The following is a 55,465-nucleotide window of genomic DNA, read 5'->3' as shown; positions in this document are numbered from 1 at the left end:
AGCCCGACCCGGGACGGCTCGTCCAGCGTGGAGATCAGCGCGAGCGCGTGGCCGATCGTCGGCAGCAGGATGTCGCCGCGCGGCTCGTTCGGCTTGGGCTCGATCGCCAGGCGGATGTCGTAGCCGCGCTCCCGGATATACGCGCAGATCGCGTTGATCGCCTCGCGGTAGCGGTCCAGCGCCGCGCGCATCTGCTTGCCGGCGCCGGACTCCGCACCCTCCCGGCCGCCCCACAGCACGTACGTGGGCGCGCCGAGCTCGGCCGCGAGGTCGATGTTGCGCATCACCTTCTGCAGCGCGAACCGCCGCACGGCGCGGTCGTTGGCGGTGAACGCGCCGTCCTTGAAGATGGGGTGCCCGAACAGGTTCGTGGTGGCCATCGACACGACCATGCCGGTGCCGTCCAGGGCCTCCCGGAAGCGGGTCACGACCTTGTCACGCACGGTCTCGTCGCTGCCGAACGGGATCAGGTCGTCGTCGTGGAAGCTGACGCCGTACGCCCCCAGCTCGGCCAGCCGGTGCACGGTCTCGACCGGGTCGAGCGCCGGTCGCGACGCCGCCCCGAAGACGTCCTGGGCCTGCCAGCCCACCGTCCACAGGCCGAACGAGAACCGGTCGGCCGGCGTAGGGACGTACGGATCATTCATGCGGCCACGCTCACCCAGGAGGAGGAGTCGGACTTCTGGACCGCGTCGAGGACGAGCTGCACCTGCAGAGCGTCCTCGAAGGACGGCGTCGGGTCGGCGCCGGTCGCCACCGCCTCGATGAAGTCGCGCATCTCGTGGGTGAAGGAGTGCTCGTACCCGATGATGTGCCCCGGCGGCCACCAGGCCCCGAAGTACGGGTGCTCGCCCTCGGTCACGAGGATACGGCTCCAGCCCTGCTCGGCCGCGGGCCGCGTGGCGTCGTAGTACTCGAGCTCGTTGAGGCGCTCGAGGTCAAAGGCCAGCGACCCGTACTCGCCGTTGATCTCGACCCGCAGCCCGTTCTTGCGGCCGGTCGCGAACCGGGTCGCCTCATACGTGGCCACCGCGCCGCCGTCGAGCCGGGCGATGAACAGCGCCGCGTCGTCGACGGTGACCTCGCCGGTCGCGACGCCGGCGCTCGCCGACAGGCCGGTGGAGGACTCCGGCAGCGGCCGCTCCTTGATGAACGTCTCGGTCAGCCCGGCGACGCCGGTGATGCGCTGACCGGTGACGAACTGGGTCAGGTCGATGATGTGCGCGCCGATGTCGCCGAGCGCGCCCGAGCCGGCCCGCTCCTGCTGGAGCCGCCAGACGAGCGGGAAGCTCGGATCGACGATCCAGTCCTGCAGGTAGACGGCGCGGACGTGGCGGATCGCGCCGAGCCGGCCGGCGGCGATCAGGTCGTGCATGAGGGTGACGGCGGGGACCCGGCGGTAGTTGAACCCGCAGGCCGAGCGCACACCCAGCGTCCGGGCCTTGACCGCGGCCTCGACCATGGCACGTGCCTCGTCGACCGTGTTCGCCAGCGGCTTCTCGCACAGGACGTGCTTACCCGCCTCGAGTGCGGCGATGGCGATCTCGGCGTGGCTGTCGCCCGGGGTACACACGTCGATGACGTCGATGTCGTCCCGGGCGATCAGCTCGCGCCAGTCGGTGACCGCTTCGGCCCAGCCGAGCCGGCGCGCGGCTTCCGCCACCTTCGCCCCATCGCGACCGCAGACGGCGACCATGCTCGCCCGCGCCGGTAGGTCGAAGACCCGGTTCACCGTGCGCCACGCCTGCGAGTGCGCGGCGCCCATGAAGGCGTAGCCGACCATGCCGACTCGCAGCTCCCCGCTGCTGCCCTGACTGGACACTGGCGGTTCCTCTCTGATTCCGATGGTTCAAGTAGTTCCGGATGGGGTCAGGACTTGAAGCCCAGCGGCAGGTACTTGTCGACGTTCTCCTTGGTGATCGTCTCGGACTGCAACACGATCAGCTTCGGCACCTGCAGCTCGACCAGGTCGCCCATCCCGTTGCCCTGCGCCGCGAGGCGGGCCAGGATGATCGCCGACGAGGCCATCGACGGCGGGTAGGTCACCGTCGCGGTGAGCACCGTGTCGCCGGCCTTGATGTGGTCCATCGCGTCGCGGGAGCCGGCGCCGCCGACCATGAAGAACTCCTTGCGCCCCGCCTGCTGGATCGCGGCGAGCACGCCGATGCCCTGGTCGTCGTCGTGGTTCCACACGGCGTCGAGCTTCGGCGCCGCCTGCAGCAGGTTGGCCGCGGCGGCCTGGCCCGACTGCACGGTGAAGCCGGCGGCGACGCGGTGCTTGACGCTCAGCCCGTAGTTCTTCAGCGCGTCGGCGAAGCCCTTCGAGCGGTCCTTGGTCAGCTGCAGCTCGTCGATGCCGGGGATCTCGCCGATGACCGCGTCCGTCTTGCCCTTGAGCTTCTCGCCGATGTAGTGACCGGCGGCGATGCCCATGCCGTAGTTGTCGCCCTTGATGAGGCTGAACGAGGCGGCGGAGTCGGAGAACTCGCGGTCGAGGTTGATGACGATGATGCCGGCGTCCGTGGCCTTCTTGCCGATGGCGGTGAGCTGCGCGCCGTCCTGCGGCAGCAGGACGATGGCGTCCGGCTTGCTCGCGATGAGGGTCTCCAGCGCGGCGATCTGGGCGGGCGCGTCCTTACCGGCGTCGACCACCTTGAGCGTCACGTCGGAGAACTTCGCCGCCTGCGCCTTGGCGTTGGCGGTGATCGCGCCGATCCAGCCGTGGTCGGCGGCCGGTGCGGAGAAGCCGATGGTGACCTGCTTGCCGGGTGCCGCGCTCGCGGCGTTGCCCTCCTTGACGTTGGTCTGAGGTGCGCTGTCCTTGGTCTCGTTCGACGTGCAGCCGGCCAGCAGCGCGCCGGCGCCGAGGGCCGCCCCGCCGAGCAGAAGCCGGCGGCGGGACATGTCGGGCGAGATTGCGCTCATCTCACGACCTCCTGGTCGTCTGTGGGATGTTGGGTGTTCGGGGGTGTACTTCATGAGCTGTTTTCGGGTGCACTGATCCGCGCTACCGTCCGGCGTGGACGTCGCGAGCGATCGGGGGAAGGCGCTATGAGGAGGCGGGCCTGCGCCAGAGCGATGTGACCCGGAACTGCTGAACGAGCACGGCGATGACGATGATGCCGCCGTTGATGACCCGCTGGATGTCCAGCGGCAGGTTGTTGACCACGAACAGGTTGGTGATCTGGCTGAAGATCAGCACGCCGAGCAGGGAGCCGATGATGGTGCCGCGGCCGCCCGTCAGCGCGGTGCCGCCGATGATCGCGGCGGCGATCGCGCTGAGCTCGTAGCCGTCGCCGTTGGTGTTGCTGCCGGAGGTGGTCTGCGAGACGACCATCAGCGCCGCGATGCCGCAGCAGAGGCCGCCCAGCACATACAGCAGCACCGTCTGCAGGCGGACGTTGATGCCGGCCAGGCGGGCCGCCTCGGTGTTGCCGCCGATGGCGATCGTGCGCCGGCCGAAGGTGGTGCGGTTGAGCAGGACCCAGCCGAGCACGACGACGACCAGGAAGATGATGATCGTGTACGGCACGCCGAGGAACTTGTCGCCGGCGAGGCTGATGATGAACTTGTTGTTGGTGATCTGCGTGTGCGACCCGGAGATGTTCTGGGCCAGGCCGCGGGCGGACACCATCATCGCCAGCGTGGCGATGAACGGCACCAGGCGTCCGTAGGCGATGAGCACGCCGTTGACGAGCCCGGCGGCGGCGCCGACGGCCAGCGCGGCGAAGACCATCGCACCGGCGCCGTAGCTCTGCGTCGCCACCGTCGTGCACCACACGCTCGCCAGGGCCAGCAACGCGCCGACCGACAGGTCGATGCCGCCGCTGATGATGACGAACGTCATGCCGACGGTGATCACGCCGATGCTGGAGGCCAGGGAGAGCACCGTGAGCTCGTTGCTCCACAGGCGCTCGATGTCGAGGAAGATGTCCGGCCGGGTGATCGCACCGATGATCAGCAGGAGCAGGAGCACGCCGATCAGGGCGAGGTTGCGCTTGGCGTTGTCCGCGCCGTCGCGCTGCCACCAGCTCTGCGCGGTGACGCGAGGTGGCTCGTGGACTCCCACCGGTTCCGTCGGGCTGATGCTATTGGCGGTGCTCATGCTGCGGTCCCTTCGGGGGCGGTGCTCGCCAGGTCGGCCCCGTCGAGCAGCGAGCCGGCCATCACCAGGTCGAGCACGGTGTCTTCGTCGAGTTCACCGGCGGGCGCCTCGCGCACGACCCTGCCCTCCCGCATGACCAGCACGCGGTCGGAGAGGCCGAGCACCTCGGGCACCTCGCTGGACACGAGCAGCACGCCGACACCCTCGTCGGCGAGCTTGCGGATCACCTGGTACAGCTCGGCCCGCGCACCCACGTCGACGCCGCGGGTGGGCTCGTCGAGCAGCAGCAGCCGGGTCTCGCCGAGCAGCCACCGGCCGACGACGACCTTCTGCTGGTTGCCGCCGGACAGCGTGCGCACCGGGCGGCGGACGTCGGCCGGGCGCAGGTCGAGGTCGCGGGTGACGTCCTCGGCCGCCTCGCGCTCGCGCCCGGCGTCGGTGAAGCCGGCCCGCGCGTAGCGGGCGAAGCCGGCCAGGGTCACGTTGCGGTAGATCGGCTCGCCGAGCAGCAGCGCCTGGCTCTTACGCTCCTCCGGCGCCATGCCGATGCCGGCCCGCACGGCGGCGCTGACGCTGCCGCGGCGCAGCTTCCGGCCGTTGAGCTCCACCGTCCCGGCGGCGGGCCGGCGCGCGCCGTAGATGCTCTCGAGCACCTCGGAGCGGCCGGAGCCGACCAGGCCGGTGATGCCCACGATCTCCCCGCCGTGGACGGCCAGCGACACGTCGCTGAAGCGGCCCGGCAGCGTCAGCCCCTCGACCCGCAGCAGCGGCTCGCCCTCGAAGGTGCGCGCGGCCGGTCGCTCGGGGAAGACGTACTCGATGGTGCGGCCGGTCATCCGGCTCACCAGCTCGCGGTTGGGGGTGGTCTTCGCGTCGAGGTTCGCGGCGGTGGTGCGGCCGTCCTTGAGCACGGTGACCCGGTCGCCGATCTCGCGGATCTCGTCGAGGCGGTGGGAGATGTAGATGACCGCGATGCCCTGCGCGGTGAGGCCGCGCACGATGCGGAACAGGTTCTGCACCTCGTCGTGGGCCAGCACGGCGCTCGGCTCGTCCATGATGAGCAGCCGTGCCTCGCGCGACAGCGCCCGGCCCATGCTGACGATCTGCTTCGCGGCCGCGGGCAGCTTGCCGACCTCGCGGCCGCCCGGGATCTCCGGGTGGCCGAGGCGCAGCAGGATCGCGGCCGCGCCGCGGCGCATCGCCCGCCGGGCCACGAAGCCGCCGGTGTTGGGCTCGTGGCCGAGATACATGTTCTCGGCCACGCTGAGCCCGTCGACCAGGTCGAGCTCCTGGTAGATGGTGGCGATGCCGGCCTTCATGGCCGCCTGCGGGCTGCCGAAGGCGGCCGGCTCGCCCTGCCACCAGATCTCCCCCGAGTCCGGGGTGTGCGCGCCGGAGAGGATCTTGATCAGCGTCGACTTGCCCGCGCCGTTCTGCCCGAGCAGGCAGTGCACCTCGCCCGCGCGCACCTCGAGCTGGACGCCGTCGAGCGCACGGACGCCGGGGAACGTCTTGACCACATCGGTGAGCCGGAGGACCACGTCCGCCGGGGAGTGTTCGGGGGTCCGTGCCGGTGGTTCTGTCATGATGGCCGTCCATATGCGAGTTCGCTCGCCAGCACCGCGGCGCCCACGACGCCGGCGCGAGGGCCGAGCTCGGACAGGACGACCGGCAGGTTGCCGGTCGCAAGGGGCAGCGAGCGCCGGTACACCACGCTGCGGATCTCGGCGAGCAGGATGTGCCCGAGGCCGGCCAGGCCGCCGCCGATCACGATCATCGACGGGTTGATGAAGCTGACCAGGCCGGCGAGCACCCCGCCGACGCGCCGCCCGCCGTCGCGGATGAGCCGGATGCAGGTGACGTCGCCCTCGGCCGCACCGTCGGCGACGTCCTTCGCGGTCACCGCGCCGTTGGCGGTGAGGCGGTCCGCGAGCGCCGGGGAGGCGCCACTGCGGGCCGCGGCGGTCGCGTCGCGAGCGAGCGCGCCGCCGCCGAAGAGCGCCTCCAGGCAGCCGACGTTGCCGCACGCGCAGATCGGCCCGTGGCTGTCGACCTGGATGTGGCCGATGTCGCCGGCGCATCCGTCGGTGCCCCGGTAGACCTCGCCGTTGAGGTAGATGCCGCAGCCGATGCCCGTGCCGACCTTGAGGAACAGCAGGTTGTCGACCGAGTGCGCGACGCCGCCGTAGCGCTCGCCGATGCTCATGATGTTGACGTCGTTGTCGACGACGACCGGGCAGTTGTGCTCGCGCCCGAGCGCCTCCCGCACCGGGAACCGGTCCCAGCCGGGCATGATCGGCGGAGAGACCGGCACCCCGTCGCGGAAGCTGACCGGGCCGGGCACGCCGATGCCGATGGCGTTGAGGCGCTCGTAGGCGCCCTCCGCCTTGAACTTGTGCAGGATCTCGTTGACCCGCTGCAGGATCACCTTCGGTCCTGAACGGATGTCGGAGCGCTCCCCGTAGGCGGCGATCGGCTCCAGCCGGCCGTCGCTGATCTCCACGTCGATCGAGCTGGCGCCCAGGTCGACCGCGGCGAAGCGCAGCCCCGGGTTGAGCTCGACCAGCGTCGAACGCCGCCCGCCACGGCTCGCGGCCGGCCCCGCCTCGCGGATCAGCCCGGTCGCGACCAGCGCGTCCAGGTCCGCCAGCAGCCGGGGCCGCGGCACCTCGAGACGATCGGCCAGCTCCGCACGCGACAACGCACCGGTGTCCCGCAACAGGCGGAGCAGGCGCGACTGAACCGGGTTGTCAATGGCACTGACCGTGTTCATGGGGCACCTCCTCGTCAGGTCGCAGGCAGGCGTCCGCGACATGCGGCTACACCACCACACCGGCACGCCGGCCCCGGTTTGCCGGGCCGTGTGCCGTGCGTTACACCCGTGTTGCGTCGAGACTTTAGGCCGTCCCACCCCCCGCGTCTAGAGCTTCTGGCGCTCGTAACCAAACTTTTGCTGGTTTTGACGTAAGTTCGGACGCAATCGAAAATATGCACGTTTCCGCAGGCCAGATGCCCTCCATAGAGATCATCCGACCTTTCCAAAACCGGGGCAAACTAGGTCAGCAGAAGTTTTCCCAGCCGGCGGCTCGCGAGCCACAGCCCGCCCGCTGCCAGGGCTGCCAGATAGACCGCGTGCCAGACCAGTCCCCACTGCGGTGAGCCGGTGCACAGCCCGCGCACGAGCGCGACGCCGTGATACAGCGGGGTTGCCTCGACCAGCACCCGGGCCACGAGCGGATAGCCCGACGGCGGCGCGAACGTCCCGCTGAACAGAAACAGCCCGAACTGCGCCACGTTGACGTAGTCGAAGTCCTGCCACGAGCGCAGCAGCGTCGACAACGCCATGCCCAGCCCGCCGAACGCGAACCCGACCAGCATCGCCGCCGGGAACGCCGCCAGCGCCCACAGCGGGGCGGTCAGCCCGAGCGCCACCATCACCGTCAGGAACGCCGCGCAGTAGAACCCGCCGCGGATCATCGCCCACAGCAGCTCACCCCCGGACAGCTGCATCGGCGTGACCGGCGTGGCCAGCGTGGCGTCGTAGAGCTTCATGAACTTCAACTTGCCGTAGAAGTTCATGACGGTCTCGGCCAGCGCACCGTTCATGCCCGACGCGGCGAGCATCGCCGGCGCCACGAACTGCGCATACGTCACCATTCGCCCGTCGGCCAGCGGCACGTCGCCGATCAGCCGCCCCACCCCGACGCCGATCGAGAGCAGATACAGCAGCGGCTCGGCGAACCCGGACAGCAGCACCCACCAGTACAACGCATGCCGCGCCGCCGCCAGGTTACGCGCGGTGACCGACAGCGCGCCCCTGGCGTCGCGCTCGATCCGCCCATAGACCATCGTTGTGACCATCAGTCCTCCAGCCGGTGGGTGAAGCCGCGCAGGGCCAGCGCATAGCCGGCCGCGATCCAGGCCAGCAGGACGGCCGTGTGCGCCCAGACACCCCAGGCGGTCGGGGTGCCCAGCGTGGCCGCGCGGCACAGCTCGACGCCGTGCCACAGCGGTGAGGCGTAGGCCAGCGCGCGGGCCGGCGCGGGCAGGCTCTCCACCGGGAAGAACACGCCGGCGAACAGCGACATCGGCACCACGACCAGGCGGAACAGCACGGCGAAATAGCCGTCGCTGTCCACCGCCGCCGCGAAACCGAACGTCGGAGCCCCGAACGCCAGGCCGACCAGCACCGCGGGCAGCGGTGCGGCGAGCGCCCACCACGAGTGCAGGGCTCCGAAGGGCAGCAGCACCAGCAGGAACGCGACCGCGGCCAGCGCGGTCCGCAGCGCCAGATACAGCAGGTGTCCCCGCATGATCGCCCCCGTCGTCAGCGGCGTGGCGCGCATCGCGTGGTAGCTGCGAATCCAGTTGAACGCCGAGAACACCGGCCAGGTCGACTCGCCGACGGCGACCTGCAACGCGGTCGAGGCGAGCAGGCCGGGGCCGATGTAGTCCAGATACGGCACGCCGAGCCCGCCGCCCGGGCGCGCGTCGACGTAGCTGCCGACCGTCACGCCCATGGCGATCAGGAACATGGCCGGCAGGGCGAACGAGCTGAACACCGTCGAGCGCCACGTGCGCCGATAGGAGGTGAGGTGGTATTCCAGAGCGGCCAGGGTGCCCATCACTCCACCAACGTCCGCCCGGTGAGGTGCAGGAACACGTCCTCCAGCGAGCCGCGCCGGACCAGCGTGCTCGACGGCACCAGGCCGCGCCCGGCGATCTCGGCCACCGCGGCGTCGCCGTCCGCCGTGTAGATCAGGACGCGGTCCGGCAGCACCTCGACGCGCTCACCGATGCCGTCGAGCTTGTCAGCGGCCGTGTCCGACGGCTCCTCGCCGAAGCGCACCTCGACCACCTCGCGCGTCGAGTGCCGCTCGATCAGTTGCCGCGGCGAGCCCTCCGCGACGATCCGCCCCGCGTCCATCACGACGAGCCGGTCGCACAACTGCTCGGCCTCGTCCATGTAGTGCGTCGTGAGGACCAGCGTCACGCCGCGCTGCTTGAGCCGGAACAGCCGCTCCCAGACCAGGTGCCGGGCCTGCGGATCCAGCCCGGTGGTCGGCTCGTCGAGCAGCACGATGTCGGGTTCGTTGACCAGCGCCCGGGCGATCGTCAGCCGTCGCTTCATGCCACCGGACAGCGGCTCCACCTTGTCGCCGGCCCGGTCGGCCAGCTGCACGAAGTCGAGCAACTCCCTGGCACGCTCCCGCGCGACCCGCCGCGGCACCCCGAAATAGCGTGCGTAGGCGACGAGGTTTTCCAGCACGGTCAGCTCCGGGTCGAGCGTGTCCTGCTGCGGGCACACGCCCAGCCGCGCCCGGATCGCGGGGCCGTCCCGCGCCGCGTCGAGGCCGAGGATGCGCAGCGACCCGCTCGTCGGGCGCGACACGCACCCGATCATCCGCATCGTCGAGGACTTGCCCGCACCGTTGGGGCCCAGGAACCCGAAGGCCTCGCCGGCTGCCACCCGCACGTCGATCCCATCGACCGCCGTGAAGTCACCGAACCGCTTGACCAGCGCGGTCGCCGCGATCAATGCCCCGTTGTTCGCCACGGCCCCGACCATAGCCCCGGGGTACGACAATTTTGGACGCTATTACGATGCCCCCGTGCGCCTCAACCCGCGCTGGCTCGGGCTGGCCGCGACAACCCTGCTGGCCGCCAGCGGTTTCCTGGCCGGCAAGCCGCTACCCCACGACGCCGCGTGGGTGACCGGCGTCTGCGTCTGGTTCGTCGGCCTGGCCCTGCTGGCCCGCGCCTGGTGGGCCCTGCGCGACACCACCGGCACCCGCGAACTGCTCGTCACCGCGGCGATCTGGAGCGCGCCGCTGCTGATCGCGCCGCCCATGGGTGCCCTGGACGTGTACGCGTACGCCTGCCAGGGCCAGCTCTTCGACGCCGGGTTCAACCTGTACGAACACGGGCCGTCGGCGCTGCCGTGCACCTGGCTGTCCGACGTACCGCCGCTGTGGCGCGACACCCCGACCCCCTACGGCCCGCTGTGGTTCGCGATCTCCGGCGGCGCCGCCTGGCTCGCGCACGGCCACCTCGTCGTCGCCGTCGGCCTGTTCCGCCTGGTCGCGGTGCTGGGGCTGGTGCTGTGCGTGGCGGCGGCGCACCGCCTCACCGACGGTAACGCCGCACTGGCCGCCAGCCCGCTCGTGCTGATCCACGTCGTCTCCGGTGTGCACAACGACATCCTGCTCGCCGGCTTCGTGCTGGCCGGCTTCGCGTTCGCCACCCGCGGCCGGTCGGGGCTGTCCGGCGCCGCCTTCGGGCTCGCCGCGGCCGTGAAGGTCACCGCCGTGGTCGCCGCGCCCTTCGCGGTGCTGCTCGTGCTGTTCCGCGGCAACGGGCTGTGCCGCCGCGCGCCGGTGAGCTTCACCGGGGCGATGCTGCTGACGTACACCGTGCTCGCCGCCACGACCGGCCACGGCCTCGGCTTCGTCCGGGCGCTCGGCTCCACCGCCGAGCTCAAGCAGTGGCTGTCGATCCCGACGGGGGTGGGCATGGCCGCCGGTTACGTGCTGCGCGCCGCGGGCCGGCCGGCGGCGTTCGACACCGCGGTGGCCGTGGCCCGCACGCTCGGGTTCGCCGCCCTCGCCGCGATCCTGTTGTACCTCTGGTGGCGGGCGCTGCGCACGGCGCGCCGCACGCCGGCGGAGGCCGCCGACCCGGTGCTCACCGCCGCCGGCCTGGCGCTGCTGGCCACGGCCGTGCTCGGGCCGGTGTTCTACGCCTGGTACGCGCTCGCCGGCATCGCGGTGCTCGCCGGCACGCACCTGACCGGCCGGCTGCGCACCGGCGTGCACGTCGCCGTCGTGGCGCTGCCGTTCCTGACCCTGCCGGACAGCCTGGGCCTGGCCACGAAGACGAAGCTGCCGGGCGCGTTCCTCGACGTCGCACTGGTCGTCGCGGTACTCGTGCGCCTGATCCGGTCCCGCCGCCGAGTGCCGGCGGCGAGCAAGCCCTAAGAGGCGGTACCGACGCCGGATCTCGCCCAGGCGACCAGCTCGTGCGTCTGCTCGGCCACGCCCGTCGCCTGCGGGTCGACGTCCTCGTCGTAGCGGACCGTCCAGCACAGCCCGTTGACGCCGGGGACGCGCCGCCCCACGACCCGCACGCCGCCACGCACGCCGGTGATCTCGTCGAGCGGGTGGTGCGAGGTGTGCGCGATCGACTTGTTGACCCGCACCCGGACCTGCTCGGGCACTCTGTCGGGGTCGAGCAGGGTGAGCAGCAGCGGCGGGAGGTCGGCCACCACGGCGTACTCCTCGTCGCCGACCGGCAGCTCGCGCGCCGCGACCACGGCGAGCTGGCGGCCCGACCAGGTGGCCTTGTGGATCTCGTGCCAGCCCAGGCGCTGCTCGACGCCGGGCAGCCACAGGCCGTGGTTCGTCGCCACCACGACGTTGTCGCCGGTGGCGACGGCCCAGGCGACCACGCGCTCGTCGGGGCCGAGCTTGGGGCGCTTGTCGGCGGGCAGCCGCCGCCGCTTCAGAAAGCCGAACACGTGCTAACCGTCCCCCAAAATCGTGATATCGGCGAAATGTCCGACCGCTTGCGGTCGGGCGGGGCGCTCGCCGGCAGCGGCGAGGTCCTCGGACATTTCGGACCCAACGGCGGTTCGCGGCGACACCGGAAGCGCCGCGGCGGTCCCAGGTGGGCGTAGACCTGGCGTCACCAGCGGCTCGCGCCGCGATCCCGCAGCGCCCGGGCGTGCTGCTCCAGCGACACCAGCTCGCTGAACAGCCGCAGGTGGTCCTCGGCGTTGCTCACCGGGTTGATGCGCTGCAGCTTGGACTTGAGCTCGGCGATGGTCCGGTTGAGCGCCATCAGCTGGAGGCGGTTGATCGTCGCCTCGACGTAGCGCGGGTCGGGCTCACCGTCCAGGCGCAGCGGCTCCACCGCCAGCTCCGCGACCAGCGCGCCGGCGGCCAGGTCGAGGCACGCCTCGCGGACCTGTTCGATCCACACCGCGCCGCCGCTGCCACTGGACGCGCCGCCCGCCTCGGCGACCGCGGTGCGCAGGACCGAATACACCGGATGGGTGTACATGTCGGCGCCGACCGCGTCGAACATCGGGCCGGCCAGCGCCGGCTGCTGCAGCGCCAGCTTGAGCGCCTCCCGCTCGACCAGCGCCTCGGCGCTGTCGGGGGCGAGGATGCGCCGCTGCGGCTGGGCGGGCACGGGGTCGGCGACGCCCTTGGCGGCCGCGTTGACCGAGCGCTGCACGGTCTCGAGCTCCATGCCGAGGTCGCCGGCGAGCTTGCGGGCATACTCCGGCCGCAGCGTGCGGTCCTTGATCTTGGCGACCAGGGGCGCGGTCGCCCGCAGCGCGCCGACGCGGCCCTCGGCGGTGTCGAGGTCGAAGCGCTGGATCACCGAGCGCAGCGCGAAGTCGAGCAGCGGCTGGCGGTCGGCGACCAGGTCGCGCACGGCCACATCGCCCTTGGCCAGGCGCAGGTCGCAGGGGTCCATGTTGTCGGGGCCGACCGCGATGAACGTCTGGGCGACGAAGCGCTGGTCGTCCTCGAACGCACGCAACGCCGCCTTCTGCCCGGCCGCGTCCCCGTCGAACGTGAAGATGATCTCGCCGCCGTAGCCGTCGGCGTCCAGCAGCAGCCGGCGCAGCACCGAGATGTGGTCGCCACCGAACGCGGTGCCGCAGGTCGCGACCGCCACCGGCACCCCGGCGAGGTGGCACGCCATCACGTCGGTGTAGCCCTCGACGATGACGACCCGGCTCTGCTTGGCGATCTCCCGTTTGGCCTGGTCGATGCCATAAAGCACGTGCGACTTCTTGTACAGCGGGGTCTCGGGCGTGTTGAGATACTTCGGGCCGTCGTCGTCGTCGAACAGCCGCCGCGCGCCGAAACCGATCACGTCGCCGGAGATGTCCTTGATCGGCCACACCAGCCGGCGGCGGAACCGGTCGATGAGCCCGCCGGAGCGCCCCTCGCGGGAGAGGCCGGCGCTGGTCAGCTCCTGCGCGGAGTATCCCTTCTGGCGCAGGTGCTTGCTCAGGCGATCCCAGCCGTCGGGGGCGAACCCGCACCCGTAGCGCTCGGCGGCCTCCTTGCTGAACCCGCGCTGGGCCAGGAACTCGCGGGCCTGGCGGGCGCCCGGCGTGCCGAGCTGCTCGGCGTAGAACCGGGCGGCCTCGGCGTGCGCGGCGATCAGCCGCTGCTTCTGCCCGGCGGGGCGGATCGGGGCGCTGCCGGCCTCGACGTATCGCAGCTGCAGCCCGGCGCGCGCGGCGAGGCGCTCGACCGACTCGACGAAGCTCAGGTGGTCGTGGTCCATCAGGAACTTGATGGCGTCGCCGCCGGCGCCGCAGCCGTGGCAGAAATACACGTTCCGGGTGGGCGAGACGTTGAACGAGGCGGTCTTCTCGTCGTGGAACGGGCACAGGCCCTTGAGGTTGCCACCGCCCGCGGAACGCAGCGTGACGTGCTCGGAGATCACGTCCTCGATCGACGTGCGCTCCCGGACCAGGGCGATGTCCTCATCCTTGATCTTGCCGGCCACTCCCCACCTCCCACCGGTCCGACGCCTACATCCTGCCTCGTGGCACCGACAATTTACGACTCGCGGGACGGCGGCGGGTTGCCGGGCCGTGCCATGCTGCGCCCATGCCGATCGAGTCCGGGCCGCAACGGCCGCCCGTCGCGCCGTGGTATCGCCGGCGCTGGGTGATGATCGCCACGCTTGGGCTCTCCGGCCGTCTGCCCGACGATCGGCGCCGCCGCCGGCGCGCCCTGCGCCGCCTGACGGTCGCCGCCGTCCTCGTGGCCGCCCTGGTGCTCGTGCCGACGGCCTGGATCCGCGCCGAGGCCTCCGGCCGGGTCGTCCCGGCGGACCGCGCCCCGGCGGCGGATGTGGCGATCGTGTTCGGCGCTCAGCTCGAGAACGGCGGCAAGGAGCCGATGTCGTTCCTGCGCAACCGGCTCGACGCGGCGGCCGCGCTGATCTCCTCCGGCAAGGTGAAGGCGCTGCTGATCTCCGGTGACGCGGGCGGCGGCTCCGGCAACGAGGTCGAGGCGATGAGCGACTACCTCGCGGCGCGGGGCGTGGACCCGGCCCGGCTGGTGCTCGACCCATATGGCCTGGACACCTACGACACGTGCCGGCGCGCCCACGACGTGTACGGCGTCGACCGCGCACTCCTGGTCAGTCAGGACGCGCATCTGTACCGCGCGGTCACCCTCTGCAGAGGTGTCGGCGTCGACGCGTGGGGCGTGCCGGCCGGCTGCCGGGGCTGCCAGCGGGTGACGATCTGGTACAACGAGACCAGAGAGGTCGGGGCCGGTTGGAAGGCCGCGTGGGACGCGATGCGGCATCGGCCGCCGGCCGTGCAGTCCCCGCCGGATCAGGCACTCCGGCAGGCGGTGGCCGCACACACTCCATAGTGGATGACGCGCCGAGCGGGACGACACGCGAGACTTCGCGCGACACGCCAGACGGGCGACAACCGTCCTCGCCACACCCGCCCGCCATCGCCGTTTTCGCCGTGCGCGGCCGGACACTTCGGCATACTTGACCAGGTCCTTGGGCGCCGCATCGACGCGGCCGGATCTGTCAGGTGCGATGCGATGGGTGGTGCGAGTCCGGTGACGGCGTGCGTGCGCATGGGGCGCCCTGCGAAACGGGTTGGGCGGCGCGGCTGATGGTGATCGTGCTACGGACCACTGACGACGTCCTGCGCTGGTCCGGCGGCCTCGTCGGCCCGCCGCTGCGCGCGGCGATCGGGCGGCTGCCCGAGCCGTCCCGCGAGGTCGCCGAGCTGCAGCTGGGCTGGCACTGCGGCCGCGACGCGCCGGGCGCTTCGCTGCACAGCGCGCTCACCCTGGTGTGCGCGGCCGCGGTCGGCGGCGACCCGCACGACGCGGTGCCATCCGCCGTCGCGGTCGAGCTCATGCATCACTGGGCGGCGATCCGCCGCGACCTGGTCGACGGGCGCTCCGACGGGGCCGCGTGGAGCGTGGTCGGCACCCAGCCGGCGGCGCTGGGCGGCGAGGCGCTGCTCGCCCTCGCGTTCGACGTCGTGGCCACCGGCGACCCCACCCACATCGCGCCGGGCCGGCCGCGGCAGCGCTCCGGACAGCCGGGGCCGGACCGGGCCATGATGCGCATCCTGGGCGATACCGTGCAGGAGCTCCTGCACGGCCAGCACGCCTCGCTCGCGCTGCGCGAGACCCGCCCGGACTTCGCCGCGCAGGAGCGCACCGACCTGCTGCGCGACTGCCTGGCCATGGTGGAGCAGCGCACCGGCGCGCTGTTCGGCTGCGCCTGCGCCCTCGGCGCCGTGGCCGGCGGCGGCAGGGCGGAACAGGTCGAGCGGCTGCGCCTGTTCGGCGTCCGGCTGGGCCTCGCCGTGCAGTTCACCGAGGACCTGCTGGGCATCTGGGCCGACGACGGCCCGGGCCGGCCGGCATACCCGGACCTGCGCCGCCGCCGGCGCTCGCTGCCCGTCGCCGCGGCGATCGCGGCCGGCGCCGACGAGCTGACCGGGCTGTTCGACGGCCGGGGCCGGCTCAGCGACGCCGACGCCGAGCGCGCGGCGAAGACGATCGAGCAGGCCGGCGCCCGCGACTGGTGTCGCCGCCAGGCCGAGGAGCTGCTCTCCCAGGCGCTGCTCACCCTGGACCTGGCCTCCCCGTCACCCGCCTCGGTGGCCGAGCTCGTCGCGCTGGCCCGCCGCGCGACCGCCGCGCCGCGCTGAGCGCCGCGGCGGACGCGCCGGTCGGTCAATTGATGGCGGCCACGACCTTTGCGGCCCGGTCGGCGTGCTTCTGGTACGCCCCTGGGAACGCCGAGCGCTGCACCGCCTGAGCGGCGGCCGTCACGCTCATGTTCTGCCAGCCCTTGACCCTGCTCAGCGCGTTGTAGAACAGCATCGCCGAGTGGGCCGGGTTCATGAGCTCGACCACGGTGCCCCAGCCCTGGCTGGCGCGCTGCTGGAACAGCCCGACCGAGTCGTGGTCCTGCGAGACGCCCTCGTGCGGCAGCTTCAGCGAGGCCGGCACGGCGCGGCTGGCGACGTTGTAGAGGTCGCTCTCCTGCATCGCGGTGGCGACGGCGACGACGAGAGCCCTGGTGGGCAGGCCCTGGGCGCGGCCCTGCCGCACGATCGTCACGGCGTTGTTCATCTGGGTCTGGTCGAGCCCGGCGACCGGGCGCGGCGGCTGTGGCGCGGCCGGCCCGGTCGGCCCGGTCGGCGTGGTCGGTGTGGCCGGCGCGGCTGACATGGTCGGCATGGTCGCGGACGCGGTGGGCGACGCCTCGGCCGCCGAGCCGGCGGCGGTGCCCTCCAGCAGCGGCGACACGAGCGCCGCGTCGTACGCGTAGGCGGACGCGGCGACCGCGACCGGCGGGTGCACGGCCGGCGGCCGGCCGGCGGAGCCCGTGGCGAACAGCGTCGCGGACAGCACGACGACGGACACGGCCCCGATTCGCACAGGCGGGCCGACCCGCCGGTGTCTGGGCTGGAACTGGCGCGGTAGTGACTTCACGTAAGCGATTCCTCATCGAAGACGGCGCGATCTGGGCGCACGGCAGGACGCCGCGGCGTCAGCGCGCGAAACGGAACGGCGCGGAAACGGCTGCGCGGGAAGGCTGCGAAAGAGCGCGCGGACGGAGAGCGCGCAAAGACGGCACGAATAGACGGCACGGAAATACGGCGCGGAAAATACGGCGCGAATCAGCGCACGGTGAAGCACACGCCGGTGCGGGCGTGCGAAGGACTACGCACGGGAGAGGGCGCGCGGTATCGGCGCGATCCCACGACTCGGCCGGGGTCGCGCGGCGATTGGGCGTCGATCAGCGTTGGAGCGCGGCCAGGGCGTTACGTCCTGGCGTTCACCCGTCCTAGAGCATGGCGGCGGGCGGCCGCTGTCGGAGCATGGAGATGCAGCACGAACAGTTCTCCTTCCGGTGCCGCCTACCGGGTTAGCTGACGGGTTCGGACGGGAGGATTCGCCCTACCGTGACTCGGTCACGGATACACCCCAAGGACTGCATGGGTCCCCGGCCCGCGTTGCCGAAGTGCGCTGTGCGACTCGGCGGTGCGGCTCGACGGCGCCCACCCGGCGGCACCGTGATCGGCGCACGTCGACCGAGCAGACGACCCGACCATACTGGGCGGTTTCCGCCTCAGCCAGCCACAGCACCGGGATCCCACCCGATGCGCCGACATGCTCACCGTACGCTGTCACCCGGCCGGTCATCTTGTCCGTCATCCGGTTACCGTGCAGCGTCCGCGACCGTGTCGTCCGTCACGGCGACGCCGCCGCTGACGCACGGCGGCGGACACGGCCCGCTGCCTAGGGTTGGGGCATGAGCATCCCCTCGGTGAGGCTGAACTCCGGCCTCGACATGCCCGTCGTCGGCTACGGCACCTACCCGCTCAAGGGCCGCCGCGCCACGGATGCGGTCCTCGCCGCGATCGGTTCCGGCTACCGCCTGATCGACACCGCAGCTTCATACGACAACGAGGACGCCGTCGGCGCCGCCGTGCGCGAGTCGGGCCTGCCTCGCGCCGAGCTCTTCATCACGACCAAACTGCGCGGCAGCGACCAGGGCCGCGGCTCCACCCGGGCCGGCCTGCAGCGCTCGCTGGAGCGCCTCGGCCTGGACTACGTCGACCTCTACCTCATCCACTGGCCGCTGCCCGCGGTCGGTCGCTATGTGGAGTCGTACGCCGAGATGGCCGAGCTGCAGCGCGAGGGCCTGATCCGCTCGCTGGGCGTGTCGAACTTCCTGCCGGAGCACCTCGACGCCGTCGTGGCCGAGACCGGCATCCAGCCGGCCGTCGACCAGCTGCAGGTCTCCCCCTCGCACCCACGGCCGGAACTCGTCGCCGCGGTACAGCGGACCGGCACCGTGGCCCAGGCGTGGAGCCCGCTTGAGCGCAACACCGGCATCCTCGAGCACTCGTCGGTCGCCGCGATCGCCGGCCGCCTCGACGTCACCAGCGCCCAGGTCGTGCTGCGCTGGCTGCTACAACGCGACGTCACCGTGATCCCGCACTCCGGCAGCCCGGACCGCCAGCGCACCAACGCCGACCTGTTCGGCTTCGAACTGACCGCCGACGACATGGCCGCGATCGACGCCCTCGACACCTGCGTCCCGGTCAAGCAGGACCCCCGGACCTGGGAAGAGTTCTAGCACGATCCGCCCGCCCGCAGCCGGTTCGTGAGCCTCGTCCCTCTCCGGCCTCGTCGGCGCTCGTGCCTATTGGTCATCGGCCTTGTCATGGTGGATGGCCGCTGGCCGTTACGCCCGGACCTACCACCGAACGTGTACACATTCGGGTACACTTTCAGGGTGCGCATGGAGACGCTGTCGGTACGTGAGACCCGCGAACGGTTGTCGAGGCTGCTCGACCGCTTTCGAAGTGGGGACCGCACTCCCATCGGGGTCGGTTCCCACCGCAAGACCGAGGCGGTCATGATTCCGGTCGAGGTGTATGACGAGCTCACGGCGGAGCGATCAAGTTCGGTGACTCAGGCGACCGCCTCCCTCCGGGCCGAAGGGCTGACGCCAAGCGATGAAGCGGCGGCGATCACGCAACGGTGGGCCCGCGGCGAGATCAGCACCATGCAGATGAGAGCGATGATCCGCCGATTGCACGGCATCACATAAGCAAGGATCCGTACAGCGACCCAGCCACCGGAGTGCTGTACAACCACTTGGGCATCACCGACGCCGGGGCGCTGCGCCGCATCGAAGCCGACCTGAGCTACGCCGCCATCGTCGACCTCGGCACACGCGCGCTGCCGGGCGATTACGACCTCGCCCACCTCCAGGCGTTCCACCGCGAGATCTTCGGCGACATCTATCCATGGGCCGGGACGATCCGGTCGGTCGGAATCGCCAGAACCGAACCGTTCTGCCTCCCGCAGCACATTCAGCCCTATTCCGCCGAGGTGTTCTCGACGGTTGCGAAGGAATCACATCTTCGCGGCCTGGCCCGAAGCGTTTTCGTCGACCGTTTGACGCACTACCTCGCCGAGGTGAACGCGATCCACCCCTTCCGCGAGGGAAACGGGCGCACTCAGCGCGCATTCTTCCGCCAGCTCGCACGGCAGGCCGGATGGCCGATCGACTGGTCCCGGTTGGATCCCGACGAGAACAACGCTGCCTCGATCGCGTCCCTCCGCGGCGACAACACGCTGCTTCGGTCCATGCTGGACGGCCTCACGCCGCATTGACCCACCGGCGTCAGCCGCCGGAGTCGTCGAGTTCGGCGCGCGCGGGCCCCGGTCAAGCGGGACCCGCGCACCCGGCAGGAGTTTCGGGGCGGTCACTTCGCCTTGCAGGCGGAGCGGCGGTCGAACTCCTCCCGGCTCAAGTACGTAGTCTCGAACTGCACTCGCCCGTCGTGCAGTTCCTCCGGCTTGAACACCGCGTACGGCTTACCGCCGTTGGGGTAGCGGAGGAACACCACGTACTCCGTCGCCGGATCCAGCGGCCCGGCCAGCGCAATGTCGAGCGTCCCGCCAGACGGTGCCTCCGTGCCCACCACGACCGCCGTGATCACGGTGGGCTGAGCGAAGCTCACCTGCCACACGGCCGGCACATTCGTGTCGAGCAGTTTGTCCTTCCTCAACCGCAGCGGGATGATCCGGACCTGGTTCACCGGCGACGGCGGGCAGTTGGTGAGCCGCACCTGCACCTGCGAGCCATCGGCGAGAACGGCGACCGGAGAGTACGGCTCACTCGGAACGCACGCGGTCACCATTGTCGCCGCCAGCACACCGACCATCGCTGTCAGAAGTTGCAGCCCGTGGCGGCGCCGTAGCTGCCGTCGTCCAGTCCGGCCCATCGTTCGAAATGATTGCACGAGCCTCCTCGGCTACACCACCGCTTCCGCGCCGGCCGGACGCGGGCTGCGAAACGGTCAGCCGCCGGAGTCGTCGAGTTCGGCGCCCTCGGGGACTTCGTCGGTGTCGCGATCGGCGAGCCAGCCCTCGGGCAGCACCACCTTGCCCGGGGTGCCTGTCCGCCCCCTTGGCTGGCCGAGGATCTCGGTGGGGAACGGGGCCGTGTGGTCCAGCTGGGCCAGCAGGTCCGACAGTTCCGTCAGGGACGACGCCATGGCCAGCGAGCGGCGCAGTTCGCCGCCCGCCGGGAAGCCCTTCAAATACCACGCCACGTGCTTGCGGAAGTCCGTCACACCGTCGCGCTGCGTACCCAGCCACTCCGTCAGCAGCTCGGCGTGGCGGTACATGAGGGCGGCCACCTCACCCAGTGACGGCAGCGCCCGCGCCCGCGAGCCCGCGAACGCGGCGGCCAGGTCGGCGAACAGCCACGGCCGTCCCAGGCAGCCGCGGCCGATGACCACGCCGTCGCAGCCCGTGGCGCTCATCATCCGCAGGGCGTCCGTCGCCTCCCAGATGTCGCCGTTGCCCAGGACCGGGATGTCCAGGGACTCCTTGAGCGCGGCGATCGCGGACCAGTCGGCCTCGCCCGAGTAGCGCTGGGCGGCCGTTCGCGCGTGCAGCGCCACCCACGCCACGCCGGCGTCCTGGGCGGTCCGGGCGGCGTCCAGGAAGGTGCGGTGGTCGTCGTCGATGCCGATGCGCATCTTCACCGTCACCGGCAGGCCCTGGGCCGCCTCGACCGCCGACGAGACGATCGAGGCGAACAGGCGGCGCTTCCACGGCAGGGCCGAGCCGCCGCCGCGGCGGGTGACCTTCGGGACACTGCAGCCGAAGTTCATGTCGATGTGATCGGCGAGGTCCTCCTCGACGACCATCTCGACGGCCTTGCGGATCGTGGCCGGGTCGACGCCGTAGAGCTGCAGGCTGCGCGGGTGCTCGCCGTCGCCGAAGCGGATCATCGACATGGTCTTCGGGTTGCGCTCGACCAGGGCGCGGGTGGTGATCATCTCGCAGACGTACAGGCCGGCGCCCTGCTCGCGGCACAGCCGACGGAACGCCACGTTGGTGATGCCGGCCATCGGGGCCAGCACCACGGGCGGGTCGACGACGTGGGGTCCAAGCTGCAGCGGCACGCCTCCGAGCATCGCACGAGGGCGGTCGGGACCCAAAAAACGCAGGACGCAAAAGCAATGATTGAACGTGCGCGAAATTCGCATCCCCGATACAGCAATACGCATCCCGAAGTGTGGAAACGTGCGGAGTACCGCGCGAAACAGAGAGCGCTCTCATGCGCGTTTCTGCGCATGGAACCGCTCCCAGGTGCAGCAGGAATCGAAAGGCGTACCAATCCGTGTGCCGATAATCACCCGCCATGGCGGCGGACCGGAAAGTCGCCTTACGGTGTGCCGCACACCCCGGCCCTAACGAGGACTTAGGCCGTTCCGCTGTGGGTATGGAGGCGCTGTGCGGAAGTTCGTGTACGACTTCGAAGAGGGCAATCGCGACCTCAAGGACCTGCTTGGTGGCAAGGGCGCCAACCTGGCGGAGATGACCAACCTGGGGCTGCCGGTGCCGCCCGGCTTCACCATCACCACGGACGCCTGCCGTGCGTACCTCGAAACGGGCACGATCCCGTGCCGCGACGAGATCAGCGAGCACCTGGCCGCCCTTGAACGGAAGATGGGGCGCCGACTGGGCGACGCGGGTGACCCCCTGCTCGTCTCGGTGCGCTCGGGCGCCAAGTTCTCCATGCCCGGCATGATGGAGACCGTCCTCAACGTCGGGCTGACCGACGACAGCGTGGCCGGGCTGGCCGCGCAGTCCGGCGGCGACGAGCGCTTCGCGTGGGACTCCTACCGCCGGCTGATCCAGATGTTCGGCAAGACCGTCTGCGGCGTGCCGGGCGAGGAGTTCGAGCACGCGCTCGACGACGCCAAGGTCCGCGCCGGCACCCGCGAGGACCTGGGGCTGCGGGCCGAGCACCTCAAGGCGCTCGTCGGGGACTACAAGCGCATCTTCCGCGAGCACACCGGGCGCGACTTCCCGCAGGACCCGCGCGAGCAGCTCGACCTCGCCGTCGGCGCGGTGTTCGGCTCGTGGAACGCCGACCGGGCGGTGCTGTACCGCCGGCAGGAGCGCATCCCGGCCAACCTCGGCACGGCGGTGAACGTGGTCGCGATGGTGTTCGGCAACCTGGGCGCCGACTCCGGCACCGGCGTGGCGTTCACCCGCGACCCCGCGACGGGCGAGCGCGGCGTGTACGGCGACTACCTCGCCAACGCGCAGGGCGAGGACGTGGTCGCCGGCATCCGCAACACCATGCCGCTGCAGGACCTGGAGCAGCTCGACCGGGTGAGCTACGACGAGCTGATGACGATCATGGCCAAGCTCGAAGAGCACTACAAGGACCTGTGCGACATCGAGTTCACCATCGAGCGCGGCAAGCTCTGGATGCTGCAGACGCGGGTCGGCAAGCGCACCGCCGCGGCGGCGTTCGTCATCGCCACGCACCTCGTCGACGAGGGCGTGATCGACCTCGACGAGGCGATGCAGCGGGTCACCGGCGCGCAGCTGGCGCAGCTGATGTTCCCGACGTTCGACCTGTCCGGCGAGCCGGAGCAGCTGACCCGCGGGGTCGGCGCGTCGCCGGGCGCGGCCGTGGGCAAGGCGGTCTTCGACGCCCAGCACGCGGTGGCCATGGCGAAGGAGGGCGAGCAGGTCATCCTCGTGCGCCGCGAGACCAACCCGGACGACCTGCCCGGGATGATCGCCGCGCAGGGCATCCTGACCAGCCGGGGCGGCAAGACCTCGCACGCCGCGGTGGTCGCCCGGGGCATGGGCAAGACCTGCGTGTGCGGCGCTGACGAGCTGGACGTGAACCTCCACAAGGGACAGTTCACGGTGGACGGTCACGTGGTGTCCGAGGGCGACGTCATCTCCGTCGACGGTACGACCGGGCGCGTCTACCTCGGCGAGGTGCCGGTCCAGCCCTCGCCCGTGGTGCAGTACTTCGAGGGCACGCTCGACCCGCGATCGGATCAGCTCGTCGCCGCGGTACACCGGATCCTGACGCACGCCGACGCACGGCGGGTGCTGAAGGTCCGCACCAACGCCGACACCGGCGAGGACGCGGCCCGCGCGCGGCGCTTCGGCGCCCAGGGCATCGGCCTGTGCCGCACCGAGCACATGTTCCTCGGCGAGCGCCGCGCGCTGGTCGAGCGGCTGATCCTGGCCCGCACACCCGAGCAGCGCGACGCCGCGCTGGCCGAGCTGCTGCCGCTGCAGCGCGACGACTTCACCGACCTGTTCCGCGAGATGGCGGGGCTGCCGGTGACGGTGCGGCTCATCGACCCGCCGCTGCACGAGTTCCTGCCGCCCCTGGAGGACCTCGCGGTCAAGGTCGCGGTCGCCCAGGAGCGCGGCGAGGATCCGGGCCACGACAAGGATCTCCTGGATGCGGTACGCCGGATGCACGAGGAGAACCCGATGCTCGGCCTGCGCGGCGTGCGCCTCGGCCTGGTGATCCCGGGGCTGTTCGCCATGCAGGTGCGCGCGATCGTCGAGGCGGCCGCGGCCGTCGAGGGCGCGCACCCGGAGATCATGGTGCCGCTCGTCGGCGCGGTGCAGGAGCTGGAGACGATCCGCGCGGAGGCCGAGAAGATCATCGGCGAGTTCGACGTCGACGTGAAGATCGGCACGATGATCGAGGTGCCGCGGGCGGCGCTGACCGCCGGCGACATCGCGCAGGCCGCCGACTTCTTCTCCTTCGGCACCAACGACCTGACCCAGATGGGCTGGGGGTTCTCCCGCGACGACGTCGAGGGGGCCTTCTTCTGGCGCTACCTCGAGCTGGGCATCTTCGGCGTCTCGCCGTTCGAGTCGATCGACCGCGACGGTGTGGGCCGGCTGGTGCGCATCGCGGTCGACGAGGGCCGTGCCGCCCGTCCGGAACTGCACTTCGGCGTCTGCGGCGAGCACGGCGGCGACCCCGACTCCGTGCACTTCTTCCACGAGGTGGGCCTGGACTACGTGTCCTGCTCGCCGTTCCGGGTGCCGGTCGCGCGCCTGGAGGCCGGTCGTGCGGCCATCGAGTCCACCGGTTCCGACTCGCGGTGACGCGGCGGAGCAGGGTGAAGGATCACCGGGTTTCGAGTCCCCGGTGAGCACGAGAAAGGCCGGGGCAACGGCGCCCCGGCCTTTTTCATTTCTCGTCTTTCGTTCCTCGTGCGCGAGGCGTCACATGTCCAGGTCGTCCTCGATGCGCAGCAACTGGTGGCGGGCCAGCGCCAGGTTGGCCCGCGACCGGCTGAGCGCCAGGTAGAGGAACAGCCCCTTGCCGGTGCGGCCGGTGACCGGGCGGATCAGGTGGTACTGGCTGCCCAGCGTGATCAGGATGTCCTCGATGCCCTCCTTGAGGTTGAGCATCTCGATGGTGCGCATCTTGGCCCGCACGACGTCGGTGTTGCCGGCCGCGGCCACGGTCAGGTCGAGATCCTTCGACCCGCCGAGCACGCCCAGCGCCATACCGCTGTTGTAGTCGACGAGCGCGACGCCGATCGCGCCGTCGATGGTCATGAGTTCCTTGAGCGCAGTCTCCATGTCCGCCATGGCTACCTCCGTAAGTCGCGTGCTTGGTGAAGTTGGGTAAGAGTCGTTGCCGCGTCTCGGCCTGCGGTGGGCACCGCCGTTGCGGTTCACCACGGCACCGGCTCTGGCAGCGCATGTGCGAAGCTGAGCGCGGCGCCGGCCACGACGCGGGAGATCACCGCGATCGACCGCCGCGCCGCGTGGTGCAGCATGCCCACGTTGGCGTCGGCCCGCGCCAGGAGCACCAGCACCGCCCCGTGGTCGGCCATGTACATGGCCGTGTATCCGCCGGAGCCACCGATGAGCACCTCCTGGAATTCCTCGTGACCGGCGCTGTCGGCGATGCGCTGGCTGACGCCGAGGCAGGCCGCCGCGAGTGCCGCGATGCCCTCAGGCGCCAACGCCGGGGCGTCGTCGGCGATGAGCAGGCCGTCGGTGCTGGCCACCAGGCACCCGGTGATCGCCGGAACGGCCTGGCGCAGCCGGGCCAGCTCCGCGAAAAGTGCGGTACGTGGCTCCACGTCGGTCCTCATCATCGAGTCGTCTCTCCTTTCCGCCACGCCCGTTCGACGTGGCCGGCGGATCTACCGCAGCGACTGCAGTGCCACCAGGATCCGCTTGAGCAGCGTGTCGTCCGGCGCCGTGTCGATCGCCCCCGGCAGCACGGCGAGCGCGCTGGCACCGACCGGTAGCTGGCGCCGGCCCAGTGCCGCTGGGGGGTCGTCGAAGGAATAGGTGCCGGGGACCCGTTGCGCCAGATATGCGGCCTCCTGCGCCGCCGCTGCGATGGCTGTTGCACTGGGCGCCCGCGCCACCGGGGGCTCCGGCCGGACGACCAGCCCGGCCGCCGCGAGCCGGCGCACGTCCAGCGTCACGGCGTAGGCCGAGCGCCCCAGCAGACCGGCCAGGTCCTGCGGGGTGCGTATGCCGTCCGCGTGCAGGACGATCTCCCACTGCAGTCCGGACAGCAGCACTCGGTCGAGTCCCGGCCGGAGGACCGGTACGACCGGTGCGTGGTCGGTTGCGTCGGAGGGGTGCACCTCGTCCAGCATGCGCCGCTGCCGGGCGACGTTGTCGCACACCTGGTGCGACAACACGGTGCCGTCCGCGCCGAGCCAGTGCTCGACGCCCTCGTCGAAGCGCAGCTCGGCGCCGGGCGTGCCGAGCACGAAGAAGGCCGCGTCGTAGAGCACCTGCAGCGCACACAGCTCGAGCTGGGCCTCGGTCACGTGACCGCCATCCACCAGCACGCGGGCCGGCCGCGAGGGCATGATCTCCCACACCTTCTCGGACACCAGCCCGGCGGCGGTCAGCAGCCGGTCGACACTGGGCGCGGCCGGCGACTCGACGCCGTTGACCCGGCCCTCGCGCAGGAACACGACCCCGCCGGGCTCGCCGTGCACGGTGAGCGCGCCGGTCGCGCCCGCGGCGGCGAGCTCGGCGAGCGCCGTCTCGGGCGTGGTGCCCCTGGCGAACCGGGGCTGTCTGCTGGGGGCATCTGCCCTCGCCCCCACCGTGATAGTGCTCACGCGAGATCGTCGGCCAGCGAGCGGATGCGGCGCCGGGCGATGGCCAGGTTGCCCTCGTTCCGGTCGAGCCAGACGTGGAGCACCAGGCGTGAGTCGAAGGTGGTCCGTACCGGCCGGATCAGGTGGTAGGCGGCCGTTGTGCTGATGATGACGTCCTCCACGGTGTCGCCCGGCACCGCCGGGGCATAGGCCGCGGTCTGCATGGCGGCATAGATGACGCTCGCCGTGCCGAGAGCGGCGGCGGCCGGATCGGCATGCGGCGCGACGTCCACCTGGCCGCCCTCCAGCCCAAGGGTCTGCCCGGTGGTGTAGTCGATGAGGCTGGCCCCGATGGCACCTCTGATGGCCATGGCACGGCGAAGACATTCATCGATTTCAGGCACAGGTTCTCCCGTTGGGCGGGCCGGGGACGTGCATGCGCCGGGCAACCAGCCCATGACGATGCGCTCATGGAAAGTTACACCGTGCTCATGGATCAGCCACTCCCCGCTTTTGGGTAGTAAGGATTAACCGTTCGTACCTTAAATTCTGCAATTTGCACGTTCCCCATCGCGACCCCAGGAAAAGGACTAAAGTGCCCTCCCCCACGGCGCGACACGCGGCTGCGACGACCGGCGACCCGGCGTATGGTGAGTCCCCACGTCGACCGCGGAGGTGTGCATGGGGAGTCGCTGGTACGCGCTGATCGTGGATGCGGTCGATCCGCAGCGCCTGGCCCGGTGGTGGGCCGAGGTGCTGGACCATCGCGTGGAGAGCGTTTCCCCACAGGAGGTCGTGATCGGCCCGGCCATCGAGGGCCATCCGCGCATCGTCTTCGTCCGGCACGACCGTGAGCTCCAGACGAAGAACCGCCTGCACCTGGACCTGCGCCCCGACGACCTCGACGCCGAGCTGGAGCGGCTCGTGAACATGGGCGCCCGGCACGTGGACGTCGGCCAGCCCGACGATGCCGCATGGGTCGTCCTCGCCGACCCCGAGGGCAACGAGTTCTGCGTCATCCGGCGCGGACGATGAAGCGGCGCTGCGCGAGCCCGCCGGTAGATCCCTGCGCCGAAGGATCAGGACTCTTCTAAGCTCGACACGTGACCCTTTCGGACGAGGCCCGCTTCGCACCTGAACCCGAGAAGGACTCGGTCACAACGTCCGCCGACAACGGGCGCACCCCGTTCCAGCGCGACCGTGCCCGGGTGCTGCACTCGGCCGGGTTCCGCCGGCTGGCCGCCAAGACCCAGGTGCACACCGCCGGCACCGACGCGTTCCTGCGCACCCGGCTCACCCACTCGCTGGAGGTCGCGCAGATCGGCCGCGAGATGGGCGCCCGGCTGGGCTGCGACCCCGACGTCGTGGACACCGCCGGGCTCGCGCACGACCTCGGCCACCCGCCGTTCGGGCACAACGGCGAGGACGCGCTCGACGAGATCGCCCGCCCGTGCGGCGGCTTCGAGGGCAACGCGCAGACGCTGCGGGTGCTCACCCGGCTGGAGGCCAAGGTCGGTGGGGCCGGGCTCAACCTGACCCGCGCCTCGCTGGACGCCGTGTCGAAGTACCCGTGGCCGCGCGAGCCGGGCCGGCGCAAGTTCGGCGTGTATCCCGACGACGCCGAGGTCTTCGCGTGGCTGCGGGTCGAGCCCGGCCCCCGCCGCTGCCTGGAGGCGCAGGTCATGGACTGGTCCGACGACGTGGCCTACTCCGTGCACGACCTCGAGGACGGCATCCACGGCGGATACGTCCACCTGGCCCCGCTGCGCGGCGACGCCACCGAGCGCGAGGCGCTGTGCGCCGACGTCGCCGCCGCGTATTCGCAGGAGTCGGCCGCCGACCTCGGCGCCATCCTGCTGGAGCTGCTCGCCGACCCCGTGTTCGAGCCGCTGGACCACTATGACGGCAGCCACGCCGCGCAGATCGCGCTCAAGCGGATGACGAGCGTGCTCACCGGCCGCTTCGCCGCGGCGGCGGTCACCGCGACCCGGGAGCGCTACGGCCCGCAGCCGCTGCGCCGCTACGACGCCGACCTCATCGTCCCGCCCTTGACTCGCGCGCACTGCGCCCTGCTGAAGGGCATCGCGCTGCGCTATGTCATGCGGCGTCCGGGGTCCGCGCAGCGCTACGCCGACGAGTCGCACATCCTGCAGTCGCTCGTCGCGGCCCTGCTCGAGCGCGCGCCCGACGGCCTCGACCCGGTCTTCGCCCCGATGTGGCGCGCCGCCCCCGACGACGCCGCGCGGCTGCGGGTGGTGATCGACCAGGTCGCGAGCCTGACCGATCCAGCCGCGGTGGCATGGCACTCGCGCCTCGTTGGAGCCTGAACTACCTCGTCGGAGCTTGAATAAGTGGAGTGGAAGGCTGACGGCATGGCTGATGAGCGGACGTTCGTGATCGTCGGGGCGAGCCTCGCCGGCGCGAAGGCGGCGGAGACGCTGCGCGCCGAGGGCTTCACCGGCAAGGTGATCCTGATCGGCGAGGAGACCTACCGTCCCTACGAGCGCCCCCCGTTGTCGAAGGGGCACCTACTGGGCAAGGAGGGCGCGCGCGAGAAGGCGTTCGTGCATCCCCCGCAGTGGTATGCCGAGCACGACGTCGACCTGCGCCCGGCGACCCGTGTCACACACCTGGACCCGGCCGCGCACACCGTCACCCTCGACGGCGTCGACGAGCTGCACTACGACAAGCTGCTACTCACCACCGGCTCGCGGGTGCGCACGCTGGACATCCCGGGCGCGACTCTCACCGGCGTGCGATACCTGCGCACGCTCGACGAGTCCGACGCGCTGCTCTCGCATCTGCGGGACGCCTCGAACGTCGTCGTCATCGGCGCCGGCTGGATCGGCCTGGAGGCCGCCGCCGCGGCCCGCCACCACGGCGCGAACGTCACCGTCGTCGAGGTCGCCGACCTTCCCCTCCAGCGCGTCCTCGGCGACGAGGTCGCCACGGTTTACGCCGACCTGCACCGCGCCCACGGCGTGCGGTTGCGCTTCGGCGCCTCGGCGGCCGAGTTCCGCGGCAGCGACGGCCGCCTGACCTCCGTCGTGCTGGCGGACGGCACCGAACTGCCCGCCGACGTCGCCATCGTGGGCGTGGGCATCCGCCCCAACACGGAGCTGGCCGTGGACGGCGGCCTGGCCGTGGACAACGGCATCCTGGTCGACGCCGGCCTGCACACGTCGGACCCGGACATCTACGCCGCCGGCGATGTCGTCAACCTCGACCACCCGGGCCTGGGCCACCGCATCCGGGTGGAGCACTGGGCGAACGCGCTGAACGGCGGCAAGTTCGCGGGCCGTGCCCTGCTGGGCGAGGAGGTCGTCTTCGACCGGGTCCCGTACTTCTACTCCGACCAGTACGACCTGGGCATGGAGTACTCCGGCTTCGCCGCGCCGGGCGGCTACGACCGCGTGGTCTTCCGCGGCGACCCCTCGGTGGCCGGCGACAAGGCCCCCGAGTTCATCGCCTTCTGGGTGAAGGACGGGCGCGTCCTGGCGGGCATGAACGCCAACGTCTGGGACGTCACCGACGACATCCAGAACCTGGTCCGCGCCGGCTGGGCCGGCACCACGGTCGACCTGGACCGCCTGTCCGACCCGGCGGTCCCGCTCGGCGAACTGCTCGCCTGACGCGTCGCCTGACACCGATCCGGACACCGAGGCGTCGCGGCGACCCGCCACCGGCGTGCCCGTCGCGGCGCCTCTCACGGACGCTCGCCGGCTTACGCCGCCGTCTTGCGCATACGAAGGCGCCGTCCGCGCGTCCGGCGCGCCACCACGACGGCGCCGGCCGCGGCGACCAGGACGCCGCCGAGCACGGCGGCGATCTGGATCGCCGCGCTGCGACCCAGGCCGGTGCCGTCCGCCGCGGGCGCGCCGGCCAGGGTCCAGTCGTGGGAGGCCTTGCCCGATTCGTACACCGCGCGCTGGCCGCCGGGGCCGGTTGCGAGGGTTCGGTACGCGGGGTTGAGGTCGGTGAGCATCCGCACCGCGACGGTGACCGTGCTGACCGGTCCCGGGCAGGTGTAGTCGACGATCGCGCCCTTCAGGTCCAGGGCCATCGGCGGCTCGACCGCGCCGGCGCAGGGCTGTGCGCCGGCGCTGACCGCGATCTGCCTGAGAAGATACGCCGTGAACCGCTCGGACGACGCGATCGTGGCGGGGTCGGTGTGCCGGTAGTCCACGGCGCCGTCGAGCATGACGCGGTCCTGCGGCAGCACCCCGAGCGACACGCCGAGCAGGGTGAGGTCGTCCGGGCCGCCGGCCCGCCAGCGCACGCGCACGACCTCGGGCCGCTGCTCGTCGAGCGTGATGGCCACGGTCTGCGGATCGCCGAACGGGTGCGCCGCCGCCGGAGCCGGCGTGAACGCGACCGAAGCGACCGCGAGCGCGGCGGCGGCGAGTGCGGACAGTGGCCGGGCGGCGGCCGTCCGGCGCCGCCGCCGATGCCCGTGCGAGACCAAGGACCACGCTCCCGGCGGTACCGATGCTGCGAACGGCGCCAAGTCTGCCGGGCGCTGCGAAACCGTGCGGGCGATGGCCGGTGATCAACTGGGAACGTCGGCGTGAACATCGAAGGCACAGGACGGCGAAGCCCCACCCGGTTGGCCTCGCCGTCGCGGGCTACTTCGCGACCTTCTGGAGGCGCTTGGCGCGCACGCCGTGCTCGATGCGGTCGCCGAGTTCCTTGTCGACGTTGTGCCAGTACTCGAAGGCGCGCACCAGGACCGGCTCGCTCACGCCGTCGAGGAGGTGGCCCACGATGTTGTTCACCAGGCGTTCGCGGGCCGCGTCGTCGAGGACCTCACGCACCATCGTGCCGGCCTGGCCCCAGTCGTCGTCCTCGGCGTGCGGCGTGTACGCGGTGCGCACCATCTCGCCGTCGGCGTACCACTTGCCGCCGTCGTCGGTCAGCTCCGGCCGGGCCGCCGGGCCACCGTAGGAGTTCGGGGCGTAGACCGGGTCGCTGACGTTCTTCACCCGCATGCCGCCGTCCTTGGAGTAGCTGTGCACCTCCACCCGCGGCGAGTTCACCGGAATCTGCTTGTAGTTGACGCCGAGTCGCGCGCGGTGCGCGTCGGAGTAGCTGAACCCCCGGGCCAGCAGCATCTTGTCCGGCGACAGGCCCGTGCCGGCCACAAGGTTGTTGGGCTCGAACGCGAGCTGCTCCATCTCGGTGTGGTAGTCGGTGACGTTGCGGTTGAGCGTCATCCGGCCGACCTCGCGCAGCGGGTAGTCGCTGTGCGGCCACACCTTCGTGAGGTCGAACGGGTTGAAGCGGTAGGTCTTGGCCTCCTCGAACGGCATGATCTGCACCTTGAGCGTCCAGCTGGGGAACTCCCCGGCCGCGATGTGCTCGTACAGGTCGCGCTGGTGGTAGTCGGCGTCGACCGAGGCCATCCGGTCGCCCTCTTCCTGGGTGAGGAACTCGATGCCCTGGTCGGTCTTGAAGTGGTACTTCACCCAGAACCGCACACCCTGGGCGTTGATCCACATGTAGGCGTGACTGCCGTAGCCGTTCATGTTCCGCCACGCGCGCGGAATGCCGCGGTCCCCCATCAGCCAGGTCACCATGTGCGCCGACTCGGGCGAGAGGGTCCAGAAGTCCCACTGCATGTCGTGGTCGCGCAGGTTGTTGTTCGCGCGCCGCTTCTGCGACCGGATGAAGTGCTGGAACTTCAGCGGGTCGCGGATGAAGAAGATGGGCGTGTTGTTGCCGACGATGTCGAGGTTGCCCTCGCTCGTGTAGAACTTCACGGCGAACCCGCGCGGGTCGCGCCAGGTGTCGGGGCTGCCCCGCTCCCCCGCGACGGTGGAGAACCGGACGATCACGTCGGTCTCGGCGCCGGGCTGGAACACCGCGGCCCGAGTGAAGGCGCTGACGTCCTGGGTCGTCTTGAAGATCCCGAACGCGCCGCCGCCCTTGGCGTGCGGCTGACGCTCCGGGATGCGCTCCCGGTTGAAGACCGCCATCTGCTCGATCAGGTAGTGGTCCTGCAGCAGCAGCGGTCCGTCGGGGCCGACCGACAGCGAATGCTCGTCGCTGGCGACGGGAATCCCGGCGTCGGTCGTGGTCGGTGGGCGTTCTTGTGTCGTCACGCGGAACTCCTTGCATCGGTTCGGAAACGCATCGGTTCGCAAAACCGGCTTCCTCCGGCAACTGACGTTTCCCCCTGCGGCCCGCGCGCGCCGGCCAAATCGGAATTTTCACCGCACAATCGGGCCGTCTACTCCAACCTGACACCGTTACTGGAAGGAGTCAACTCTTGCGCGACCGCCGGGCGCCGATCGCCATAAGGCGAAAATCCATGTGGATGACAGCGAGTGGAAGGTGAGCGGCTCAGGCGGCCTCGCGCAGCGAGTTGCCGGCGTGGGCCTCGCCCTGCACCAGGCGCAGGCGCGCCGGGGTCGGGGCCGGGGCCGGTGGTTCCTCGTCGAGCGCGGCCGGGCGGCGCCATCGCCACGGCGGGCCCTGGCGGCCGGCGGGCGGGCGGCCCGGGTCGAACGCCGGGCGGGAGAGCGCGACGACGATCGCGTATCCGGCCAGCACGAAGGCGTGGCTGACCAGCCGGGTCGTCTCCACCGTGCCGGCCAGCAGGTCGCTGGTGCTCAGCAGGGCCAGCAGCGCGACGAACGCGGTGAGCATCGGCAGGGCGCCGGCGGGCGTGGCGCGGCGGGTGGCGATCCAGGCGAAGCCGGCGCCGATCGCCACGTTCCAGGCGGCGGACTCATGGAAGACGTGACCGGATCCGTGCGTGTGGACGGCGGTAGCGGCGCTGGCGACCTGGGCGATGCCGAGCACGAACTGGGCCGCGCCGAACGCGCCGAGCAGCACCCGCAGGACGAGGACCAGGCGGCGCCGCGACAGCCCCCGGGCGGCCCGCGCCGTTCCGGCCGGCATGGCCGCCGTCCTTTCCGCCGGCTGGGGGCCGTCGTCTCGCGCTGATCGGAAGCCCGCGAGCAGGCTCTCCACGGACGGCGGGGCGGCCGGCATCGGCTGCAGGCGGACGAGCCGGGTCACGGCCACGGCCTCGCGCTCCCACTCCCGGCACGCCGGGCATCCCGCCAGGTGGGCGTCGACGAGCGCCGGCTCGATCGGTTCGTCCTCCCCGTCGAGCCGGGCCGACAACGCCTCTCGGTACCGCTCACACTCCACGGTTGGATTGTCGCCGCGCGCGCCGCGGAAGTTCCACCCGGACCCGAGGGGCCGCCGAGCCGGGCCGTGGACATCCGGCCAGGTGGCGCGGTGCCTCCGGGCGCTCGGGCGGCTCCGCCGGCATGATCGGCTGATGCCCGCTACGACCCCACGCGGCGCAGCAGGTACGTATCCATGATCCAGCCCTTGCGGGCCCGGGCCCGCGTGCGTACCGCCTCGATCTCGTCGAGGACCTCGCCCAGGCGCCCGGCCATCAGCAGCTCGTCCGGGGTGCCCAGGTAGGCGCCCCAGTAGATGTCGATCGGCTCGTCGCGGTACAGGCGGCAGGCCAGGCCGGCGTCGAGCATGACGACCACGTCGTCGCAGCCCTCGGGCCAGGCCGCGGCAAGGCGGCGCCCGGTGGTGATGTGCACCGGCCCGGCGACCCGGTTGAGCGTGACCCGGTGGCGCGCGGCGAGGATCTGCACGCTGCTGATGCCCGGGATCACCTCGTACTCGACCTCGTGCCCCGCCTCGCGGATCGTCTCCAGGACGCGGATCGTCCCGTCGTACAGCGCCGGGTCGCCCCACGCCAGGATCCCGCCGACGCCGTCCTCGCCCAGCTCACGCTCGATCGCCTCGGCGAGCAGCCGGGCCCGCTCGTCGCGCCAGTCCCGGACCGCGCCCGTGTAGTCGGTGGCGACCCGGTCCCGCGGCGGGTCCGGGATCACGATCGTGCGGTAGTCGCCGGTGACGTACCGCGCGCACAGCGCCATGCGGGCCTCGGTCAGCTCGACGGCGGCCTCGCCCTTGTCCAGGACGAAGAACGCGTCCACGGCGTTCATCGCATTGATCGCCTGGATGGTGACCTGGTCCGGGTCCCCGGCGCCGACCCCGATGATCAACACTTTGCGCATGTCGCCATCGTATGTGCGGCCTCAGGCCGGGTAGGCGCGGGTCTCCGCGGCCTTGACGGCGGCCCACACCTCCCGCCCCCGGGTGAGCTCCAAGTGGGCCGCGGCCGCGGGCGTCACGTCGGCGGCGGCGATCAGCGCTCCGGCCAGCTGGATGCGCAGGTTGTCGCCGTGGCGCTGGATGCCGGCGATGGTGGCCGGCCAGGCGTTGCGCGGGCTGCCGTCGGGGCGGGCAGGGTACAGCGCGACCGCGGCCGGCGCGAACGCCACGAACGCGTCGCCCTGCAGCGCGTCCGCGGCGGTGAGCAGAACGCCGCCCACGTCGACCGCGTGGCCGTCGGCCCAGCCGCGGTAGAGGTTGAGGCCCACCAGGCGGGCCACGTACTCGGTCCGCGGCCGCGCGGTGATCTCGGCCGCGCCGCCCTCCTGCACGACCGCGCCGCCCTCGATGATCACCAGCCGGTCGGCGAGCACCAGCGCGTCGAGCGGGTCGTGCGTGACCAGCAGCGTGGCGCCCGGATGATCGGTGAGGTGCCGCTGCAGCTCGGCGCGGGTGTCGGCCCGCGTCCCGGCGTCCAGCGCGGCGAGGGGCTCGTCGAGGAGCAACAGCCGCGGTTGTACGGCAAGAGCCCGCGCCAGCGCCACCCGCTGCGCCTGGCCACCGGAGAGCTGGCGCGGCTTGCGCCGGGCGAAGTCGGCCAGCCCCACCCGGCCCAGCCAATCCATGGCCCCGGCCCGGGCGGTCCGGCGGTCGGCGCCCTGGCGGCGGGGCCCGAAGGCGACGTTGTCCAGCGCGCTCAGGTGCGGAAAGAGCAGGTAGTCCTGGAACACCACGCCGATCTGCCGGCGCTCGGGCGGGGTCCAGACCCGCTGCCCGGGCCGGTCGAGATCGCGGCCATCGAGCGTGATGTGCCCGTCGGTGAGCGCGGCCAGCCCGGCCAGCGCCCGCAGCGCGGTGGTCTTGCCCGCCCCGTTGGGCCCGAGCAGGGCAACGACCTCGCCCGCGGCGATGCTGAGCGCGGCGTCCAGGCGGAAGGTGCCGCGGTCGACCACGATCCGCGCGTCCAGGTAGGCCGTCATGCGGTGATCCACCGGTCGCGCAGCGAGGCCAGGATCGCCACCGAGACGGCGAGCAGGATGAGGCTCAGCACGATCGCGGCCTGCAGGTCGGTCTCGAGCGCGAGGTACACCTCCAGCGGCATCGTCCTCGTCGTGCCCGGGAGGCTGCCGGCGAACGTGATCGTCGCGCCGAACTCGCCCAGCGCCCGGGCCCAGCACAGCACGCCCCCGGCGGCGATGCCGGGCGCCACCAGCGGCAGCGTCACGCGCGTGAAGGCCGTCCAGCGCCCCGCGCCGAGCGTCGCCGCGGCCTCCTCGTAGCGGCTGTCGGCGCCGCGCAGCGCACCCTCGACGGCGATGATGAGGAACGGCATCGCGACGAACGCCTCGGCCAGCACGACCGCGGTCGTGGTGAACGGCAGCGTGATGCCGAACGTGCGGTCCAGCCACGCGCCGAGCAGGCCGCGGCGGCCGAAGACCAGCAGCAGCGCGACGCCGCCGACGACCGGCGGCAGCACCAGCGGCACGGTCACCAGCGCGCGCACCAGCCGGCGGCCGGGGAAGTCGACCCGGGCGAGCAGCCACGCCAGTGGCACGCCGAGCGCGAGGCACAGCAGCGTGGCGATGGTGGCACTCTGCAGCGACAGTCGCAGCGCGGTCAGCACGCCGGGCTGGGCGAGGCGCTCGGGCAGCGTCGTCCAGGGCGTCCGGATCAGCAGGCCGGCCAGCGGCAGGACGAGAAAGGCGAGGCCGAGGCCGGCGGGCACCAGCAGCGCGGCTGGTACCCGCCGGGAGCCGTCACGGCGCCTGGAAGCCGGCATCCGAGAGCACGCTCTTACCCTTGTCCGACAGCACCCACGCCACGAACGCCTGCGCGCCCGCCGCGTTCGGCGCGTTCTTGACCACGATGATCGGGTAGTCGTTGATCGCGCCCGCCGACTCCGGGAACTCGATGCCTTCGACGTCGGCGGCGGCGGTGGTGGCCTTGGCGTCGGTGCGATACACGAGTGCGGCGTCGACCTCGCCCAGCTTCACCTTCGACAGCGCGCCCTTGACGTCCTGCTCAAGCGTGACCGGAGTGAGCTTCACGCTCGCGGCGTCCAGCGCCTTCTTGGCCGCCGCGCCGCACGGCACCTGCTCCGCGCACAGCGCGACCTTCACGCCGGGCTTGGTCAGGTCGGACAGGCCCTTGACGCCCTTCGGGTTGCCCTTCGGCACCGCGATCACGAGCTGATTCTTGACGAACGTGGTCGCCGTGCCCACGCCGTTGCCGGCGTCGGTGACGGTCTTCATGTTGGCCGGCGCCGCCGAGGCGAACACGTCGGCGGGCGCGCCCTGGTTGATCTGCGTGGCGAGCGCGGAGCTGCCGGCGAAGTTGAACGTGACCTTGGCGCCCGGGTTGGCCGCCTCGAAGTCCTTGCCGATCTTGTTGAAGGACTCGGTGAGCGATGCCGCGGCGAAGACCGTGACGGTGCCGGTGACCCCCTTCGACGTGGGCGTCGTCGGCGTCGCCGACTGGTTCGACGTGTCGGTCTTGTCACTGCAGCCGGCCAGGCCGGCCAGGCCGACCGCGAAGACCGTGAACGCTGCCAGTGCGGCACGTCTCATGAGTGGTTCCTCCCTTTGTCAACGCGCTCCACAACGACGGTGGTCGACTTGATCACCGCGACGGCCAGCGACCCGACCTGTAGGTCGAGCTCGTCCGCCGCCTCGCGGCTCATCAGCGAGACGATCCGGAACGGCCCGGCCTGGATGTCGACCTGCGCCATCACCGTGTCCTTGACCACGGCGGTGACGATGCCCCGCAGGCGGTTGCGCGCGGACGAGCCGTCCGAGCCCTCCTCCGCCTCCGCGGCCTGCGCCCGAGCGAACGCGGCCAGGTCGATTCCGTCGATCACGCGGTGGCCGTTGTCGTCGCGCCCCGCGGCGAGCCGCCCCGAGTCGACCCAGCGGCGCAGCGTGTCGGCGCTGACGCCGAGCAGCTCGGCCGCCTCGCCGATGCGGAACTTGGTCATGGGCGGAAGCTTATCCACCGCAGTTGCGAGGACAAATCCGCGTTGGGGTTGGCATCTGCCCAAGAAAAATATGGCCAGGCATGATTGACACATGACGCAGCGATGGCCCGAGGTGCTCGACCTGCTGGCGAGCGCGGTGGCCGCCGGCCCGGCGACCGTCGTGGTCGACGGCACGGACCCGGCGGTCGTGACGTCCACCGCGCAGCGGCTGGCATCGACGCTGTCCGCTTCGCGCGAGGCCGGCGAGGACATCGTCCGAAGCGACGCAAGCATCGCCATCGACGGTGGCGGTCCCCGCGTGGTCGTGTGGCTGCGCACGTCCCGGCACCGCCACGCGGAGGAGGCCAACCGCGGCGACGCCGCCGACATCGTCGTCGACCTGCACGACCCCGCCTGGCCGGTCGTGCGCCACATCAACCCGCGGCTGCTCGATCACGGCTGGTGGTATCTGCGCGAGTCCCGTGCCTTCTTCGGCGTGCGCGCCGCGACATGGGACACGAAGTTCGGCGACGACCTGCCCGCGTACGCCGCCGCCGTGCACCGTGCCGGCCTCCCCCGCGGCGGCACCGTCCTCGACGCCGGCTGCGGCACCGGCCGGGCGCTGCCCGCCCTGCGCGCAGCGGTCGGCTCGGAGGGTGTGGTCCTAGGCCTGGACCTGACCCCGCAGATGCTGGACGTGGCGCGGGCCCGTGGCGAGCGGCTGATCCTCGGCGACGCCCGCCGCCTGCCCCTCGCCGCCGCCTCGCTGGACGCCGTCTTCGCCGCCGGCCTGGTCATGCACCTGCCGGACGCCACCAAAGGCCTGCGAGAGCTCGCCCGGGTCACGGTGCCGGGCGGCCACCTGGTGCTGTTCCACCCGTCGGGCCGCGCCGCCCTGGCCGCCCGCCACGGCCGGGTGCTGCGCCCGGACGAACCGCTGTCGCGCTCCCCACTGACCGAGTCGTGCTCGCGATCGGGTTGGACCCTGACGGACTACGACGACGGCGACGACCGCTTCTTCGCCCTCGCGATCCGTCGCGCGGACCGCTGACGGCCCGGCGTCCCTTGGTCAGACGGCGACCATCAGGCCCAGGCCGGTCAGGAAGTCGCGGGCCTTGCGCGCCTCGCCCGTCGGCAGCAGCGTCCACGGCACCACCAGGACGCCCGCGCCGCCGATCACCACCACCCAGAACTCGCCGGTGTCCTCGACCCGCTCGACCGCCGTCCACTCGTAGCCGGCCCGCAGGCTCTGCGTGTGCACGCGGACCGCCTCGTCGGTCAGCTCATACGTCGCCGTCTCCACGAACACGCCCGTGCGCGCCTTCGCCGCCGCACGGGTGAGCAGCCACGGGCCCACGAGGAGCACCACGCCGGGGGTGATCAGGATGCCGGCACCGACGGGGATGCCGAGGAGGAGCGCGCCGAGGCCGGCCGCCGAAAGCCCACCGCCCACGAGGCTCCACGAACGCAGCTTGCCGCGCATCCGCGCCCGCACCGACCTGCGGGTCCGGCCCCGGTCCGGCTGGACCGTCAGCGTGATGTGCATCGTCCCCCGTTCATCGACTGCTGCCGCGACAGTACGCCACCGCGATCACTACCTGCGCGGCGCCCGGGAGCGCTTGCGGCCCGCACGAACGACGGCGGCGATCAGCGCGCCGACGGCCGGCAGCGGCGGGTCTCAGATGCCGCCGACGGAGGAGCCGACCGTCCAGTAGACCTGGTTGTAGTCCTCGAGCACGAGCCCGTCTCCCGCGTCGCGGTAGGTCGTGACGCCGCAGTTCTCCGGCCCCCCGCCCTCGGGCCAGTGCTGCGCCTGCGAGTAGCTCCAGCCCTCCAGCAGGAACCGGAAGCAGCGCAGCGTGCCGCCGTGCGTGACGACCATGATCTTCTGGCCGGCGTGGTCGCGGCAGAGCGCGTTGAGAAACGTGTGCACCCGCCCGGTGACGTCGGCGAGGCTCTCCCCGCCGGGCGGGCGGGCCATGAAGCCGCCGAAGGTCTGCCAGTACTCGTTGAGCCACGGGAACGCCGCCTCGGCCTCGGCCGTCGTCATGTCGTAGGCGAAGCCCGGGTCGCGCTCGCGGATGAACAGCTCCGACTTGACCGGCATCCCGTTGCGCTCGGCGGCCGGGTATGCCTCGAGGATCCCCTGCGCGGTCTGCTCGGTGCGCGTGTAGCCGCTGGTGAACACATGGTCGAAGACTCCGAAGCGGTCGCGGATGCCCTGACCGGTCTGCGCGGCCTGCTTGTGCCCGTCCGGGGTCAGCTCGACGAGGTGGTCGGGCACGCCCCGCAGGGCCCGGCGGGCCGCGTCGTCGGCGAAGTAGACGCTGCCCTTCTTGGCGATGTTGCGGGCGGACTCGGCGTGCCGGACGAGGACCAGCAGGGCGGGGTGTGCGTGGGTCACCTACGACTCGTACTGCTCCTGCGGCACCGGTATCAAGGTGACCTCGGACACCTCAATGAATGGGATCGCCTCGCCGTTGACCTGATCCTGCAGCTCACGACCGCTGTACTTGCCAGTGATCCGCAGCCACTGCTGGTCGGCCAGGCCCTCGGGCAGCTCGCCGCCGAGCGCGACCTTCACCGGCCGGGCGTCGGCGGCGCAGCAGCTGACCATCATCCGGGCCAGCAGCCAAGAGTCCTGCGGGCCACGCATCGCGAAGCCGGTGAGCTCGATGCGCCGCTCGCCGAGCGAGGCGCCCCGATCGAAGATCGCCCGGGAGGCGTAGTCGAGCATCGTCAGCCGCACCGGGTCGCCCGCCGGCAGCGGTGCGTACTCAGAGCGTGCGGTGACCGCCGACCCGGTGCGCCCGGCCGCGTAGGAGCCCAGCGCCGGCGGGGCGAACAGCAGCAGCCCGAGCACCGGCGCCAGCAGCAGCCAGGCCACCTTCGGCCCGCCGTGCGCGTGGCCGTGCCCGTCGTGCTCGTGCTCGTGCTCGTGCTCGTGACGGTGTCCGGGCCGCAGCTCATACCACAGCGTGAAGAGCCCGACGAGCACCAGAAGGACGCCGGCGGCCACGAGGTAGGGCTGCAGCCCCGCCTTGACGTAGTTGAGGTATTGCCCGGTCAGGCTGGCGCGCAGCACCGCGCCCCCGACCAGCAGCAGGATGACGGCCTGGGCCTGCTTGTTCACAACAGCACCGGTCCCAACGCGGCGGCGGCGAGGATCGCCACGACGAACGTGGCGGGGGCGAAGCGCAGCGCGAACCGGCGGCCGAAGATGCCGGCCTGCATCGCGAACAGCTTCAGGTCGACCATCGGCCCGACGACGAGGAACGCCAGGCGCGCGGTCAGCGAGAACTGGGTGAGCGACGCGGCGACGAACGCGTCTGCCTCCGAGCAGATCGACAGCAGCACGGCCAGCAGGCCGAGGGCCACGATCGCCAGCACCGGGTTGGCGGCCAGGTGCGCGAGCCACGACTGGGGCACCACGACCGCGATGATCGCCGCTGAGGCCGCCCCGATGACCAGAAACCCGCCGGCGTGCAGGACGTCGTGACGCACCGAAGCCCAGAACGCCGGCCACTTGGCCATGCCCTCCAGGTGGGCCCGCGACGGCATGCGCAGCCAGCTGCCCTTACCGAACGCCTGCCACAACCAGCCCATCAGGCACGCGACCACGAGGCTGGTCACGGCCCGGGCGATCACCATCTGCGGCTGGCCGGGGAACGCGACCGCCGTCGAGATCAGCACGATCGGGTTCACGGCCGGCGAGGCGAGCAGGAACGCGAACGCGGCGGCCGGCGTCACCCCGCGGCGCACCAGCGCCCCGGCCACCGGCACCGACGCGCACTCACAGCCGGGCAGCACCACGCCGGCGACACTCGCCGTCGGCACCGCGAACGCCGGATGCGACGGCAACGCCCGGGTGAAGAACGAGGGCGGCACGAACACGGCGATGATCGCGGACAGCACCACGCCGAAGACGAGGAACGGCATCGCCTGGGTCAGCACGGACACGAACACGGTGAGCCAGGTCTGCAGCGCCGGCGTGGCGAGCGATCGCGTGATCGGGCCGCGCAGCAGCACCACGAGCACGAGCACGGCCGCCAGCACCTCGACCGATCCGACCCGCCACCGTCGCCGCGCGGGCACCGGCTCGGACGGCGCGGGCGTCTCCTGGGTCAGCGTCACGGGAGGAGGCTACCCGTTCGATTGGTACCGTCGGCATGAAGCGCTGACGAACACTTCGGAGTGTGAACCCATGGTCGCTGACTTCGACTCCCAGGCCTGCGCGCTGGCCCACGGCGCCGTCGAGCCGGCGCCGGACGGCCGCGCCGTGGTCGCGGTGTTCGACTCGCCCGTCGCCACCCACCTGCTGCACTTCGCCGCGACGCTGGGCTACCGGGTCGCGCTCGCCGATCCGCGGCTCGACGGTGCTGGCCTGGCGGACGTGACCATCGACGCCGGCACCGACGTAGTGGTGACCGACCACGACCGCCCCGAACTGGGCGCGGCGCTACGCGACGCGCTGGCCTCGCCGGCCCGCTGGGTCGGGGTGATGGGCAGCCCGCGGCACACCGCGCCGCACGTCGCGGCGCTGCGGGCGCTCGGCGTCACCGAGGACGACATCGCCCGGGTACACCGGCCGATCGGGCTGAACATCGGCTCGCGGACCCCCGCCGAGATCGCCCTGGCAACCCTCGCCGGCCTGCTCGCCGACAGAAACAACCGCCCCGGCGGCTTCGCCTTCTAACGCTCCACCGGCGGCTCCCATCGGCACACAGGCCCCCGCAAGACGGCCCACCCAGCGCCCACAAAAGACCGCAGCCACTGCGCGCAGCCCCCGCAGATAACTGCGGCTACCGCGCACAGCGCCCACAGAACACTGCGGTTACCGCGCACAGCGTCCACACGGAACCGCAACCACTGCCCGCAGCACCCACAGAACCCGCGGCTACCGCGCACAGCCCCTGCACGCACGGAACCACTGCGCGCAAGCGCCCGCAAAAAGTGCTCGCGAAGCGGGCATGGGGGTGTGGGGTGGGAACCCCCCACCGATGCTCGAGCGAAGCGAGAGCCAGGCTAACTAACAGCCAGGGAGCCGCTCGAGCAGGTAGCGCTCGACCTGGTCCAGGGACACGCGCTCCTGGGCCATCGAGTCGCGGTCACGGATGGTCACGGCGTCGTCGTTGAGCGTCTCGAAGTCGACCGTCAGGCAGAACGGGGTGCCGATCTCGTCCTGGCGACGGTACCGCCGGCCGATGCCCTGCGCGTCGTCGAAGTCGACCGTCCAGCGCTTGCGCAGCTGGGCGGCCAGGTCGCGGGCCTTCGGCGACAGGTCGGCGTTGCGCGACAGCGGCAGGACCGCCGCCTTGACCGGGGCGAGCCGCTTGTCGAACCGCATGACCGTGCGCTTGTCGACGCTGCCGCTGGTGTTCGGCGCCTCGTCCTCGTCATACGCCTCGAGCAGGAACGCGAGCACCGCGCGGGTCAGACCGGCGGCCGGCTCGATGACGTAGGGCACCCAGCGTTCCTTCTTCTCCTGGTCGAAGTACGACAGGTCGACGCCGGAGTGCTTGGAGTGGGTGGTGAGGTCGAAGTCGGTCCGGTTGGCGATGCCCTCGAGCTCGGAGAACTCCTGGCCGCCGAAGCGGAAGCGGTACTCGATGTCGACCGTGCGCTTCGAGTAGTGGGAGAGCTTCTCCTTCGGGTGCTCGTAGTAGCGCAGGTTGTCCGCGGAGAGGCCGAGGTCGATGTACCAGTTCCAGCGCTCCTGCAGCCAGTACTCGTGCCACTGCTCGTCGCTGCCGGGCTCGACGAAGAACTCCATCTCCATCTGCTCGAACTCGCGGGTGCGGAAGATGAAGTTGCCCGGGGTGATCTCGTTGCGGAAGCTCTTGCCGACCTGCGCGATGCCGAACGGCGGCTTCTTGCGGGCGGCGCCGGCGACGTTGTTGAAGTTGACGAAGATGCCCTGGGCGGTCTCCGGCCGCAGGTAGTGCAGGCCCTCGTCGTTCTCGACCGCGCCCAGGTAGGTCTTCATCAGGCCGTTGAACATGCGCGGCTCGCTGAAGGTGCCCTTGTTGCCGCAGTTGGGGCAGTTGATCTCGCCGAGCACGAAGGGCTTGGCCGCGCCGTTCTTCTCGACCCACGCCTCCTCGAGGTGGTCGGCGCGGAACCGCTTGTGACACGAGGCACACTCGGTCAGCGGGTCGACGAACGCGTCGACATGACCCGAGGCGGTCCAGACGTCGCGGGCCAGGATGACGGCGGAGTCGAGGCCGACGATGTCGTCGCGCTGCTGGACCATGTTTCGCCACCACTGGCGGCGGACGTTGTCCTTGAGCTCGACACCCAGCGGGCCGTAGTCCCAGGCCGAACGCGTGCCCCCGTAGATCTCGCTCGACGGGAAGACAAAGCCGCGGCGCTTCGCGAGGCTGACGACGGAATCGATGCGGTCTGCGGCCATGGTTCCTCCTCGGCCTCACGGCGACTGGCTGTCGGCAAGGCTGGTTGTCGTATGTGGAGACTGTAGGGACGTCGTGTGTAGCGGAGCACCGGCGGATGCCCGGCGCTGACCCGGACAAAACCGTCAACGTCACCATCGACGGTACGGTTGCGCCGGGGCGAGCCGCACCAGATTAACCGGCGCGCCACGGTGCCCGGCGCTCCGGGCTGGGCTCGCCGAAGCCCGCCGAAGCTAATCCAGCCCGCCGCAGATCAGGTATCGGGCGCCGGCCTGTTCCATGGTGTACCGCTCCTGCCTCCAGTTGCCGTCCTGCAGCACCCGGGCCGGGACGGTGATCACGTTCTCGAACGTGACGTCGTCGGCGTTGACCGCGAAGTCGGTGACCCGCGCCCGGCCGTAGCGGTCCTCGAACCAGCCGAGGGAGTGGGTCTTGCGCTCGCTGTCGCACAGTTGCCGCCGGGCGGTGGCGAAGTCCTCGTCACGCACGGCCGTCAGGTAGTCCTTCACGACCGAGGCGACCTGGTCCTTGCCGAGGGAGTTGGCGTAGGGCAGCAGGAAGCCGAGGCCGACGACGCCGGCGATGCAGCACAGCACTAGGACGAGGCCGCCGACCCCCAGGGCGATCCACAGCCCCCGCAGATCGCGGTCGCGCGGGGGCGCCGCGAAGGGGGCGAGCACGCCCGGCCCGCGCGGCGGCGGGGGTACCTCGTCGGGCACGCTCCACTCGGGGTGGGGGCCGACCTGAGGCGGCATCATGGCATCAGCCTATCCAACCTCAGGCACGGTCACTGGCGGTGACCTTGAGCTCCCCGCCGGGTCCGCTCTCGGCCAGCACCTCGAACGCCGAGGGCTCGTCGAGCGCCTGGGCAAGCAGCGGGGTGGCGTGCACCTTCACGTCGAAGTTGGACAGCGCCCGCCGGTACGAGCCGACGGACTCCCACTCCGTGACGATGCTCCAGTGCGCCGGATCGTCGTACGCGCGTCCGAGGCGGCCGCGAAGGTACCCTGGGCAGGCTGCGAGGGCGGCGAGCGCGGCGTGCGCGCGCCCGGCGAAGTCCTCGTCGTCCTCGACGACGAACCTGGTCATCACGAGCATGTGGCCGAGCATACGGAACCGCGGGCACACGGAACCGCGGGCACATGGAAGGAAGCGCTAGAGCATGACCGAGCGGGTGCTGAACCGGCTGGCCCGGCTCAACCGGACCCTGGCGTTCCTGTTAGCCGCCGCGGTGGTGTTCGCCGGGCTGCTGCTGCCGGGCATCGTCGGATCGGCGGTGCTGCTGCTCGTGGCCGCCGGCCTGATCTGGGTGCTGAGCAAGACCTGGGCGGTGACGCCGCCGCCGATGCGCGTCACCCGAGTGCTCATCCTCACGCTGCTGGTGGTCGCGGCCGCATACAAAGCAAGTTGACAACGATTCCCATTATCAGGCACGCTCGGAGGGTGGTTCTCCAGGTCGAACGGGCGATCGTCGCCTACGATGGCCGGCCGGTGCTCGACCGGGTCTCGCTCTCGGTGCGCGCCGGCGAAGTGGTCGCCGTGCTCGGCGCCAACGGCTCGGGCAAGTCCACGCTCGTGAAGGCCTCAATGGGGCTGGTCCCGCTCGCCGACGGCGAGGTGCGGCTCTTCGACACCCCGCTGCGGCGCTTCCGCGGCTGGCACCGCATCGGCTACGTGCCGCAACGCGTCGGCGCCGGCAGCGGCGTGCCCGCCACCGTCGCCGAGGTCGTCGCCGAGGGCCGGCTGGCCCGGCGCGGCTTCCTGCGCCCCGCCTCCACCGCCGACCGGCGGGCCGTCGACGAGGCGCTGAGCGCGGTCGGCCTCGCCGATCGCTCCCGCGAGCCGGTCTCCGTGCTCTCCGGCGGCCAGCAGCAGCGCGTGCTCATCGCCCGCGCCCTGGCCGGCGGGCCCGAGCTGCTGGTGCTCGACGAGCCCACCGCCGGGGTCGACGCGGTCAGCCAGGAGCTGTTCGCCGGGTGCCTGCGGCACTTCGTCGGCCAGGGCGGCACGGTGGTGTTCGTCGCGCACGAGCTGGGCCCGCTGCGGCCGCTGATCACCCGCGCGATCGTGGTGAACCGCGGCGAGATCGTGCACGACGGGGCACCGCCGGAGACCGACAACGACCACGTGCACCCGCACGCCGCCGCGGCCTGAGCGGGCACATGAACATCTTCGCGTACGACTTCATGATCCGCGCCCTGCTCGGGGCGCTCGTCACCGGCGCCTCCGCCCCGGCCATCGGCGTCTACCTGGTGCAGCGGCGGCTGTCGCTGATCGGCGACGGTCTCGGCCACGTCGCGCTCACCGGTGTCGGGCTGGGGCTGCTGCTGCACAGCTCCCCCGTGCTGATGGCGGTGCTCGCCGCGGCGGCCGGCGCCGTCGTCATCGAGCTGGTCCGCGAGCGCGGCCGGACCTCCGGCGACATCGCCCTGTCGATGCTGTTCTACGGCGGCATCTCCGGCGGCGTGGTGCTGGTCAACCTCTCCGACGAGCAGAGCAGCCGGAGCCTGGTGACATACCTGTTCGGTTCGCCGCTGACGACCAGCCGGCAGGACCTGACCGTGATGCTGATCCTCGGCGCCGCGGTGCTGGCCGTGGCGTTCCTGCTGCGCCCGTGGCTGTTCGCCGTGTGCCACGACGAGGAGTACGCGCGCGTGTCCGGCCTGCCGGTGCGCACGCTCAACCTGATCCTCGCCATCACCACGGCCGTCACCGTCACCGTCGCCATGCGGGCCGTCGGGCTGCTGCTCGTCAGCGCGCTCATGGTGGTCCCGGTGGCGACCGCACAGCAGATCACCCGCGGGTTCCGGGCCACGATGCTGGCCGCCGTCGGCCTCGGCCTGCTCGTCTCCGGCTTCGGCGTGTGGCTGTCGACCGCGATCGACACCGGGCCCGGGGCCACCGTCGTGCTGCTGGCGATCGCCGGATTCTTCGTTGTCACCGTCGGCGCCGCGGCCGTACGCGCCACGCGCGGCGCCCGCCGGCGCTCCGGAGCACTTCCGGCCGAGTCGCCGGGTACACCGGGCGCGGCCGGCCCCCTCGACCTCGCCGGCGACGCACATGCCGGGGCCTGACAGCTACGAGGCGGCCGGCGAGCTACTGCGAGCCCTGTCGGCACCGCTGCGGATCCGGATCGTCACCGAGCTCGCCGACGGCCCCCGCTGCGTGCACGAGCTGGTCGAGACGCTCGGCGCGCCGCAGCCCCTCGTCTCGCAGCATCTGCGCGTCCTGCGCGGCGCCGGCGTGGTGCGCGGGGCACGCCGGGGCCGAGAGATTGCATACACTCTGATCGATGAGCATGTCGCGCACATCGTGGCTGACGCGGTGAGCCACGTCCGGGAGGACCGTTAGCGGAGCTCGGTCCGGAGCCGATCCAGGACTTAGAACCGGCGGCGCACGTCCTGCGCCGTCGACGGGCCCGGGGCCCAGTCGGCGGTCCAGGCGCCGGCGGGGGGCGGTGGCACGATGCCGTCCTCGAGCGAGCGGTAGCGCCCCCGCAGGACGCGCTTGGCCGCGGACGCCTCGACGGCGTCGGCGTTGTCCCACAACTCGCGGAAGAACGCCTCGGCCCGCAGCGTCGCCTGCCGGCAGAACAGGTCGGCCAGCTCCACACCCTCCGGGCGCTCCGCGCGCTCGGCTCGGGCCTTCACGCACGCCGCCGACATCGCGAACAGCTCCGCCCCGATGTCCACGACCCGGCCGAGGAAGCCCTGCTTGCGCTCGAGCCTGCCCTGCCAGCGGGCCATCCCGTAGAAGGTCTCGCGGGCGAGCCGGCGCGAGGCCCGCTCGACGTAGCGCAGGTGCCCGGCGAGCGGCCCGAACTCTGCGTAACCGCCCGGCAGCTGCCCCTTGCCGGCCACGAGCGTCGGCAGCCACTTCGCGTAGAAGCCGCCGGCCCGCCCGGCCGCCTTCGCCTTGCGCCCGAGGCCGGCCTCGGGGTCGATGAGATCCCCGGCGACGGACAGGTGCGCGTCGACGGCCTCGCGGGCGATGGCCAGGTGCATGATCTCGGTCGAGCCCTCGAAGATCCGATTGATCCGCAGGTCGCGCAGCATCTGCTCGGCCGGGATCGCGCGCTCGCCGCGGGCGGCGAGCGAGTCGGCGGTCTCGTAGCCGCGCCCGCCCCGGATCTGCACCAGGTCGTCGGCGATCCTCCAGGCAAGCTCCGTGGCGTAGAGCTTGACCAGCGCCGCCTCGATGCGGATGTCGTTGCGGTTGTCGTCGGCCAGGCGGCAGGAGACCTCGAGCATCGCCTCCATGCCGTACGTCGACCCGGCCATGAACGCGATCTTCTTCTCGATCGCCTCGTAGGCGCCGATCGGCCGGCCCATCTGCACCCGCTCGGCGGCCCACTCGCGCGCCACACCGAGGCACCACTTGCCGGCCCCGACGCACATCGCGGGCAGCGACAGCCGCCCGGTGTTGAGCGTGCTCAGCGCGACGCGCAGGCCGTGGCCCTCGCCGCCGATGACGTTCGCGGCCGGCACCCGCACGTCGTGGAAGCGGGTGACGGAGTTCTCCAGGCCGCGCAGCCCCATGAACGCGTTGCGCCGCTCGACCGTCACGCCGGGCGCGTCACCCTCGACCACGAACGCGGTGATGCCGCCGCGGTGCCCCTCGCTCCTGGGCACCAGCGCCATGACCACGAACAGCGTGGCCAGGGTGCCGTTGGTCGCCCACAGCTTGACGCCGTTGAGCAGGTAGTCACCCTCCGGCGTCGGTACCGCCGAGGTGCGCAGATTCGCCGGGTAGGAGCCCACCTCGGGCTCGGTGAGCAGGAACGCCGACACCTCGCCGCCGGCCAGCCGGGGCAGGAAGCGCTGCTTCTGCTCGTCCGTGCCGACCAGCTTGAGCGGCTGCGGCACGCCGATGGACTGGTGCGCCGACAGCAGCGCGCCGATGGACGGGTTGACCGAGCCGGTGAGCATCAGCGCGCGGCAGTAGTCGAGATTGGTCAGGCCGAGCCCGCCGTACTCCTCGTCGATCTTCATCCCGAAGGCACCCAGCTCGCCCAGCGAGCGCAGGACCTCGTCCGGGATGCGCGCGTCGCGCTCGATCTGCTGGCCGTCGACCTCGGCGGACAGGTACGCGGCGAGCTTCGCCTGGAACTCGGCGCCGCGAGCCTCGGCGGCCGGGTCGAGCTCCGGCAACGGGTCGATGAGATCGAGGCGCAACCGGCCGAGGAAGAGCTCCTTGCCGAAGCTGGGCTTCTTCCACTCGGTCTCGCGGCTCTCCTCGATGACCTTGCGCGCTTCCCGCTCCGCGCGCACCGACGTGGAAACCATGGCCACCCCCAGGTAGACGGTCCTAGGTGTAGAGCAACCTACGGCCAGGTTATTACCCACCGGTAGCGTTCGCCATGCCTCAGGCGAGGCAGCGGGCCAGGATCGCCTCGGCGACCTCAGATGGCGCCTAATCGGGGATCCAGTGACTGATCCCCGCAAGCCGGACGAACCGGTAGTCCGCGTCCACGTGCTCGGCGCAGGTGCGGGCGGCCGTGGCGCCGATGGCCCGGTCGCCGTCGCTCCACACGTACGGAGCGCTCGCGCTGCTCGGGGTCGGTGGTGCGCCGGGTGAGACGCCCCGCTGATCGAGGGCGTGGGTGCGCAGGCCGGCGGCGTGCAGCGCCGGGGTGACGGCCGCCCACTCGCCGCTGTGCTGGGGGAAGCCGTCCGTGCAGCAGCAGTACCGGGTCCCCGTCCATCGGACCACCGGCCACCACGTCGAACGTCAGCGAGCGCGCCGTGATTTTCATGACCAGAGACTAGGGGTCAACAACGTTCACTGTTACCGTCGGAAAACAACTGCACATCCGGCAGGGGAGCGCACAGCGCTGAGAGTGCGGCCGCCACGCGGCGCCGCAGACCCTCGAACCTGATCTGGGTAATGCCAGCGCAGGGAGCTCGGTCACCTCACGCAAGCCGCCACGTCCGTCCGTTCATGCGGCGGGCGTGGCGTCGCGTCTCCTTCTGGTTCACCCCCGAACTAGGAGGTATCACCAATGCAGACCCGTTGGCGCACCGTCGACATCGTCGTCGCGTCGATCATCGCCGTGGCCTTCGCCGCGGTCTTCTACGCGTGGAACAACGTGTGGACCGCGCTGGAGAGCAGCTTCGCGCTGCCGTGGCGCGCCGTGATCTACGGCGTGTGGCTGGTCCCGGCGGTGCTCGGCCCGCTGGTCATCCGTAAGCCCGGCGCCGGGCTCTACACCGAGATCGTCGCCGCGACCGTCTCGGCGCTGTTCGGCTCGGCCTGGGGCCTCACGGTGGTGGTGTCCGGCCTGGTGCAGGGCATCGGCGGCGAGTTCGGCTTCGCGGCGACCGGCTACCGCGGGTACCGGCTGGGCAACGCCCTGGTCGCGGGTGGCCTGGCCGGCCTCGGCGCGGCGCTGTTCGACCTAAGTGTCTACTACGGCGACACCTTCACCGCCGGGCAGAAGTGGACCTACGCCGCGATCGTCGTCGTCAGCGGCGTGGTGATCGCCGGCGCCGGGAGCTGGGCCCTGCAGCGCGCCCTGTCGAAGACCGGTGTGCTGGACCGCTTCCCCTCCGGCCGGGAGCGGGTCGCGGTCTGAGCACCGTCGAGTTCCGCGGGTTCGGGTGGCGGCACGCCGGCCGCAAGGCCTGGGCGGTCCGCCACCTCGACCTGCGCATCGAGCACGGCGAGCGGGTGCTGTTACAGGGCGCCTCGGGTGCGGGCAAGTCCACCGTGCTCGCCGCGATGGCCGGCCTGCTCGCCGAGGACTCCGGCGAGCAGGAGGGCGAGATCCTCATCGACGGCCGCCCCGCCCAGCAGCGGCGCGGCGAGACCGGCATCGTGTTCCAGGACCCGCAGACCCAGCTGGTCATGAGCCGGGCCGGCGACGACGTCGCGTTCGGCCTGGAGAACCGGGGCGTGCCGCGCGCGGAGATCTGGCCCCGGGTCGACGCGGCCCTGGCGGCGGTGGGCTTCCCCTACGGCCGCGACCGGGGCACCGCGGCCCTGTCCGGCGGCGAGCAGCAGCGGCTGGCCATCGCCGGGGTCATCGCGCTGCGCCCCGGGCTGCTGCTGCTTGACGAGCCGACCGCAAACCTCGACCCGGAGGGCGCGCAGCTGGTTCGCACCGCCATCGCCAAGGCGCTGCAGGACCTCGACGCGACGATGGTGCTCGTCGAGCACCGGGTCGACGAGGCGCTGCCGCTGGTCGACCGCACGATCGTCATCGGCGAGGACCCCGACGCGGTGTGGACGCCGGCCGCGCCCGGGTCGTTGCCGATGCCGGCCCGCAAGGCGCCTGGGCCGCCCGGCGAGGCGCTGCTCACCGCCGAGGGGCTGGGACTGGCGCACACGGACAAGACGATCGACGAGGTCGTACTGGGCGGGCAGGCCCTCGCCGTCGAGGGCCCGAACGGCGCCGGCAAGACCACCCTGGCCCTGCTGCTCGGCGGGCTGACCCGACCCACCCGCGGCCGGGTCGTGGCCGCGCCGGCGCTCGCCGGCCCGGACGCCGCCCGCCCACCGCACCGCTGGCGGGCGGCCCGGCTGGCCGGACGGATCGGCTCGGTGTTCCAGAACCCGGAGCACCAGTTCGTGACCGACACCGTGCGGGCCGAGCTCGCGCTGGGCGGCGCGTCCCCAGCCACCGTCGACGAGCTGCTGTCCCGCCTCTACCTGGACCGGCTGGCGCTGGCCAACCCGTTCACCCTCTCCGGCGGGGAGCAGCGGCGCCTCAGCGTGGCGACCGCGCTGGCGGCGGCACCGCGAGTGCTGGTGCTCGACGAGCCGACGTTCGGCCAGGACCTGCGCACCTGGCGCGAGCTGGTCACCCTGCTGGCCGACCTGCGCGACGAGGGGCGGGCGCTGGTGCTGGTCACCCATGACCCGCAGTTCGTCGCCGCGATCGGCGACCGGCGGCTGGAGCTGACGCGGTGAGCACCTGGCTGGGCCGGCGCGACGCCACCGCGAAGCTGCTCGCCGCGCTGCTGGTGACCGCGGCCGTGGTGAGCACCCTCGACCCCGTCGCGTCGCTGACCGTGATCGGGGCGCTGCTGGCGGCGCTGCCGCTGACCGGCGTCTCCCCCGGCGCCCTGTTGCGGCGCGGCTGGCCGATCCTCGCCTCCGCGGCCGGCATCTTCGTCTTCACCGTGCTGCTCGGCTCACGGGACTCGCCGGTCCTCGCCCACCTCAGTCTCGGCGGTGCGGGCCTCGACGTGCGCGAGAACGCCGTCGGATACGCGCTGCGCCTGCTCGCCATCGGGCTGCCCGGCTTCGTGGTGTTCGCCACGATCGACCCGACCGACCTGGCCGACTCGCTCGTGGCGCACCTGCGGGTCTCGCCGCGCTTCGCGATCGGCGCGCTGGCCGCGCTGCGACTGGCGCCGTTGCTGGCCGACGAGTACCGGCTGATCCGGCTGGCGCGGCGGGCCCGCGGTACCAGGGCCGGGCTCTTCTCCACGCTCTTCGGGCTTCTGGTGGCCGCCATCCGGCGGGGCATCCGGCTGGCGACGGCGATGGAGGCGCGCGGGTTCGACCGTGGCGGCCCGCGCACCATCGCCCGGGAAACGCATTTCAGCTGGTCTGATGTATCGGTGATAGTCGTTGGCTTAATGCTCGCCGCCGCCGTGATCGTGCTGAAGTTCGCTCGGACATAGGCGTATCGCTACCTGTTGTTCGGAATCAGCGTCGAGATTCGCCCGTGAGGACCATCAACCCGAAACGGAGCCTCCATGGGTCACGGCCACCACCACCATCACCACGAGGACATGCCGCAGGCCGCCGGCGACGTGCCCGCGGTGCTCGACGCGTCGATCCCGGACAGCGAGCTCTCCCCCGGCGACGTCTCCCGCCGCGGCTTCCTGCGCCGCGCCGGCCTGCTGGGCGCGGCCGCCGCCGCGGGCGGCGCGCTGGCCAACGCCGGCGTCGCCCACGCCCACGGCGGCGACGAGCACGACTTCGACGGCCGGGACCGCCACGGGCACGGCCGCCCGACGTTCAACAACTACAAATGGCTCGCCGGCGACCACCACATCCACACCCAGTTCAGCAGCGACGGCATGTACCGGGTCGACGACCACGTCAAGCACGCCTCCGCCTACGGCCTGGACTGGATGGTCATCACCGACCACGGCACCGTCCAGCACTCCAAGATCGGCGTGGACAAGGTCAACCCGCTGATCCGCGCCGCCCGCGACGACTACAAGGACATGCTCGTCTTCCAGGGCCTGGAGTGGAACATCCCGGCCGCGGAGCACGGCACGGTCTTCGTGCACCCGGGCGCCAACGAGCTCGCCGTGCTCAAGGAGTTCGAGGGCACGTTCGACGGTTCGGTCGTCGGCGCGGTCGACCCGAACGCGGTCACCGAGGCCTTGGCCATCGCCGGCGTCAAGTTCCTCGGCGACCAGGTCACCAAGCGCAGGGTCCAGGATGCGCTGTTCCTGGCCAACCACCCGGCCCGCAACGGCGTCGACTCGCCGCATGAGATCCGCGGCTGGCGCGACGCCAACCCGAGGATCGCGATCGGCTTCGAGGGCGCCCCGGGCCACCAGGCCGCAGGCATCGCCAAGCCCAACGGTGGCGGCGCCGGCCGCGGCTTCTACGAGAACGCCCCCAACGCCAAGTCCTTCCCCGGCTACCCACTGGAGAGCTACCGCACCTGGGGCGGCTTCGACTGGATGACCTCGACCGTCGGCGGTCTCTGGGACAGCCTCCTGGCCGAGGGCAAGACCTGGTGGATCAGCGCCAACTCGGACTCGCACGTGGTGTACGAGGAGACGGCGAAGCGCCCGGGCAACACCGACTTCAACACCAACGGGTTCCACTTCGACCCGGTGTACGGGCAGCCGACCAGCCTGACCCCGGGCGACTTCTGGCCGGGCTTCTACAGCCGCACCCACGTCGGCGCGCGCAACTTCAGCTACCAGGCGGTCATGGACGCCCTGCGGGCCGGGCGTGTCTGGGTCGACCACGGCGGCCTGATCAGCGGCCTCGACGTGCAGGTGCGTGTCAAGGGCACCCCGTTCGGCGTCACCCTCGGCGACTCGCTGGTGGTGCGCCGCGGCCAGAGCGCCGAGCTGGTCATCAGGATCAACCTGGCCAACAAGGCGAACTGGGCGAACTTCGTGCCGGCCCTGGCCCGCGTCGACGTCATCCGGGGCGAGGTCACCGGCCCGGTCGCCGACCAGGACTCCTTCACGGCCCCGAACACCAAGGTCGTGAAGAGCTTCGAGGTCAACAAGTCGACCGGCACCGTGTCGTTCACCTACGACCTCGGCCCGGCCGACAAGCCGTTCTACGTCCGCCTGCGCGGCACCGACGGCAACCGCACCGCCCCCGGCTACCTCGGCGCGGCGATCGACCCGGTCGGCCCGGCGATCGACGTGCTCGGCGACGCCGACCCGTGGAAGGACCTCTGGTTCTACGCGAACCCGATCTGGGTCTTCCCGCGGTAATGCGGTTCCCCGACGTCCAGGCGGCCGACCACCACATCCTGGCGGCCGGCCGCCCCGCGTTCACATACTTCGACGGCGGCCAGGTCGCCGTCGGCACCGAGGCGGACACGCCCCCGGAGGGGGCCCGCCAGGTGTTGTTCGAGGGCGCGGAGCGGCTCACGGGCACGGTCGCGGTCTCGGCCATCGTGGCCGGGTCTGCGATCGAGAAGGTCGTGGTCCTGGGTGGCATGACGGCGGTTGCGGAGATGCTCGTCGACACGCGGGACTTCGTCCGGCCGGTCTGGCGCGACGGCGTGCTCACGCTGGTCTGCCAGTTCGCCCGCAACGGCGTGCTCGTGCCGTTCGAGCCGCCGAACAACCGGCCCTGCTGCACCGATCACTGACTCCCGCACACGGGGCCCGCCGAGATTTCGGCGGGCCCCGACTAATCTCTGCGGGAGGCGCTCATCACCCTCGGCGACATCGCGAAGGACGAAGGCCGGATGCTCGGCTCCGTGCACGACGCCGACGACGCCGTGCAGGAAACTCTGGTCCGGGCCTGGCGCCACCGCGACGGCATCCCGGGCGATGCGCCGCGCCCCTGGCTGTTCACCATCGCCACCAACCGCTGCCTCACGATGCTGCGGCGCCGCCGGCGCCGGGAGCTGCCGGCCGACCTGGAGCCGGGCGCGGCCCCGGACGCCGAGGTGGCCTGGCTGGAGCCCTACCGGAGGCGCGGGTGGTGGCTCGCGAGGGTATGGCGCTCGCGTTCGTCGCCGCCCTGCAGCACCTGCCGGCCCGGCAGCGGGCGGCCCTGCTGCTGCGCCACCTCCTCGGCTTCAGCGCCCTGGAGACCGCCGGCATTCTCGGCACCTCCACCGCCGCGCCCCGGGGTTGTAGCGGTGACGGAACCGTTCACCGCAGGAGCTCGCGCACGAGCGCTGGTTCGCGGCCACCTCGCGCAAGGACCTCGACGCGCTGATGGCGCCGATCGCCGCGGACGTGGTGTCCTACGAGCACGTGGCGCCGCTGCAGTACATCGGGATCGACGCGGTCCGCGAGGTGTGCCGGCAGGGGCTGCAGGCATCGGACGACACGGTCACCGGGGATGTGCTCGACCTGCGGGTCGTCGTGGACGGCGACCTCGCGGTCGGCTGGGGCCTGAACCGGATCCGGGTATCGCGACCGGACGGCTCGGCGGCGGAGTACCACTCCCGCGGCACCCGGGTGTTCCGGCGGACCGGCGGTGAGTGGAAGCTGGTCCACCAGCACCTGTCGCTCCCGCAGGGCTGAGCTTCAACGGCCCTCAGGGTGGGACGTCCGGCGGGGCCGGGTCGTGGGGTGCGAAGCCGGTCGAGCGCTCGACCGGCGGGGGAGCGAAGGGGGGGGCCCCCCCCCCCCCGGTGCCCCCCCCCCCCCCGCCCCCCCAGCAAACCCCCCGGCCCCCCCAGACCC

The 55,465-nt window shown here is 71.8% G+C and carries 56 protein-coding genes, 2 pseudogenes and 2 riboswitches (1 of these 60 cut by a window edge); of the genes and pseudogenes, 23 read left to right on the top strand and 35 right to left on the bottom strand.

Going from position 1 to position 55,465, the window contains the following annotated elements; all coding sequences use genetic code 11:
* The 9 genes from xylA to AB0367_RS26285 form a co-directional block, all read right to left on the bottom strand.
* A protein-coding gene (gene xylA, locus AB0367_RS26325) for a xylose isomerase (RefSeq protein ID WP_366229089.1) crosses the window boundary here: on the bottom strand, positions 1-647 show its 5' portion. 532 nt of this gene lie to the left of the window's left edge; 647 of the gene's 1,179 nt are visible here — the first part of the coding sequence; the start codon lies at positions 645-647; the stop codon falls past the left edge of the window.
* A complete protein-coding gene (locus AB0367_RS26320) occupies positions 644-1,783 on the bottom strand; it encodes a Gfo/Idh/MocA family oxidoreductase (RefSeq protein WP_366229172.1) in 1,140 nt (379 codons plus the stop codon). Before AB0367_RS26320 ends, xylA begins: the two co-directional genes overlap by 4 nt.
* 86 nt (positions 1,784-1,869) lie before the next feature.
* A complete protein-coding gene (locus tag AB0367_RS26315; protein WP_366229088.1) occupies positions 1,870-2,925 on the bottom strand; it encodes a substrate-binding domain-containing protein in 1,056 nt (351 codons plus the stop codon).
* Positions 2,926-3,049: 124 nt separating this feature from the next.
* Positions 3,050-4,105, bottom strand: coding sequence for an ABC transporter permease (locus AB0367_RS26310; protein WP_366229087.1), 1,056 nt, complete (start codon positions 4,103-4,105; stop codon positions 3,050-3,052).
* The gene (locus AB0367_RS26305) at positions 4,102-5,691 is read right to left on the bottom strand and encodes a sugar ABC transporter ATP-binding protein (protein ID WP_366229086.1); all 1,590 of its coding nucleotides are present in this window, start codon (positions 5,689-5,691) and stop codon (positions 4,102-4,104) included. Before AB0367_RS26305 ends, AB0367_RS26310 begins: the two co-directional genes overlap by 4 nt.
* A complete protein-coding gene (locus AB0367_RS26300; protein ID WP_366229085.1) occupies positions 5,688-6,878 on the bottom strand; it encodes an ROK family transcriptional regulator in 1,191 nt (396 codons plus the stop codon). The genes AB0367_RS26305 and AB0367_RS26300 overlap by 4 nt, the downstream gene beginning before the upstream one ends.
* Before the next feature lie 281 nt (positions 6,879-7,159).
* On the bottom strand, positions 7,160-7,966 hold the full coding sequence (locus AB0367_RS26295) for an ABC transporter permease (protein WP_366229084.1): 807 nt from the start codon (positions 7,964-7,966) through the stop codon (positions 7,160-7,162).
* On the bottom strand, positions 7,966-8,730 hold the full coding sequence (locus tag AB0367_RS26290) for an ABC transporter permease (protein ID WP_366229083.1): 765 nt from the start codon (positions 8,728-8,730) through the stop codon (positions 7,966-7,968). The genes AB0367_RS26295 and AB0367_RS26290 overlap by 1 nt, the downstream gene beginning before the upstream one ends.
* Positions 8,730-9,662, bottom strand: a complete 933-nt coding sequence (locus AB0367_RS26285) for an ABC transporter ATP-binding protein (protein WP_366229082.1) — start codon at positions 9,660-9,662, stop codon at positions 8,730-8,732. Before AB0367_RS26285 ends, AB0367_RS26290 begins: the two co-directional genes overlap by 1 nt.
* Positions 9,663-9,717: 55 nt before the next feature.
* On the opposite strand from AB0367_RS26285, the gene mptB reads away from it, so the two are divergent.
* Positions 9,718-11,082: a polyprenol phosphomannose-dependent alpha 1,6 mannosyltransferase MptB gene (mptB, locus tag AB0367_RS26280; RefSeq protein WP_366229081.1), complete on the top strand. Its 1,365-nt coding sequence runs from the start codon at positions 9,718-9,720 to the stop codon at positions 11,080-11,082.
* Here mptB and AB0367_RS26275 read toward each other — a convergent pair.
* The gene (locus AB0367_RS26275; RefSeq protein ID WP_366229080.1) at positions 11,079-11,621 is read right to left on the bottom strand and encodes a hypothetical protein; all 543 of its coding nucleotides are present in this window, start codon (positions 11,619-11,621) and stop codon (positions 11,079-11,081) included. The two genes, mptB and AB0367_RS26275, sit on opposite strands and share 4 nt — an antisense overlap.
* Before the next feature lie 167 nt (positions 11,622-11,788).
* Complete coding sequence (gene dnaG / locus AB0367_RS26270) at positions 11,789-13,639, bottom strand: DNA primase (RefSeq protein WP_366229079.1); 1,851 nt, start codon at positions 13,637-13,639, stop codon at positions 11,789-11,791.
* 104 nt (positions 13,640-13,743) lie between these two features.
* Between dnaG and AB0367_RS26265 the strand changes: the two genes are divergently transcribed.
* A complete protein-coding gene (locus AB0367_RS26265; protein ID WP_366229078.1) occupies positions 13,744-14,520 on the top strand; it encodes an ElyC/SanA/YdcF family protein in 777 nt (258 codons plus the stop codon).
* Positions 14,521-14,777: 257 nt separating this feature from the next.
* Positions 14,778-15,833, top strand: coding sequence for a polyprenyl synthetase family protein (locus tag AB0367_RS26260; RefSeq protein WP_366229077.1), 1,056 nt, complete (start codon positions 14,778-14,780; stop codon positions 15,831-15,833).
* A gap of 25 nt (positions 15,834-15,858) precedes the next feature.
* Here the strand turns inward: AB0367_RS26260 and AB0367_RS26255 are convergent, their stop codons facing one another.
* The gene (locus tag AB0367_RS26255) at positions 15,859-16,554 is read right to left on the bottom strand and encodes a hypothetical protein (RefSeq protein WP_366229076.1); all 696 of its coding nucleotides are present in this window, start codon (positions 16,552-16,554) and stop codon (positions 15,859-15,861) included.
* A 479-nt stretch (positions 16,555-17,033) separates the two neighbouring features.
* Positions 17,034-17,185: riboswitch (cyclic di-AMP (ydaO/yuaA leader) on the bottom strand.
* A 261-nt stretch (positions 17,186-17,446) separates the two neighbouring features.
* Between AB0367_RS26255 and AB0367_RS26250 the strand changes: the two genes are divergently transcribed.
* The 3 genes from AB0367_RS26250 to AB0367_RS26240 all read left to right on the top strand — a co-directional run bounded on the left by AB0367_RS26250 (position 17,447) and on the right by AB0367_RS26240 (position 19,323).
* Positions 17,447-18,277 carry an aldo/keto reductase gene (locus tag AB0367_RS26250; protein ID WP_366229075.1) on the top strand — a complete coding sequence of 277 codons (831 nt, stop codon included), beginning with the start codon at positions 17,447-17,449 and terminating at the stop codon, positions 18,275-18,277.
* 165 nt (positions 18,278-18,442) lie between these two features.
* Positions 18,443-18,754 (top strand): hypothetical protein, encoded by a 312-nt coding sequence (locus AB0367_RS26245; protein ID WP_366229171.1) that lies wholly within the window; start codon positions 18,443-18,445, stop codon positions 18,752-18,754.
* A gap of 47 nt (positions 18,755-18,801) precedes the next feature.
* On the top strand, positions 18,802-19,323 hold the full coding sequence (locus tag AB0367_RS26240; RefSeq protein WP_366229074.1) for a Fic family protein: 522 nt from the start codon (positions 18,802-18,804) through the stop codon (positions 19,321-19,323).
* Between the two features lie 92 nt (positions 19,324-19,415).
* Here AB0367_RS26240 and AB0367_RS26235 read toward each other — a convergent pair whose 3' ends face one another.
* Both AB0367_RS26235 and dusB read right to left on the bottom strand, forming a co-directional pair.
* The gene (locus AB0367_RS26235) at positions 19,416-19,868 is read right to left on the bottom strand and encodes a hypothetical protein (RefSeq protein WP_366229073.1); all 453 of its coding nucleotides are present in this window, start codon (positions 19,866-19,868) and stop codon (positions 19,416-19,418) included.
* Positions 19,869-20,012: 144 nt separating this feature from the next.
* Positions 20,013-21,140 (bottom strand): tRNA dihydrouridine synthase DusB, encoded by a 1,128-nt coding sequence (gene dusB / locus AB0367_RS26230; protein WP_366229072.1) that lies wholly within the window; start codon positions 21,138-21,140, stop codon positions 20,013-20,015.
* A gap of 319 nt (positions 21,141-21,459) precedes the next feature.
* On the opposite strand from dusB, the gene ppdK reads away from it, so the two are divergent.
* Positions 21,460-24,111 (top strand): pyruvate, phosphate dikinase, encoded by a 2,652-nt coding sequence (ppdK, locus tag AB0367_RS26225; RefSeq protein WP_366229071.1) that lies wholly within the window; start codon positions 21,460-21,462, stop codon positions 24,109-24,111.
* 120 nt (positions 24,112-24,231) lie between these two features.
* On the opposite strand, the gene AB0367_RS26220 is transcribed toward ppdK, so the two are convergent.
* The 4 genes from AB0367_RS26220 to AB0367_RS26205 form a co-directional block, all read right to left on the bottom strand.
* The gene (locus tag AB0367_RS26220; protein WP_366229070.1) at positions 24,232-24,603 is read right to left on the bottom strand and encodes a hypothetical protein; all 372 of its coding nucleotides are present in this window, start codon (positions 24,601-24,603) and stop codon (positions 24,232-24,234) included.
* 86 nt (positions 24,604-24,689) lie between these two features.
* Complete coding sequence (locus AB0367_RS26215) at positions 24,690-25,118, bottom strand: roadblock/LC7 domain-containing protein (RefSeq protein WP_366229069.1); 429 nt, start codon at positions 25,116-25,118, stop codon at positions 24,690-24,692.
* A gap of 48 nt (positions 25,119-25,166) precedes the next feature.
* The gene (locus AB0367_RS26210; RefSeq protein ID WP_366229068.1) at positions 25,167-26,111 is read right to left on the bottom strand and encodes an ADAM 12 protein; all 945 of its coding nucleotides are present in this window, start codon (positions 26,109-26,111) and stop codon (positions 25,167-25,169) included.
* Positions 26,108-26,461, bottom strand: coding sequence for a hypothetical protein (locus AB0367_RS26205; RefSeq protein ID WP_366229067.1), 354 nt, complete (start codon positions 26,459-26,461; stop codon positions 26,108-26,110). The genes AB0367_RS26210 and AB0367_RS26205 overlap by 4 nt, the downstream gene beginning before the upstream one ends.
* Positions 26,462-26,771: 310 nt before the next feature.
* Here AB0367_RS26205 and AB0367_RS26200 point away from each other — a divergent pair, with 310 nt between their 5' ends.
* The 3 genes from AB0367_RS26200 to AB0367_RS26190 all read left to right on the top strand — a co-directional run bounded on the left by AB0367_RS26200 (position 26,772) and on the right by AB0367_RS26190 (position 29,722).
* Positions 26,772-27,125, top strand: a complete 354-nt coding sequence (locus AB0367_RS26200) for a VOC family protein (protein ID WP_366229066.1) — start codon at positions 26,772-26,774, stop codon at positions 27,123-27,125.
* Between the two features lie 68 nt (positions 27,126-27,193).
* Positions 27,194-28,417, top strand: a complete 1,224-nt coding sequence (locus AB0367_RS26195; RefSeq protein ID WP_366229065.1) for a deoxyguanosinetriphosphate triphosphohydrolase — start codon at positions 27,194-27,196, stop codon at positions 28,415-28,417.
* Positions 28,418-28,462: 45 nt separating this feature from the next.
* Positions 28,463-29,722: an FAD-dependent oxidoreductase gene (locus AB0367_RS26190; protein ID WP_366229064.1), complete on the top strand. Its 1,260-nt coding sequence runs from the start codon at positions 28,463-28,465 to the stop codon at positions 29,720-29,722.
* Positions 29,723-29,814: 92 nt separating this feature from the next.
* Here the strand turns inward: AB0367_RS26190 and AB0367_RS26185 are convergent, their stop codons facing one another.
* The 8 genes from AB0367_RS26185 to AB0367_RS26150 all read right to left on the bottom strand — a co-directional run bounded on the left by AB0367_RS26185 (position 29,815) and on the right by AB0367_RS26150 (position 37,215).
* Positions 29,815-30,555: a hypothetical protein gene (locus AB0367_RS26185; RefSeq protein ID WP_366229063.1), complete on the bottom strand. Its 741-nt coding sequence runs from the start codon at positions 30,553-30,555 to the stop codon at positions 29,815-29,817.
* A gap of 160 nt (positions 30,556-30,715) precedes the next feature.
* Positions 30,716-32,191, bottom strand: coding sequence for a catalase (locus AB0367_RS26180; RefSeq protein WP_366229062.1), 1,476 nt, complete (start codon positions 32,189-32,191; stop codon positions 30,716-30,718).
* Positions 32,192-32,432: 241 nt separating this feature from the next.
* Entirely contained in the window at positions 32,433-33,248 is an 816-nt protein-coding gene (locus AB0367_RS26175; protein ID WP_366229061.1) for a zf-HC2 domain-containing protein, read from the bottom strand.
* Between the two features lie 140 nt (positions 33,249-33,388).
* Positions 33,389-34,144, bottom strand: coding sequence for a precorrin-6A synthase (deacetylating) (gene cobF, locus AB0367_RS26170; RefSeq protein ID WP_366229060.1), 756 nt, complete (start codon positions 34,142-34,144; stop codon positions 33,389-33,391).
* A gap of 21 nt (positions 34,145-34,165) precedes the next feature.
* Positions 34,166-35,221 carry an ABC transporter ATP-binding protein gene (locus AB0367_RS26165; protein ID WP_366229059.1) on the bottom strand — a complete coding sequence of 352 codons (1,056 nt, stop codon included), beginning with the start codon at positions 35,219-35,221 and terminating at the stop codon, positions 34,166-34,168.
* Positions 35,218-36,021 carry an ABC transporter permease gene (locus AB0367_RS26160; protein ID WP_366229058.1) on the bottom strand — a complete coding sequence of 268 codons (804 nt, stop codon included), beginning with the start codon at positions 36,019-36,021 and terminating at the stop codon, positions 35,218-35,220. The genes AB0367_RS26165 and AB0367_RS26160 overlap by 4 nt, the downstream gene beginning before the upstream one ends.
* The gene (modA, locus tag AB0367_RS26155) at positions 35,999-36,808 is read right to left on the bottom strand and encodes a molybdate ABC transporter substrate-binding protein (protein WP_366229057.1); all 810 of its coding nucleotides are present in this window, start codon (positions 36,806-36,808) and stop codon (positions 35,999-36,001) included. Before modA ends, AB0367_RS26160 begins: the two co-directional genes overlap by 23 nt.
* Entirely contained in the window at positions 36,805-37,215 is a 411-nt protein-coding gene (locus tag AB0367_RS26150) for a TOBE domain-containing protein (protein WP_366229056.1), read from the bottom strand. Before AB0367_RS26150 ends, modA begins: the two co-directional genes overlap by 4 nt.
* Positions 37,216-37,306: 91 nt before the next feature.
* On the opposite strand from AB0367_RS26150, the gene AB0367_RS26145 reads away from it, so the two are divergent.
* Positions 37,307-38,245 (top strand): class I SAM-dependent methyltransferase, encoded by a 939-nt coding sequence (locus AB0367_RS26145; RefSeq protein ID WP_366229055.1) that lies wholly within the window; start codon positions 37,307-37,309, stop codon positions 38,243-38,245.
* A gap of 18 nt (positions 38,246-38,263) precedes the next feature.
* On the opposite strand, the gene AB0367_RS26140 is transcribed toward AB0367_RS26145, so the two are convergent.
* The 4 genes from AB0367_RS26140 to AB0367_RS26125 all read right to left on the bottom strand — a co-directional run bounded on the left by AB0367_RS26140 (position 38,264) and on the right by AB0367_RS26125 (position 41,322).
* Positions 38,264-38,740 carry a YcxB family protein gene (locus AB0367_RS26140; protein ID WP_366229054.1) on the bottom strand — a complete coding sequence of 159 codons (477 nt, stop codon included), beginning with the start codon at positions 38,738-38,740 and terminating at the stop codon, positions 38,264-38,266.
* Positions 38,741-38,872: 132 nt separating this feature from the next.
* Positions 38,873-39,598 carry a histidine phosphatase family protein gene (locus tag AB0367_RS26135; RefSeq protein WP_366229053.1) on the bottom strand — a complete coding sequence of 242 codons (726 nt, stop codon included), beginning with the start codon at positions 39,596-39,598 and terminating at the stop codon, positions 38,873-38,875.
* A complete protein-coding gene (locus AB0367_RS26130; protein ID WP_366229052.1) occupies positions 39,599-40,327 on the bottom strand; it encodes a TIGR03943 family protein in 729 nt (242 codons plus the stop codon).
* Positions 40,324-41,322 carry a permease gene (locus tag AB0367_RS26125; RefSeq protein WP_366229170.1) on the bottom strand — a complete coding sequence of 333 codons (999 nt, stop codon included), beginning with the start codon at positions 41,320-41,322 and terminating at the stop codon, positions 40,324-40,326. Before AB0367_RS26125 ends, AB0367_RS26130 begins: the two co-directional genes overlap by 4 nt.
* A 76-nt stretch (positions 41,323-41,398) precedes the next feature.
* Between AB0367_RS26125 and AB0367_RS26120 the strand changes: the two genes are divergently transcribed.
* Positions 41,399-41,890, top strand: coding sequence for an XdhC family protein (locus tag AB0367_RS26120; protein WP_366229051.1), 492 nt, complete (start codon positions 41,399-41,401; stop codon positions 41,888-41,890).
* A 333-nt stretch (positions 41,891-42,223) separates the two neighbouring features.
* Here the strand turns inward: AB0367_RS26120 and AB0367_RS26115 are convergent, their stop codons facing one another.
* The 3 genes from AB0367_RS26115 to AB0367_RS26105 form a co-directional block, all read right to left on the bottom strand.
* On the bottom strand, positions 42,224-43,606 hold the full coding sequence (locus tag AB0367_RS26115) for a glycine--tRNA ligase (RefSeq protein WP_366229050.1): 1,383 nt from the start codon (positions 43,604-43,606) through the stop codon (positions 42,224-42,226).
* A gap of 231 nt (positions 43,607-43,837) precedes the next feature.
* On the bottom strand, positions 43,838-44,362 hold the full coding sequence (locus AB0367_RS26110; protein ID WP_366229049.1) for a hypothetical protein: 525 nt from the start codon (positions 44,360-44,362) through the stop codon (positions 43,838-43,840).
* 19 nt (positions 44,363-44,381) lie between these two features.
* A complete protein-coding gene (locus AB0367_RS26105) occupies positions 44,382-44,702 on the bottom strand; it encodes an antibiotic biosynthesis monooxygenase (RefSeq protein WP_366229048.1) in 321 nt (106 codons plus the stop codon).
* A gap of 64 nt (positions 44,703-44,766) precedes the next feature.
* Between AB0367_RS26105 and AB0367_RS26100 the strand changes: the two genes are divergently transcribed.
* The 4 genes from AB0367_RS26100 to AB0367_RS26085 are packed head-to-tail and all read left to right on the top strand — an operon-like array spanning position 44,767 to position 46,955.
* The gene (locus AB0367_RS26100; protein ID WP_366229047.1) at positions 44,767-45,015 is read left to right on the top strand and encodes a DUF6703 family protein; all 249 of its coding nucleotides are present in this window, start codon (positions 44,767-44,769) and stop codon (positions 45,013-45,015) included.
* A gap of 32 nt (positions 45,016-45,047) precedes the next feature.
* A complete protein-coding gene (locus AB0367_RS26095; protein ID WP_366229046.1) occupies positions 45,048-45,758 on the top strand; it encodes a metal ABC transporter ATP-binding protein in 711 nt (236 codons plus the stop codon).
* Between the two features lie 8 nt (positions 45,759-45,766).
* Positions 45,767-46,678, top strand: coding sequence for a metal ABC transporter permease (locus tag AB0367_RS26090; protein WP_366229045.1), 912 nt, complete (start codon positions 45,767-45,769; stop codon positions 46,676-46,678).
* A complete protein-coding gene (locus tag AB0367_RS26085; RefSeq protein ID WP_366229044.1) occupies positions 46,665-46,955 on the top strand; it encodes a metalloregulator ArsR/SmtB family transcription factor in 291 nt (96 codons plus the stop codon). The genes AB0367_RS26090 and AB0367_RS26085 overlap by 14 nt, the downstream gene beginning before the upstream one ends.
* 29 nt (positions 46,956-46,984) lie before the next feature.
* Here the strand turns inward: AB0367_RS26085 and AB0367_RS26080 are convergent, their stop codons facing one another.
* Positions 46,985-48,889: an acyl-CoA dehydrogenase family protein gene (locus AB0367_RS26080; protein ID WP_366229043.1), complete on the bottom strand. Its 1,905-nt coding sequence runs from the start codon at positions 48,887-48,889 to the stop codon at positions 46,985-46,987.
* Positions 48,890-49,016: 127 nt separating this feature from the next.
* Positions 49,017-49,359: pseudogene (locus AB0367_RS26075) on the bottom strand (hypothetical protein).
* A gap of 52 nt (positions 49,360-49,411) precedes the next feature.
* Positions 49,412-49,523, top strand: a riboswitch (TPP riboswitch).
* 82 nt (positions 49,524-49,605) lie between these two features.
* On the opposite strand from AB0367_RS26075, the gene AB0367_RS26070 reads away from it, so the two are divergent.
* The 7 genes and pseudogenes from AB0367_RS26070 (at position 49,606) to AB0367_RS26040 (ending at position 55,303) form a co-directional block, all read left to right on the top strand.
* On the top strand, positions 49,606-50,178 hold the full coding sequence (locus tag AB0367_RS26070) for an ECF transporter S component (RefSeq protein WP_366229042.1): 573 nt from the start codon (positions 49,606-49,608) through the stop codon (positions 50,176-50,178).
* Positions 50,175-51,515: an ATP-binding cassette domain-containing protein gene (locus tag AB0367_RS26065; protein ID WP_366229169.1), complete on the top strand. Its 1,341-nt coding sequence runs from the start codon at positions 50,175-50,177 to the stop codon at positions 51,513-51,515. Before AB0367_RS26070 ends, AB0367_RS26065 begins: the two co-directional genes overlap by 4 nt.
* Entirely contained in the window at positions 51,512-52,234 is a 723-nt protein-coding gene (locus tag AB0367_RS26060) for an energy-coupling factor transporter transmembrane component T (protein WP_366229041.1), read from the top strand. Before AB0367_RS26065 ends, AB0367_RS26060 begins: the two co-directional genes overlap by 4 nt.
* 75 nt (positions 52,235-52,309) lie before the next feature.
* Positions 52,310-54,031, top strand: a complete 1,722-nt coding sequence (locus AB0367_RS26055; RefSeq protein WP_366229040.1) for a PHP domain-containing protein — start codon at positions 52,310-52,312, stop codon at positions 54,029-54,031.
* Entirely contained in the window at positions 54,031-54,414 is a 384-nt protein-coding gene (locus AB0367_RS26050; protein WP_366229039.1) for a hypothetical protein, read from the top strand. The genes AB0367_RS26055 and AB0367_RS26050 overlap by 1 nt, the downstream gene beginning before the upstream one ends.
* 96 nt (positions 54,415-54,510) lie before the next feature.
* Positions 54,511-54,896: pseudogene (locus tag AB0367_RS26045) on the top strand (sigma-70 family RNA polymerase sigma factor); the annotation flags it as partial.
* A gap of 95 nt (positions 54,897-54,991) precedes the next feature.
* Positions 54,992-55,303, top strand: coding sequence for a nuclear transport factor 2 family protein (locus tag AB0367_RS26040; protein ID WP_366229038.1), 312 nt, complete (start codon positions 54,992-54,994; stop codon positions 55,301-55,303).
* Positions 55,304-55,465 lie beyond the last annotated feature (162 nt).

Source organism: Dactylosporangium sp. NPDC051484 (assembly GCF_040689395.1).
Lineage (GTDB): Bacteria > Actinomycetota > Actinomycetes > Mycobacteriales > Micromonosporaceae > Dactylosporangium.
The sequence above is the reverse complement of the archived record's forward strand: the minus strand, read 5'-3'. Positions and strand labels throughout refer to the sequence as shown.

What these genes read in the sequence shown, in the direction of transcription:
- AB0367_RS26320 (WP_366229172.1), bottom strand. Translation starts at nt 1,783, where the DNA reads ATGGTCGGCTACGCCTTCATGGGCGCCGCGCACTCGCAGGCGTGGCGC.
- AB0367_RS26315 (WP_366229088.1), bottom strand. Translation starts at nt 2,925, where the DNA reads ATGAGCGCAATCTCGCCCGACATGTCCCGCCGCCGGCTTCTGCTCGGC.
- AB0367_RS26310 (WP_366229087.1), bottom strand. Translation starts at nt 4,105, where the DNA reads ATGAGCACCGCCAATAGCATCAGCCCGACGGAACCGGTGGGAGTCCAC.
- AB0367_RS26305 (WP_366229086.1), bottom strand. Translation starts at nt 5,691, where the DNA reads ATGACAGAACCACCGGCACGGACCCCCGAACACTCCCCGGCGGACGTG.
- AB0367_RS26300 (WP_366229085.1), bottom strand. Translation starts at nt 6,878, where the DNA reads ATGAACACGGTCAGTGCCATTGACAACCCGGTTCAGTCGCGCCTGCTC.
- AB0367_RS26295 (WP_366229084.1), bottom strand. Translation starts at nt 7,966, where the DNA reads ATGGTCACAACGATGGTCTATGGGCGGATCGAGCGCGACGCCAGGGGC.
- AB0367_RS26290 (WP_366229083.1), bottom strand. Translation starts at nt 8,730, where the DNA reads ATGGGCACCCTGGCCGCTCTGGAATACCACCTCACCTCCTATCGGCGC.
- AB0367_RS26265 (WP_366229078.1), top strand. Translation starts at nt 13,744, where the DNA reads ATGCCGATCGAGTCCGGGCCGCAACGGCCGCCCGTCGCGCCGTGGTAT.
- AB0367_RS26260 (WP_366229077.1), top strand. Translation starts at nt 14,778, where the DNA reads ATGGTGATCGTGCTACGGACCACTGACGACGTCCTGCGCTGGTCCGGC.
- AB0367_RS26250 (WP_366229075.1), top strand. Translation starts at nt 17,447, where the DNA reads ATGAGCATCCCCTCGGTGAGGCTGAACTCCGGCCTCGACATGCCCGTC.
- AB0367_RS26245 (WP_366229171.1), top strand. Translation starts at nt 18,443, where the DNA reads ATGGAGACGCTGTCGGTACGTGAGACCCGCGAACGGTTGTCGAGGCTG.
- dusB (WP_366229072.1), bottom strand. Translation starts at nt 21,140, where the DNA reads ATGCTCGGAGGCGTGCCGCTGCAGCTTGGACCCCACGTCGTCGACCCG.
- AB0367_RS26220 (WP_366229070.1), bottom strand. Translation starts at nt 24,603, where the DNA reads ATGGCGGACATGGAGACTGCGCTCAAGGAACTCATGACCATCGACGGC.
- AB0367_RS26215 (WP_366229069.1), bottom strand. Translation starts at nt 25,118, where the DNA reads ATGATGAGGACCGACGTGGAGCCACGTACCGCACTTTTCGCGGAGCTG.
- AB0367_RS26205 (WP_366229067.1), bottom strand. Translation starts at nt 26,461, where the DNA reads ATGGCCATCAGAGGTGCCATCGGGGCCAGCCTCATCGACTACACCACC.
- AB0367_RS26200 (WP_366229066.1), top strand. Translation starts at nt 26,772, where the DNA reads ATGGGGAGTCGCTGGTACGCGCTGATCGTGGATGCGGTCGATCCGCAG.
- AB0367_RS26190 (WP_366229064.1), top strand. Translation starts at nt 28,463, where the DNA reads ATGGCTGATGAGCGGACGTTCGTGATCGTCGGGGCGAGCCTCGCCGGC.
- cobF (WP_366229060.1), bottom strand. Translation starts at nt 34,144, where the DNA reads ATGCGCAAAGTGTTGATCATCGGGGTCGGCGCCGGGGACCCGGACCAG.
- AB0367_RS26165 (WP_366229059.1), bottom strand. Translation starts at nt 35,221, where the DNA reads ATGACGGCCTACCTGGACGCGCGGATCGTGGTCGACCGCGGCACCTTC.
- AB0367_RS26160 (WP_366229058.1), bottom strand. Translation starts at nt 36,021, where the DNA reads ATGCCGGCTTCCAGGCGCCGTGACGGCTCCCGGCGGGTACCAGCCGCG.
- modA (WP_366229057.1), bottom strand. Translation starts at nt 36,808, where the DNA reads ATGAGACGTGCCGCACTGGCAGCGTTCACGGTCTTCGCGGTCGGCCTG.
- AB0367_RS26150 (WP_366229056.1), bottom strand. Translation starts at nt 37,215, where the DNA reads ATGACCAAGTTCCGCATCGGCGAGGCGGCCGAGCTGCTCGGCGTCAGC.
- AB0367_RS26145 (WP_366229055.1), top strand. Translation starts at nt 37,307, where the DNA reads ATGACGCAGCGATGGCCCGAGGTGCTCGACCTGCTGGCGAGCGCGGTG.
- AB0367_RS26140 (WP_366229054.1), bottom strand. Translation starts at nt 38,740, where the DNA reads ATGCACATCACGCTGACGGTCCAGCCGGACCGGGGCCGGACCCGCAGG.
- AB0367_RS26120 (WP_366229051.1), top strand. Translation starts at nt 41,399, where the DNA reads ATGGTCGCTGACTTCGACTCCCAGGCCTGCGCGCTGGCCCACGGCGCC.
- AB0367_RS26115 (WP_366229050.1), bottom strand. Translation starts at nt 43,606, where the DNA reads ATGGCCGCAGACCGCATCGATTCCGTCGTCAGCCTCGCGAAGCGCCGC.
- AB0367_RS26110 (WP_366229049.1), bottom strand. Translation starts at nt 44,362, where the DNA reads ATGATGCCGCCTCAGGTCGGCCCCCACCCCGAGTGGAGCGTGCCCGAC.
- AB0367_RS26105 (WP_366229048.1), bottom strand. Translation starts at nt 44,702, where the DNA reads ATGCTCGTGATGACCAGGTTCGTCGTCGAGGACGACGAGGACTTCGCC.
- AB0367_RS26100 (WP_366229047.1), top strand. Translation starts at nt 44,767, where the DNA reads ATGACCGAGCGGGTGCTGAACCGGCTGGCCCGGCTCAACCGGACCCTG.
- AB0367_RS26090 (WP_366229045.1), top strand. Translation starts at nt 45,767, where the DNA reads ATGAACATCTTCGCGTACGACTTCATGATCCGCGCCCTGCTCGGGGCG.
- AB0367_RS26085 (WP_366229044.1), top strand. Translation starts at nt 46,665, where the DNA reads ATGCCGGGGCCTGACAGCTACGAGGCGGCCGGCGAGCTACTGCGAGCC.
- AB0367_RS26080 (WP_366229043.1), bottom strand. Translation starts at nt 48,889, where the DNA reads ATGGTTTCCACGTCGGTGCGCGCGGAGCGGGAAGCGCGCAAGGTCATC.
- AB0367_RS26070 (WP_366229042.1), top strand. Translation starts at nt 49,606, where the DNA reads ATGCAGACCCGTTGGCGCACCGTCGACATCGTCGTCGCGTCGATCATC.
- AB0367_RS26055 (WP_366229040.1), top strand. Translation starts at nt 52,310, where the DNA reads ATGGGTCACGGCCACCACCACCATCACCACGAGGACATGCCGCAGGCC.
- AB0367_RS26050 (WP_366229039.1), top strand. Translation starts at nt 54,031, where the DNA reads ATGCGGTTCCCCGACGTCCAGGCGGCCGACCACCACATCCTGGCGGCC.
- AB0367_RS26040 (WP_366229038.1), top strand. Translation starts at nt 54,992, where the DNA reads ATGGCGCCGATCGCCGCGGACGTGGTGTCCTACGAGCACGTGGCGCCG.